Origin of the sequence: Erwinia oleae (genome assembly GCF_000770305.1) — a bacterium.
Taxonomy (GTDB): Bacteria; Pseudomonadota; Gammaproteobacteria; order Enterobacterales; family Enterobacteriaceae; genus Erwinia; species Erwinia oleae.
Map to the genome: position 1 here is coordinate 57080 of NZ_JNVB01000004.1, position 51916 is coordinate 108995.

Below are 51916 nucleotides of genomic sequence, written 5' to 3' on the forward strand. Positions count from 1 at the left end.
GGAGTTCTCGTATGGTAAGCAATGCTTCATCACTGGGTCGCAATGGCGTACACGACTGGCTGCTGCTGCGTGCGGCGGCGATTATTATTGCGCTTTATGTGATTTATATTCTTGGTTTTTTTGTGGTGTCGGACACGCTGACCTTTGAGACCTGGCACGCTTTTTTCGCCTCGACCACCACGAAAGTTTTCACACTTCTGACGCTGTTCTCCATTCTGGTACACGGCTGGATCGGAATGTGGCAGGTGCAGACAGATTATATTAAATCGCTGGCGCTGCGGCTGACGCTGCAACTCGTGGTGATTGTTGCGCTGTTGGTGTATGCAATTTATGGAACTGTCGTTGTGTGGGGTGCGTAATGAAATTGCCAGTCAGAGAGTTTGACGCCGTTGTGGTCGGCGCCGGTGGTGCAGGCATGCGTGCCGCGCTGCAAATTTCCCAATCGGGCCAGACCTGCGCCCTGTTATCAAAAGTTTTTCCAACCCGTTCCCATACCGTCTCCGCACAGGGCGGCATTACCGTTGCGCTGGGCAATACCCATGAGGACAACTGGGAATGGCATATGTACGACACGGTAAAAGGCTCCGATTATATCGGTGACCAGGACGCCATTGAATATATGTGTAAAACCGGCCCGGAAGCGATTCTGGAGCTTGAACACATGGGGCTGCCGTTTTCCCGTCTTGATGACGGCCGCATTTACCAGCGTCCGTTTGGCGGCCAGTCGAAGAATTTCGGCGGCGAGCAGGCGGCGCGTACCGCAGCGGCGGCTGACCGTACCGGTCATGCTCTGCTGCACACGCTCTATCAGCAGAACCTGAAAAACAAAACCACGATTTTTTCTGAATGGTATGCGCTGGATCTGGTAAAAAACGCCGACGGCGCGGTAGTGGGCTGCACCGCGATTAATATTGAAGATGGCGAAGTCGTTTATTTTAAAGCGAAAGCAACGGTATTAGCCACCGGCGGCGCGGGCCGTATTTATCAGTCCACCACCAACGCGCATATCAATACCGGCGACGGCGTGGGTATGGCGCTGCGTGCGGGCGTGCCGGTGCAGGACATGGAGATGTGGCAGTTTCACCCGACCGGCATCGCCGGGGCAGGCGTACTGGTGACCGAAGGCTGTCGCGGAGAAGGCGGCTACCTGCTCAACACGCACGGCGAACGCTTCATGGAGCGTTATGCGCCCAATGCAAAAGATCTGGCGGGCCGCGACGTGGTGGCACGTTCAATGATGATCGAAATCCGCGAAGGCCGCGGCTGTGAAGGTCCGTGGGGGCCGCACATCAAGCTGAAGCTGGACCATTTAGGCAAAGACGTGCTGGAAGCGCGCCTGCCCGGCATCCTTGAGCTGTCGCGCACGTTTGCGCACGTCGATCCGGTCAAAGAGCCGATTCCGGTTATTCCAACCTGTCACTATATGATGGGCGGCATTCCTACCCGCGTGACCGGTCAGGCATTGACGCTGAACGAACAGGGTGAGGATGTCGTGGTGTCGGGCCTGTTTGCGGTTGGCGAAATCGCCTGCGTATCGGTACACGGCTCCAACCGGCTTGGCGGCAACTCGCTGCTCGACCTGGTGGTGTTTGGCCGCGCGGCGGGCCTGCATTTGCAGGAGTCTATTCAGCAGCAGGGCGAACTGCGCGACGCCACGGACGAAGAGATTGATGCCGCGCTGGCGCGCCTGAACCGCTGGAATAACAACACCACCGGCGAAGATCCCGCCGAGTTGCGTAAAGCGCTGCAAACCTGCATGCAGAACAACTTCTCGGTATTCCGTGAAGGCGACGCGATGGCAAAAGGTCTTGAAGAGCTGAAAGTGCTGCGCGAGCGGCTGAAAAGCGCGCGTCTGGACGATCGTTCTGCCGATTTCAATACCCAGCGTATTGAGTGCCTGGAGCTGGATAACCTGATGGAAACGGCCTTTGCGACGGCGGTGGCGGCGAACTATCGCACCGAAAGCCGCGGCGCGCACAGCCGCTTCGATTACCCTGACCGTGATGATGCAAACTGGCTGTGCCACAGCGTGTACCTGCCGCAGAGCGAAAGCATGACGCGCCGTGAAGTGAACATGGCACCGAAACTGCGCGCGGCGTTCCCGCCGAAAGCACGTACCTACTAGTTTGCGGAGAGAAGACGATGAGACTCGAATTTTCAATTTATCGTTATAACCCGGACGTTGATAACGCGCCGCGTATGCAGGATTACAGCCTGGAATCGGAAGAAGGGCGCGACATGATGCTGCTGGACGCGCTGATCCGCCTGAAAGAGAAAGATCCGACGCTGGCCTTCCGTCGCTCATGCCGTGAAGGCGTCTGCGGTTCCGACGGCATCAACATGAACGGGAAGAATGGCCTGGCCTGTATCACGCCGGTTTCAGCGCTGGGCGGCGGGAAGAAAAAGATTGTGATCCGTCCCCTGCCGGGCCTGCCGGTTATACGTGATCTGGTCGTAGACATGGGGCAGTTCTATACTCAGTATGAGAAGATTAAGCCTTACCTGTTGAATAATGGAGAGAACCCGCCAGCGCGTGAGCACTTACAGGCTCCTGAACAGCGTGAAAAGCTGGATGGTCTGTACGAATGTATTCTTTGCGCTTGTTGTTCAACCTCCTGTCCGTCTTTCTGGTGGAACCCGGACAAGTTCATCGGCCCGGCGGGGCTGCTGGCAGCCTACCGCTTCCTGATTGACAGTCGTGATACGGAAACCAACGCGCGACTGGACAATCTGAACGATGCTTTCAGCGTATTCCGCTGTCACAGCATTATGAACTGTGTGAGCGTGTGTCCCAAAGGGCTCAACCCGACGCGCGCCATTGGTCATATTAAATCGATGCTGTTGCAAAGAAGCGCATAACGAAACGTCGCCGGGAACCTCAGGTTCCCGGTGTTTCAGGAAGCCTTTCAAAGCCGCCGACGACGGTTTTAAAAGGTTCCCTTACGGGCCAGAGTACGCTCGTACTGATGAACTTTCAGGCCGTGTCTCGCTCATGACACGACCGGGGGCAAGCCGCCTGTGCGGCGCGGGGCCTGCGAAGGCTCCATTACACAATCACGGCGAAAGAAAGCAAAATTGCTTAAGGGATCACAATGCAGAACAGCGCGATGAAGCCCTGGCTGGACTCTTCCTGGCTGGCCGGCGCGAACCAGACCTACATAGAGCAACTCTATGAGGACTATCTAACCGATCCTGACTCTGTTGATGTTGCCTGGAAATCGCTGTTTCAGCAGCTTCCGGGGAATGGGGTTAGACCTGAACAATTCCACTCGACCACCCGCGAATATTTTAAACGCCTGGCAAAAGACGCCACGCGCTACACCGCCTCCGTCAGCGATCCCGATACCAACGCGAAACAGGTTAAAGTTCTCCAGTTAATTAACGCCTTCCGTTTTCGTGGTCATCAGCAGGCTAATCTCGACCCGCTGGGGTTATGGAAACAGGATGACGTGCCCGATCTCAACCCGGCCTTTCACGATCTGACCGAGACGGACTTCCAGGAAACCTTTAACGTTGGTTCTTTTGCCTTTGGCAGAGACACCATGAAGCTGGCCGATCTGTTTTCGCTTCTGCAACAGACCTACTGCGGTTCCATTGGTGCGGAATATATGCACATCACCAATACCGAAGAGAAACGCTGGATCCAGCAGCGCATCGAATCGGTGGCGGGGCAGGCTTCTTTCTCTTCTGAAGAGAAAAAGGGGTTCCTGAAACAGCTCACCGCAGCCGAAGGTCTTGAGCGCTATCTGGGCGCCAAATTCCCCGGCGCCAAACGCTTCTCGCTTGAGGGCGGCGACGCGCTGGTGCCGATGCTGAACGAGATGATCCGCCACGCCGGCAAAAGCGGCACCCGTGAAGTGGTGCTGGGCATGGCGCACCGTGGTCGTCTGAACGTGCTGATTAACGTGCTGGGCAAAAAGCCGCAGGATCTGTTCGACGAATTCTCCGGCAAACACAAAGAGCACCTCGGCACCGGCGACGTGAAGTACCATATGGGCTTCTCGTCGGACGTTGAAACCGAAGGCGGCATGGTGCACCTGGCGCTGGCGTTTAACCCGTCGCACCTTGAAATCGTCAGCCCGGTGGTGATGGGCTCAGTGCGTGCGCGTCTCGATCGTCTTGACGAGCCAAGCAGCAACAAAGTGCTGCCGATCACCATTCATGGCGACGCGGCAGTCACCGGTCAGGGTGTGGTGCAGGAAACGCTGAACATGTCGCAGGCGCGCGGCTATGAGGTGGGCGGTACGGTACGTATCGTTATTAATAACCAGATTGGTTTCACCACCTCCAACCCGAAAGATGCCCGCTCGACGCAGTACTGCACCGATATCGGCAAAATGGTGCTGGCGCCGATTTTCCACGTCAACGCTGACGATCCGGAAGCGGTGGCATTCGTCACGCGCCTGGCGCTCGACTTCCGTAACACCTTCAAGCGCGACGTCTTTATCGATCTGGTGTGCTACCGCCGCCACGGCCATAACGAGGCCGATGAGCCGAGCGCCACCCAGCCGGTGATGTACCAGAAGATCAAGAAGCAGCCAACGCCGCGTAAAATCTACGCCGATCGCCTGGAGCAGGAAAAAGTGGCTACCCTCGAAGACGCTACCGAAATGGTCAACCTGTATCGCGATGCGCTGGACGCCGGTGAATGCGTGGTGCCGGAGTGGCGTCCGATGAGCCTGCACTCCTTTACCTGGTCGCCGTATCTGAACCACGAGTGGGATGAAAGCTATCCCTCCACGCTGGAGTACAAACGGCTTCAGGATCTGGCAAAGCGCATCAGCACCGTGCCGGAACAGATTGAAATGCAGTCGCGCGTGGCGAAAATCTACGGCGACCGTGCGGAAATGGCCGCAGGCAACAAACCGTTTGACTGGGGCGCAGCCGAAAACCTCGCCTATGCCACGCTGGTCGATGAAGGCATTCCTGTGCGCCTGTCCGGTGAGGACATGGGCCGCGGCACCTTTTTCCACCGCCACGCGGTGATCCACAATCAGGCGAATGGTTCCACCTGGACGCCGCTGCAACATGTGCACAACGGTCAGGGCAGTTTCCGCGTGTGGGACTCCGTGCTCTCTGAAGAAGCGGTATTGGCATTCGAATATGGCTACGCCACGGCAGAGCCGCGCACGCTGACCATCTGGGAAGCGCAGTTCGGCGATTTCGCCAACGGCGCGCAGGTGGTGATTGACCAGTTCATCAGCTCTGGCGAGCAGAAATGGGGCCGCATGTGCGGTCTGGTGATGCTGCTGCCGCACGGCTACGAAGGGCAGGGGCCGGAGCACTCCTCTGCGCGTCTGGAGCGCTACCTGCAACTCTGCGCCGAGCAGAATATGCAGGTTTGCGTGCCGTCCACGCCCGCGCAGGTTTACCACATGCTGCGTCGTCAGGCGCTGCGCGGTATGCGTCGTCCACTGATTGTCATGTCGCCAAAATCGCTGCTGCGTCATCCTCTGGCTATCTCTTCCCTGGAAGAAATGGCTAACGGCGGCTTCCAGCCTGCCATCGGTGAGGTGGACGATCTTGATCCGAAAGGCATCAAGCGCGTGGTGCTCTGCTCGGGCAAGGTGTACTACGATCTGCTGGAAAAACGCCGTAAGAATGAGCAGACCGATGTGGCGATTGTGCGTATCGAACAGCTCTATCCATTCCCGCACAAAGCGGTTCAGGATGCGCTTCAGCCTTATTCGCACGTGCATGATTTTGTCTGGTGCCAGGAAGAACCGCTCAATCAGGGCGCCTGGTATTGCAGTCAGCACCACTTCCGCGAAGCCGTTCCGTTTGGGGCTTCATTACGTTATGCCGGCCGTCCTGCTTCGGCCTCGCCGGCAGTTGGCTATATGTCCGTACACCAGCAGCAGCAGCAAGATCTGGTTAATGACGCGCTGAACGTTAATTAATTAAAGGAAAAATAATGAGTAGCGTAGATATCCTCGTTCCCGACCTGCCTGAATCCGTTGCCGATGCCACCGTGGCGACCTGGCACAAAAAACCGGGCGACGCTGTGCAGCGCGATGAAGTGCTGGTTGAGATTGAAACTGATAAAGTCGTACTGGAAGTGCCTGCATCCGCCGACGGCGTACTGGAAGCGATTCTCGAAGACGAAGGCGCAACCGTGACTTCCCGCCAGGCGCTGGGCCGCCTGAAAGAGGGCAACAGCGGCGGTAAAGAGAGTTCCGCTAAGCCTGAAGCGCAGCAGGCAACGCCTGCACAGCGCCAGAGCGCCTCGCTCAGTGATGACGAAAGCAATGACGCGCTCACGCCGGCGATCCGCCGTCTGATCGCCGAGCACAGCCTCGATCCGGCCGCCATCAAAGGCACGGGCGTCGGCGGCCGTCTGACCCGTGAAGACGTCGAGAAACATCTGGCCTCTGGCTCACAGGCTAAAGCGCCTGAAGCGAAAGCGCCGGAAACGAAAGCGCCTGGGGCCGCGCCTGCGCTGGCCGGCCGTAGCGAGAAACGCGTGCCGATGACCCGTCTGCGCAAGCGTGTGGCCGAGCGTCTGCTGGAAGCGAAAAACAGCACCGCCATGCTGACGACCTTCAACGAAGTCAATATGCAGCCGATCATGAGCCTGCGTAAACAGTACGGCGAAGCGTTTGAAAAACGTCATGGCGTGCGCCTGGGCTTCATGTCTTTCTACCTGAAAGCGGTAGTGGAAGCGCTGAAACGCTTCCCGGAAGTAAATGCGTCTATTGATGGCGACGACGTGGTTTATCACAACTACTTTGACGTCAGCATCGCGGTTTCCACACCGCGCGGTCTGGTGACGCCGGTACTGAAAGACGTCGACGCGCTGGGCATGGCCGATATCGAGAAGAAAATCAAAGAGCTGGCGATCAAAGGCCGCGACGGTAAACTCACCGTTGACGAGCTGACCGGCGGCAACTTTACCATTACCAACGGCGGCGTATTTGGCTCGCTGATGTCCACACCGATTATCAATCCACCACAAAGCGCGATCCTCGGTATGCACGCGATCAAAGATCGTCCCATGGCGGTAAATGGTCAGGTGGTGATCCAACCGATGATGTATCTGGCGCTCTCCTACGATCACCGTCTGATCGATGGCAAAGAATCAGTGAGCTTCCTGGTGGCGATAAAAGATCTGCTGGAAGATCCGTCCCGCCTGCTGCTGGACGTTTAACCCTGCGGGCGTGGCCTGATGCTGCGCCCGATCCTATGTATGGCCGACGCGTTTAACTCGGCTGAGTCTTTTCCGACCTGGATGGATTATCAACATGAACTTACATGAATATCAGGCAAAGCAGCTTTTTGCGCGGTATGGCCTGGCGGCGCCAACCGGTTATGCCTGCACGACGCCACGCGAAGCTGAAGAGGCTGCCTCAAAAATTGGCGCCGGTCCGTGGGTAGTGAAATGTCAGGTTCATGCCGGAGGCCGCGGTAAAGCGGGCGGCGTGAAAGTGGTTAAGAGTAAAGAAGAGATCCGCGCTTTTGCTGAACAGTGGCTGGGCAAACGTCTGACCACCTACCAGACCGATGCCAACGGCCAGCCGGTGCACCAGATCCTGGTGGAAGCGGCCACCGATATCGATCAGGAGCTGTACCTTGGCGCGGTGGTCGATCGCGGCACGCGTCGCGTGGTGTTTATGGCCTCGACCGAAGGCGGCGTGGAAATTGAAAAAGTGGCGGAAGAGACGCCGCACCTGATCCACAAAATGGCGCTCGATCCGTTAACCGGTCCGCAGCCTTATCAGGGCCGCGAACTGGCTTTCAAACTGGGCCTGAGCGGCAAGCAGATTGGTCAGTTCACCAAGATCTTCATGGGGCTGGCAACGCTGTTCCTTGAGCGCGATCTGGCGCTGGTCGAAATCAACCCGTTGGTGATCACCAAACAGGGCGATCTGGTTTGTCTCGATGGCAAGCTGGGCGCAGACGGCAACGCGCTGTTCCGCCAGCCTGAACTGCGCGAAATGCGCGATCCAAGCCAGGAAGATTCCCGCGAAGCGCACGCCGCGCAGTGGGAACTGAACTACGTTGCGCTGGAAGGCAACATCGGCTGCATGGTTAACGGCGCCGGCCTGGCGATGGGCACCATGGATATCGTCAAGCTGAGCGGCGGCCAGCCTGCAAACTTCCTTGACGTTGGCGGCGGCGCAACGAAAGAGCGCGTGACCGAAGCCTTCAAAATTATCCTCTCGGATGACGCGGTAAAAGCGGTATTCGTTAACATCTTCGGCGGTATTGTACGCTGTGACCTGATCGCTGACGGTATCATCGGCGCGGTAGAAGAAGTGGGCGTCAACGTGCCGGTGGTGGTGCGTTTGGAAGGAAATAACGCCGAGCTGGGTGCGCAGAAACTGGCGGACAGCGGTTTAAATATTATTGCAGCAACCAGCCTGAGCGACGCGGCGCAGCGCGTTGTTGCCGCAGCGGAGGGTAAATAATGTCCATTTTGATCGATAAAAACACCAGAGTAATCTGCCAGGGCTTTACCGGCGGACAGGGAACCTTTCATTCAGAACAGGCGCTGGCTTACGGTACGCAGCTGGTTGGCGGCGTAACGCCCGGCAAGGGCGGCACCGAGCACCTCGGCCTGCCGGTTTTCAATACCGTGCGCGAAGCCGTGGAAGCCACGGGCGCTACCGCGTCGGTGATCTACGTTCCTGCGCCGTTCTGTAAAGACGGCATTCTGGAAGCGATCGAAGCCGGTATCAAACTGATCATCACCATTACCGAAGGCATTCCAACGCTGGACATGCTCACGGTAAAAGTGAAGCTGGATGAAGCCGGCGTGCGCATGATCGGCCCGAACTGTCCGGGCGTGATCACGCCGGGCGAGTGCAAAATCGGCATCATGCCTGGTCACATTCACAAACCCGGCCGCATCGGTATTGTTTCCCGTTCTGGCACACTGACCTACGAAGCCGTAAAGCAGACTACCGACATCGGCTACGGCCAGTCAACCTGCGTGGGCATCGGCGGCGACCCGATTCCGGGCTCTAACTTTATTGATATCCTGACGCTGTTTCAGGACGATCCGCAGACTGAAGCTATCGTGATGATCGGCGAAATCGGGGGCAGCGCGGAAGAAGAAGCTGCCGCCTTTATCAAAGAGCACGTCACCAAGCCGGTTGTAGGTTACATCGCCGGTGTGACCGCGCCGAAAGGCAAGCGTATGGGTCATGCCGGCGCGATCATCGCGGGCGGAAAGGGCACGGCGGACGAGAAATTCGCTGCGCTGGAAGCGGCCGGGGTGAAAACGGTTCGTAGCCTTGCTGACATTGGCGACGCGGTTAAAGCAGTCTTACCTCAATAAAAATCTGTGTCTGAGATTTTGCTGGCCGCCTTCGGGCGGCCTTTTTTTTGCCCTTGTTGCGCCAGCAACCTGATAAGAGACAATAGTTAAATTAACGCCCTATTTAGCAGCTTATTAAATCAATTATATTTACCTTTAACACAATATGATAACAATGTGCGGCGTTGCCCTGTTTCACCGCATTGCCATCTCAATTCATATCATTAAATAAAGGTGCTCAGGTGTCGAACAGGGGGAGAATTCGTGGTTTTTAGCTAAATTGTTCTATATCAAAAAAGCGGCTTTTCCTGATTTGAGCAATGTTTGATCCAGGTAAAAAATTAGCACTCGTAACTCAAAAATGTGTTTTCTCCCCGGCAATTAACGGCGTAGAATAACCCCGAAATTCATCCGGTTTTTATTACTAACTTGTTAAATTTAAACGTTCTGAAAGAAGTTTTTTCTCTTTCTATTAACGTATATGCAGCATTTTCAGGTTACTGACGATGACAGCAGCGTTTTTCTGCGGCTGCGTCGAAATCTTCGTGTGAGGAGCAAGGAGTCAAGATGTTTGATATTGTCGAACTGTCGCGCTTACAGTTTGCTCTGACGGCGATGTACCATTTCCTTTTTGTCCCGTTAACGCTGGGTATGGCGTTTCTGCTGGCCATTATGGAAACGGTTTATGTCCTGTCAGGCAAACAAATATATAAAGATATGACTAAGTTCTGGGGCAAGTTATTCGGTATTAACTTTGCTCTGGGCGTGGCGACCGGCCTGACCATGGAATTCCAGTTTGGAACCAACTGGTCTTATTACTCGCACTACGTGGGTGATATTTTCGGCGCGCCGCTGGCGATAGAAGGGCTGATGGCCTTCTTCCTTGAATCCACCTTTGTCGGCCTGTTTTTCTTCGGCTGGGATCGTCTGAGTAAAGTGCAGCACATGGCCGTGACCTGGCTGGTTGCATTGGGTTCGAACCTCTCCGCACTGTGGATTCTGGTGGCGAACGGCTGGATGCAGAACCCGGTAGCCTCCGACTTCAACTTCGAAACCATGCGCATGGAAATGGTCAGCTTCAGCGAACTGATTTTCAACCCGGTTGCGCAGGTTAAATTCGTGCATACCGTGGCGGCGGGTTATACCTGTGGTGCCATGTTCATACTGGGCATCAGCGCTTACTATCTGCTGCGCGGACGCGACAAGGCGTTTGCTAAACGCTCATTCGCTATCGCGGCCAGCTTCGGTATGGCCTCCATCCTTTCCGTTATCGTGCTGGGCGACGAGTCCGGCTATGAGATCGGCGACGTGCAAAAAACCAAACTGGCCGCTATCGAAGCCGAATGGGAAACGCAACCTGCGCCAGCCGCCTTCACGCTGTTTGGCATCCCCGATCAGGACACGCAGGAAAACAAATACGCCATTCAGATCCCGTGGGCGCTCGGCCTGATTGCCACGCGTTCGGTAGATAAGCAGGTGACCGGCCTGAAAGAGCTGATGGGCCAGCACGAAGTCCGTATTCGTAACGGGATGAAAGCGTACAGCCTGCTTGAGCAACTGCGCTCCGGCAGTAAAGATCCGTCCGTACGCGATGCGTTCAACGACGTGAAAAAAGACCTGGGCTATGGCCTGCTGTTAAAGCGCTACACGCCGAACGTCGCCGATGCCAGCGAAGCGCAAATCAAGCAGGCAACGAAAGATTCCATTCCTCGTGTCGCGCCACTCTACTTCTCCTTCCGTATCATGGTGGGTTCTGGCGTGTTAATGCTGCTGATTATCGGCTGCGCGTTCTGGAGCGTGCTGCGTAATCGCATCGGTAAGAGCACCTTCCTGCTGAAATGCGCGCTGTATGGCATTCCTCTGCCGTGGATCGCCATTGAGTCAGGCTGGTTCGTGGCCGAATATGGCCGTCAGCCCTGGGCAATCGGTGAAGTCCTGCCGACCGCCGTCGCGAACTCCACCCTGACGGTGGGCGATCTGCTGTTCTCGATGATCCTGATCTGCGGTTTGTATACGATGTTCCTGGTGGTTGAAATGTACCTGATGTTCAAATTTGCGCGCCTCGGACCAAGCAGCCTGAAAACCGGCCGCTATCACTATGAACAATCCACTATCACCACCCACACAGGAGCTATTCAATGATCACCTATGAACTGCTGCGATTCGTCTGGTGGGTACTGATTGGCGTGTTGCTGATTGGCTTCGCCGTTGCCGACGGATTTGATATGGGCGTAGGTATGCTTTCCCGCATTATGGGCCGCACCGACACCGAACGCCGTATCATGATCAACAGTATCGCCCCGCACTGGGACGGAAACCAGGTCTGGCTGATCACCGCAGGCGGCGCGCTCTTTGCCGCCTGGCCGATGGTTTATGCGGCCGCGTTTTCCGGCTTTTACGTCGCGATGATTTTAGTGCTGGCCTCGCTGTTCTTCCGCCCGGTGGGGTTTGACTACCGTTCGAAGATTGAAGATCTGCGCTGGCGTCGCACCTGGGACTGGGGCATTTTTATCGGCAGTTTCGTTCCGCCGCTGGTGATTGGCGTGGCCTTCGGCAACCTGCTTCAGGGCGTACCGTTTCATGCCGATGAGTACCTCCGTCTGACCTACACCGGCAACTTCTTCCAGCTGCTCAATCCGTTTGCCCTGCTGGCAGGTATCGTCAGCCTGACCATGATCTTATGTCAGGGCGCGACCTATTTGCAGATGCGCACCGTTGGCGAACTGCACCTTCGCTCACGTGCGGCGGCGCAGATCTCCGCGCTGGTGATGATGGTTTGCTTTATTCTGGCAGGCGTTTGGGTGATGCACGGTATTGATGGCTACGTGGTGAATTCCGTTCTGGATCATAACGCGGCGTCAAATCCACTGGCGAAAGAAGTATCGCGCGAGGCGGGCGCCTGGCTGGTGAACTTTAATCGTATGCCGGTGCTGTGGACGATCCCTGCGCTGGGCGTGGTGCTGCCGCTGCTCACCGTCCTTTGCTCACGTCTGGAGAAGGGCGCCCTGGCGTTTCTCTTCTCTTCCCTGACGCTGGCCTGCGTGATCCTGACGGCGGGCGTGGCGATGTTCCCGTTCATCATGCCTTCCAGCACGGTGCCGAACCTGAGCCTGACCATGTGGGATGCCACATCCAGCCTGCTGACGCTGAAAATCATGACCGTGGCGGCCATCATATTTGTGCCGATCATCCTGGGGTATACAACCTGGTGTTACTACAAAATGTTCGGTCGCCTGACCAAAGAGCAGATTGAGAGCAACACCCATTCACTTTACTGATTGAGGAGCTGAACCATGTGGTATTTTGCCTGGATTCTCGGCACGCTGTTGGCCTGTGCATTTGGTATCGTCACCGCGCTGGCTATTGAACATATCGAAGACAGCGACGTTAAAGAGCAATAATGGCCGGTATGATCAGCCGTCTTTATACGATCATGGACAGACGCCCGATCAGGGCGCTGTCTCTTATCATGGCGCTGCTACTGGCGGGCTGTATGTTCTGGGATCCCAGACGCTTTGCCGCCAGCAGCAGTTCGCTTGAGATCTGGCAGGGATTATTGATGATGTGGGCCGTGTGCGCCGGCGTTATCCACGGCGTGGGCTTCAGTCCGCGTCGCCTGCGCTGGCAGACATTTTTTTCGCCGGTGCCGGCATGGTGCGTACTGCTGCCAGGTCTGATCTTCTTCTTTAACTGACAGGCAGGGCAAAACGCCGTTTTGCCCGTTTGTTTCCCCGTTATTTCACTGCGCATTTATCTTTTTTCATCTCCAGTTGTGTCAAACAAAGTCTAAGAATCTTCTTTAATCACCTCAGCTTGTTTACATAAGATAATTATTTTCTTTACCCTCTGGCAATCCATTCCCAAGGCGTTTGCTCTTGCGTATAGTAGCAGCGTCATAACGCATTACCGGGATGTAGAGTGAGTACAACGCTGTTTCGATGGCCGGTGCGTGTCTACTATGAAGATACCGATGCCGGAGGCGTGGTTTACCATGCCAGCTATGTCGCTTTTTATGAACGGGCACGAACTGAGATGCTGCGCCAGCACCATTTCAATCAGCAGGCGCTGCTGGAACAGCAGGTCGCGTTTGTCGTGCGTCGGATTACGGTCGACTATCTTGCGGCTGCACGCCTTGATGATTTGCTTGAGGTGCAGAGCGAGGTGGTGAAGATGACCAGAACGACCATGACATTCGCGCAACGTATTGTAAGTGCAGAAGGGCGAACGCTGAACGAGGCAGAAGTCCTGATCGCCTGCATCAATCCACATCTGATGAAGCCAATTGCGCTTCCCAAGTCTATTGTCGCGGAGTTCAAGCAGTGACTGACATGAACATTCTTGATTTGTTCCTGAAGGCGAGCCTTCTGGTCAAACTTATCATGTTGATTTTAATTGGATTTTCCATCGCCTCCTGGGCAATTATCATTCAGCGTACGCGCATTCTGAACGCCGCAGGGCGCGAAGCGGACGCCTTTGAGGACAAGTTCTGGTCTGGGATCGAGCTGTCCCGCCTCTATCAGGAGAGCCAGGCGCGCCGCGATGAGCTGGGCGGTTCTGAGCAGATCTTCTACGCAGGCTTTAAAGAGTTTGCCCGACTGCATCGTGCAAATAATCACGCGCCCGAAGCGGTCGTTGAAGGCGCGACGCGAGCGATGCGCATCTCCATGAATCGCGAGCTGGAAACGCTGGAAAACAATATTCCTTTCCTCGGCACCGTTGGCTCAATCAGCCCTTATATCGGCCTTTTCGGCACCGTTTGGGGGATTATGCACGCCTTTATCGCCCTTGGCGCGGTGAAACAGGCGACGTTACAGATGGTCGCGCCCGGCATTGCCGAAGCGCTGATCGCCACGGCTATCGGCCTGTTTGCGGCCATTCCGGCGGTCATGGCTTATAACCGCCTGAACCAGCGCGTGAATAAACTTGAACAGAATTACGATAACTTTATGGAAGAGTTCACGGCTATTCTGCATCGTCAGGCGTTCTCCAGCGAGAGCAGCAGGTAAGAGCGGAGGTTTTTATGGCCAGAACGCGTGGTCGCGGCGGTCGCCGCGAGATGAAATCTGAAATTAATATCGTTCCGCTGCTGGACGTGCTGCTGGTGCTGCTGCTGATTTTTATGGCAACGGCACCGATTATCACCCAAAGCGTTGAGGTCGACCTGCCGGATGCAACGGATTCAAAAACCGTTTCCAGCGATGACAATCCGCCGGTAATCGTTGAGGTTGCCGGCGTCGGGCAGTACAGCCTGGTGGTCGATCACGACCGGATGACGCAGTTGCCGCCGGAGCAGGTTGTGGCAGAGGCGCAGCGTCGTATTCAGGCAAACCCGAAAACGGTATTCCTGATTGGCGGAGCAAAAGATGTTCCGTATGACGAAATCATCAAGGCGCTGAATCTCCTGCACCAGGCAGGCGTGAAATCAGTTGGCCTGATGACGCAGCCGATTTAATTCATTCGAACCGTTTTTGGGAACCGAGCGTGTCAAAGGCAACCGAACAGAACGATAAGTTGAAACGCGCCATTATTATTTCAGTAATTTTGCATATCTTTTTGATTGCATTACTGATCTGGAGCTCGTTCGACGAACACATCGAAGCCAGCGGCGGTGGCGGCGGTAGCGATATTGATGCCGTGATGGTCGATCCCGGCGCGGTGGTCGATCAGTACAATCGTCAGCAGAATCAGCAAAACGACAGCAAGCGCGCCGAGCAGCAGCGTCAGAAGCAGGCAAAGCAGCAGGCGGAAGAGCTACAGCAGAAACAGGCCGCAGAGCAGCAGCGCCTGAAAGAGATAGAAAAAGAGCGCCTGGAGGCGCAGCAGGCAGCGAAAGAGCAGGCGGCTGAGCAGAAGAAGGCGCAGCAGGCCGCCGAGCAGGCGCAAGAGCAGCAGAAACAGGCCGAAGCGGCTGCGGCAAAAGCGAAAGCCGATGCTAAAGCACAGGCGGATGCGCAGGCGAAAGCCGCAGCGGATGCGAAAAAGCAGGCGGACGCCGAGGCAAAAAAAGCGGCCGCTGATGCCAAAAAAGAGGCGGAAGCTGAGGCCAAAAAAGCCGCTGCGGAAGCGGCGAAAGTAAAAGCCGCCGCGGACGCAAAAGCCAAAGCCGAGTCTGATGCTAAAGCGAAAGCCGCTGCGGATGCCAAAGCGGCGCAGGAAGCCAAAGAGAAAGCGGCCGAAGAGGCGAAAGCCAAAGCGGAGGCGTCGGCGAAAGCGAAGGCTGATGCAGCGGCGAAAGCGAAGGCGGCGGCTGACGCGAAGAAAAAGGCTGCGGCAGAAGCCGCTAAAGAATCCAGCGACGTTGACGATTTACTGGGTGGGCTCTCTTCCGGTAAAAACGCGCCGAAGCAGGGCAAGTCCGGCGGCGCGGCAGGACAGGGCAATCAGAAAAAGTCGGGCGCATCAGGCGCGGCGATCGATAGTTACCTGGGGCAGGTGCAGGGCGCGATCCAGAGCAAGTTTTATGATGCCGATACGTTTAAAGGGAAAACCTGTAACGTACGCGTCAAGCTGGCGCCCGACGGATTATTGATTTCCGCCACGGCGGCAGGCGGCGATCCGGCGCTTTGTCAGGCAGCGATCAACGCGGCGCGCATGGCCAGAATTCCGAAACCGCCCAGTGATGATATTTATCAGGCTGTAAAAGATGCAACATTAGAATTCAAGCCATAGACTTCGTTAACGGTCGGCATGTTGAACTCTGTTCAACATGCCGTACTCTATAAACGCATAACTGGTTGGTTGAAACACTGCTAATTATCATGAACGTCACGTTCAGGTAAGGGAGAAAAGATGAAGCAGGCATTTCGTATCGCATTGAGCTGTTTATTGCTGTTTGTCGCTGCGGCGCACGCAGAAGTTCGTATTGAAATTACCCAGGGTGTCAACACGGCGCGCCCTATCGGCGTTTTGCCGTTCAAATGGGAAGGGCCGGGCGCTGCGCCTGAGGATATCGGCGGCATCGTCGCAGCCGACCTGCGCAACAGCGGAAAATTCAACCCGCTCGATCGCTCCCGCCTGCCGCAACAGCCCACTTCCGCTGCTGAAGTGCAGCCTGCCGCCTGGACCGCGCTCGGTATTGATGCCGTTGTCGTGGGTCAGGTGCAGGGCGGCGCAGACGGCAGCTACGTGGTTTCTTACCAACTGGTGGATACCTCCGGCAACCCTGGCGCCGTTATCGCGCAGAATCAGTTTAAAGTGACCAAACAGTGGCTTCGCTATGCGGCGCATACCGCCAGCGACGAAGCCTTTGAGAAACTGACAGGCATTAAAGGCGCGTTCCGTACGCGTATCGCCTACGTTGTGCAGACCAATGGCGGCCAGTTCCCTTACGAACTGCGCGTTTCTGACTACGACGGTTACAATCAGTTTGTCGTGCACCGTTCGCCACAGCCGCTGATGTCGCCTTCATGGTCGAAAGACGGCAGCAAGCTGGCCTATGTGACCTTTGAAAGCGGCAAATCCGCGCTGGTTATCCAGACGCTGGCGAATGGCGCGATCAAGCAGGTTGCTTCATTCCCTCGTCATAACGGCGCGCCGTCTTTCTCCCCGGACGGTTCAAAGCTGGCGTTTGCTCTCTCTAAAACTGGCAGTCTGAATTTGTACGTGATGGATGTGGCATCCGGTCAGATCAGTCAGATTACCGATGGCCGCTTCAACAGCACTGAACCGTCGTGGTTCCCGGACAGCCAGACGCTGGCCTATACGTCCGATCAGGCGGGTCGTCCACAAATTTATAAGATCAGCGCGAGCGGCGGTACGCCACAGCGTCTGACCTGGGAAGGTTCACAAAATCAGGATGGCAACGTCAGTTCTGATGGTAAATCACTGGTGATGATCAGCACCAATGGCGGTGCGCAGCACGTCGCCAGACAGGATCTGGAAACGGGAGCCGTTCAAACGTTAACGGACACGTTCCTGGATGAATCGCCAAGCCTGGCGCCAAACGGCACAATGGTAATCTACAGCTCTACACAGGGCATGGGTTCCGTACTGCAACTGGTGTCAACGGATGGTCGTTTCAAAGCGCGTCTTCCGGCAACTGATGGACAGGTAAAATCACCTGCCTGGTCGCCGTATCTGTGATGCATGTGTAAATATGTATGGCAAACAATAATAGGATTGTAGAAATGCAACTGAATAAAGTGCTGAAAGGCTTAATGCTGGCACTGCCAGTAATCGCAGTGGCTGCATGTAGCTCACACAAAAACAACAACAACGACCAGACCAACGGTATGGGCGCTGATGGTGGTGCTAACGGCGGTATGGGCATGAACAGCGGTAACATGTCTTCCGACGAGCAGGCGCGTCTGCAAATGCAGGAGCTCCAGAGAAACAATATCGTTTACTTTGGTCTGGACAAGTTTGACATCCAGTCTGAGTTTGCTCAGATGCTGGATGCGCATGCCACTTTCCTGCGTAACAACCCATCATACAAAGTGACCGTTGAAGGTCATGCGGATGAGCGCGGTACGCCAGAGTACAACATCGCCCTGGGCGAACGTCGTGCTAACGCCGTTAAAATGTACCTTCAGGGTAAAGGCGTTTCTGCTGACCAGATCTCTATCGTGTCTTACGGTAAAGAGAAGCCAGCGGTGCTGGGTCACGACGAGTCGGCCTATGCTAAAAACCGTCGCGCCGTACTGGTATACTAAGAGAATCACATGATTAGTAACTTCAGACTTCACCTGTTGGGTCTGTCGTTATTGGTTGGCGTAGCGGCCCCCTGGGCCGCTAGTGCCCAGGCGTCAATCAGTAACGCTGGCTCAGGCTCGGTCGAAGACCGCGTCACTTCACTTGAGCGTATTTCTAATGCTCAGGGACAACTTCTTCAACAGCTTCAGCAGCAAATTTCCGATAATCAACGTGATATCGACTCGCTCCGTGGGCAGATTCAGGAAAGCCAGTATCAGCTGAATCAGGTTACCGAGCGGCAGAAAGGCCTCTATCAGCAAATTGATACGTTAAGCAGCAGCAACAGCGCGCAGACTGGCGCTTCTGGCGCAGCAGATGCAGCAGCGGCGGGTGGAGCGGCGGCGGCAAGCGGCGGTGACGATACTGCCAGCGCGCCGACGCAGAGTGGCGATGCGAATACCGACTACAACGCAGCGGTTGCGTTGGTGTTGGAGAAAAAGCAGAACGAGCAGGCGATAACGGCGTTTCAAAACTTTGTGAAGAAGTACCCGGATTCAACCTATCAACCTAATGCGAATTACTGGTTGGGACAGTTGAATTATAACAAAGGAAAAAAAGACGACGCCGCGTATTATTTTGCGACGGTGGTAAAGAAATATCCTAAGTCACCGAAAAGCGCCGATGCGTTATACAAAGTTGGGGTGATCATGCAGGAAAAGGGTGATGGCGCGAAAGCCAAAGCTGTCTTCCAGCAGGTGATCAAGCAGTACCCTGATAGCGAAGCGGCAAAAAACGCACAAAAGCGCGCAGCATCACTTTAGTATTGTGTATCGCCAGATATCGAATGTTTTCTGTTCTGTACGCATGAAAGCCAGGCAGTTGAATGGTTTATCTGGAAATAGTGGTTGCGCTGAATCGTCAAATCAGTAATATATGCCGCCGTTGCCGGGACATATGTTGATAGCCTGACAGCGCAAAAGTGGGTCGTTAGCTCAGTTGGTAGAGCAGTTGACTTTTAATCAATTGGTCGCAGGTTCGAATCCTGCACGACCCACCACTTTAAAGCCAGTAACGGATGTTAAGCGTGCAGGGTTTCAACCTGCCGCAGGTCGAGTCTCACGCAGTGAGACAATGCTGCCGAAGGCAGCAGCGCGGAGGGCGAGGCGCAAGCCGGTTCATCCTGCACGACCCACCCCTTTAAAGTACGCCACATTTGTGGGTCGTTAGCTCAGTTGGTAGAGCAGTTGACTTTTAATCAATTGGTCGCAGGTTCGAATCCTGCACGACCCACCATTTTAAAGCCGGTTACAGAAGTTGAGCGTGCAGGGTTCGAGCCTGCCGCAGGTTAGGGTCGAACGCAGTGAGACAACGTTGCCGCAGGCAACGGCCCGTAGGGCAAGGCGAAGCCGGGTCATCCTGCACGACCCACCACTTTACAGTACACCGCATATTTGCGGGTCGTTAGCTCAGTTGGTAGAGCAGTTGACTTTTAATCAATTGGTCGCAGGTTCGAATCCTGCACGACCCACCAGTGTAGAAAGGCGCCCTAAAGGCGCCTTTTTGCTGTGCAAAATCGGGCAGGGTTCGAACCTGTAGCAGGTTCGGGTCGAACGCAGTGAGACAACGTTGCCGCAGGCGACGGCCCGAAGGGCGAGGCGAAGCCGGGTCATCCTGCACGACCCACCAGTGTAGAAAGGCGCCCTTTTGCTGTGCAAAATCGGGCAGGGTTCGAAACTGCTTTTATGAATATATTTCTTTGTCTGAACGAACGTTTCAGGTCTCTGATGGCGCGCCTTACGTGAAGCAAACAGTAAAACCTTCCGCGGTGTAATGACATGATTAGGATTCAGCATTTTCAGGGAAGACGCGAACCTTCATTTCGCCAGATTTTTCCAGATATGCATCACCGCATAGCTTCGCCACGGGCGCCAGGCTTGTGACAGCGCTTCCGCTTCTTTTGCTGTGACGCCGCCAAGGTTTTTTCTGATCACCACGTCTCCTTCAGGGAAAGCATCAGGCCAGCGCAGCGCGCGCATGGCGATATACTTCGCCGTCCATGCGCCAATCCCCGGCAATGCGATTAAGCGCTCAATAATCTCTTCCGGATGAACAGCCGTGTCCAGCGATAAAGAACCCTCCACGCACGCCTCTGCGCAGGCAATCAGGGTTTTCGCCCGCGCGCTGATGATGCCAAGACTGGCTATGGCATCCGTACTCGCGGCAGCAACCTGTTCCGGCTGCGGTGCAAGATGAGACAGGGTCGGGAACGGCGTGACGATGGGTTCGCCAAAGGCTTCGGCAAAACGACCGCCGAGCGTCGTCGCTGCTTTAACCGTGATCTGCTGGCCCAAAATGGCGCGGGTCACCATCTCGAAACCATCAAATGCCCCCGGCACGCGTAAACCGGGACTCTTTTCCACACTCGCGCTGAGCAACGGATCCTGACTGAGATGGGCGATGATGCGATCGGGATGCGCGGTAAGATCGAAGAGATTCCGCAAGCGCCTGAGCAGCGCGGGCAGCACCGGGGTCAGCGAATGGGTGAATTCAACGCGCAAACCGTTTTTCTCCGGCGCGTGCGTTACGCGCACCCAGCCGGTATGTGCGCCTGAACGCACGGTACGGGCATAGCTGCTTTCATCCACACTCTCCACGCCCTTCATGGCACGCAGCCGTAGAAAAGCCAGCAGAGAGAGCCAGTCGAACGGTGGTCGATAGCTCATCAGCAGCGTTGACGTCCCGCCGCTGAGCAGCGCATCGGGTGACTGACGAATGTGCTTACGCAGTCGACCGGGCGGCATACGGTAATGTTTACTGAAGGCATCATTAAACCGTCGCAGACTGGCGAAACCGCTGGCCAGCGCGATTTCAGTTACCGGCAAATCGGTTTCTGTCAGCAACTGCTTTGCCAGCAGCAGGCGGCGCGTCTGTCGCAGCGCCAGTGGTGACACGCCCAGTTCTTTATGGACGATACGCCGCAGCTGACGGGGACTCAGCGCAAACAGGGCGGCGATTTCATCCAGGCCTTCCGCGTCGTCGCTCAGCCCCTCCTCAAAACGCTGCACCAGCCGATCGGCAATGCGCTGGCTGCGCTCCATCGGCGCATTGCCGGGTGCCAGTTCCGGACGACAACGAAGGCAGGGGCGAAAGGCGGCCTTCTCGGCGGCCTCTGCGGAGCTGAAAAAAAGGCAGTTCTCCGGACGCGGTGGCTTAACCGGACAAACCGGTCGACAGTAGATCCCTGTTGAGGTCACGCCGACATAAAACACGCCATCGAATCGCGCATCGCGTGAGATCAGCGCACGCCAGGCTATCGTCTCATCAATCATTTTCGGCCTCAGATGCAGTCGTCTTTCCCGGAGAATAACGCTATTCCGTCACCTGTGCTGGCGGTTTTCGGACACCAAATAATTATTTATATCAATGTCCGAAAACGGCTGGCACCGCCTCTTTGATTACGGATAATACGCTTTATCGGTTCGACAGAGCGTGATAAAGGGAGAAACCTCATGCACTATTTCTTTAAAACAATGCCTTCGCCCGTCGGGCTCCTCACGCTGATTGCCAGCGATCGCGGGCTGGCCGCCGTGCTGTGGGAGAATGAAAACCCGCAGCGCGTGCGCCAGATGTCACCGCAGGAGGATCCACAGCATACGGTACTGCTTGAGACGGAGCGCCAGTTAAATGAATACTTTGCCGGGCAGCGCACGCGCTTTACCATGGCGCTGGATTTTGTTGGCACCGACTTTCAAAAAAAGGTCTGGCAGGCACTGGTACGCATACCCTTTGGCGAAACCCGCAGCTATGCGCAAATTGCGCGTGAAATCGGCCATCCGACGGCGGTGCGCGCGGTGGGCGCCGCCAACGGTAAGAACCCGATTTCTATTATTGCGCCCTGTCATCGCGTAATCGGCTCAAACGGTAAACTCACCGGTTTTGCCGGAGGACTGGAAAACAAAGCGCTGCTGCTGAAAATTGAAGCGGACACGGACGGAAAAAAAGCATTTATTCTTCGCTAACTGCCAATAAAAAATAGCGACATCGCGCGATGTTTTCGCTATCTTGTTTAGCATATAAAACAAACCTGCGGCCGGAAACGTCGATTGCAGGTTTTCACCGCCAAATGAGTTAAGTCGAGAAAACGTGAGCCGAGCGATGAGCCTGATGTCCCTTAATGCCGATGCCGCTGTTTATCCCTTTCCGCCAAAACCCGCGCGGCTTTCGGCTGATGAAAAAAACGATTACCGGGAAAAAATTAAGCGTTTATTAAAAGCGCGTAATGCGGTGATGGTCGCGCACTACTATACCGATCCTGAAATACAGTCGCTGGCGGAAGAAACCGGCGGCTGCGTGGCGGATTCGCTTGAAATGGCGCGCTTCGGAAGCCAGCATCCGGCCTCGACCCTGCTGGTCGCTGGCGTGCGATTTATGGGCGAAACCGCCAAAATCCTCAGTCCGGAAAAAACCATTCTGATGCCGACGCTGCACGCTGAATGCTCGCTCGATCTTGGCTGCCCGATTGATGAATTTTCCCGTTTCTGCGATGCGCATCCCGACAGAACCGTGGTGGTGTACGCCAACACCTCGGCGGCGGTAAAAGCACGCGCAGACTGGGTGGTGACTTCAAGTATTGCAGTCGAACTGATTGAACATCTGGACAGCCAGGGCGAAAAAATCATCTGGGCGCCGGATCGCCACCTGGGACAGTATGTTGCCCGCCAGACCGGCGCCGATATTCTCTGCTGGCAAAGCGCCTGCATCGTTCACGATGAATTTAAAACGCAGGCGCTGCGGCGAATGAAAACGCTGTTTCCCGACGCGGCCGTGCTGGTTCATCCTGAATCGCCGCAGGCGATCGTCGAACTGGCCGATGCGGTGGGTTCCACCAGCCAGCTGATTCAGGCTGCAAGAACGCTGCCTCATAAGAAGCTTATCGTGGCGACCGATCGCGGCATTTTTTATAAAATGCAGCAGGCCTGCCCGGAAAAAGAGCTGTTGGAAGCGCCCACCGCCGGCGAGGGCGCCACCTGCCGCAGCTGTGCGCATTGTCCGTGGATGGCAATGAACGGCCTCAAAGCGATAGCGGAAGGTCTGGAGCAGGGCGGAAAACAGCACGAGATTATTGTTGATGCGGCACTGCGTGAAGGCGCGTTGATACCGTTGGATCGTATGCTAACCTTTGCTGCACGTTTAAAAGGATAAAAGGGCGGTTATGGATTTTTTCAGCACGCAAAACATACTGGTTCACATTCCGCTGGGCGCAGGCGGTTACGATCTCTCATGGATTGAAGCCGTCGGCACGCTGGCGGGGCTGTTGTGTATCTGGCTCGCCAGCCTGGAGAAGATTGTTAACTATGCGTTCGGCCTGGTCAACGTCACTCTGTTCGCGATTATTTTCTTTCAGATACAGCTTTATGCCAGCCTGCTGCTCCAGGTGTTTTTCTTTGTGGCGAATATTTACGGCTGGTATGCCTGGAGCAGGCAAACCGCAGACAATCAGGTCGCGCTGAAAATTCGCTGGATGAGTCTGCCAAAAGCGCTGGGGTGGCTGGCTGTTTCTGCGGTGTCGATTGCTCTGATGACGCACTACATCAATTCGGTTTTTGCCTGGCTGACCCGGACGGCGGTGGCGCTGATGCATGCGCTGGGGCTGCGCGCAACGATGCCTGAACTCCAGCCGGACGCTTTCCCCTTCTGGGATTCGTGCCTGATGGTGTTGTCGATAGTGGCGATGATTTTGATGACGCGTAAATTCGTCGAAAACTGGCTGCTTTGGGTGGTGATCAACGTTATCAGCGTGATGATCTTTGCCCGACAGGGCGTCTACGCCATGTCGCTGGAGTACGTCATTCTGACGGTGATTGCGCTGAACGGCTCAAGGATGTGGATCAAAAGCGCGCACGAGCACGGCTCACGCGCGCTGGAAAGAACTTAGTGATGATGATGGGAATGTGTCAGCGTTCCCGTCGTCAGCCCACACAGGTTCGCCTCACACTGCTGATACTCCATCTGCACGGTAGCGTGTTCAATCTGATAGTTTTCGTGCAGATAATCGTGGATACGGTGCAGCAGCGCATCATGATCGTAAGGCGGAATGACCTGTACATGCAACGTCATCACAGGTTTTTCACCGACCAGCCACAGATGAATGTGATGCACGTTACGTACTTCAGGAATATTGCGCGTCAGCATTTTTTTCAGTTTCTCAACGTCCATACTGCCCGGCGCGCCTTCCAGCAGCTCATGAACACTCTCCTTCATTAGTGCCCATGCGCTACGCACCACCAGTAGCGAAACCAGAATCGATAAAATCGGATCGACGGGCGTCCAGCCGGTAAACATAATAATCAGCGCGGCGGCGATCGCACCCACCGAACCGAGCAGATCGCCGAGAACGTGCAGCGCTGCCGCGCGAACGTTGAGGTTTTTCTCTTCGCTGCCGCGATGCAGCAGCCAGAAAGAGAGCAGATTCGCCAGCAGCCCGGCGACCGCGATACCTAACATAAATCCGCCCTCCACCGGATGCGGATGAATGAAACGCTGAATGGCTTCCCATACGATCAACACCGTAATCACCAGCAGCGCTATCGCGTTGACGAACGCGGCCAGCGTGGTCAGCCGTAGCAGGCCGAAAGTGTGCCGCGCATTGGGCTTGCATCGGGCCAGCTGTACCGCCAGAAGCGCCATCAGCAGTGCGGCGGCGTCGGTCAGCATGTGTCCCGCATCGGCCAGCAGCGCCAGCGAGCCGGAGAGCAGTCCCCCAGCCACTTCGGCAACCATAAACACGGCGGTCACTAAAAAGGCCGCCAGCAGGCGATTGCGATTACTGTTCGTCTCTGAATGGGTATGAGCGTGCGCCATAGAAGTCCGGTTGGAGGTAAAAAGGCCTGGTTATCTTAACAAGAAAATGATGACAGCGGCTATGTTGTGAGGCGGGGAAATGCATGCAGAGAAAAGCAGGCGTGCAAAGCAAAAAGGAGAGCCAGGCTCTCCTTTTTTAACGTGCCGACAATTAATTCGTGGTGCCGTCGGTTTTGGTGTCTGCATCCGCGCCAACTTTTTTGTTAACGTTTGGACACTTGCCGTCTTTACACTGTGTATTCTGATCGATTTCGTTAGCAGTCATTTTTTTATGATGCTTCATTGTTTTATGGGTGCTCTTGGTGGTGGTGCTGACATCGCCGCTGTTGTTGATTTTGCTGTTATCAACGTTATTCGGCGGCAGATTCTGCTTCGCACCGCCTGATACGGCACCTGCATCGGCCGCCTGATTAGAGGTGCCGTTGCTGTTACCGCTGTCCGCAGCCATGGCCGCACCGCTACCTAAAGTTATCGCTGCTGTAAGAAATACGATTGCAAACTTATTCATCATTATGCTCCGTTAATATTTGAATATGGGCTAACCAACTGGCCAGGGTAGGTATGAAACACCGTAATTAAAAACTAACGCATGGCGTTCACAATGCTGAAAGTTCGTGATCTTTATGCGTTTTTTCTAATCGTTTACCTGATTAAGTGTAGTAAAGAATGCAAAAACAGCAAATGCGATTGTTACTGTTTATCGGAAGCTGATTTACAGCACAGAAGGTACACGATAAATTGGAAGGGATACGCTGGTGTGCAGTTTGGCTTTGAAACGACTGGAATAATTATGATGTATAAAAATGATGACTTAAGAATCAAAGAGATAAAGGAACTTCTCCCGCCTGTTGCCCTGCTTGAAAAATATCCTGCCACGGAAACGGCAGCAAAAACCGTTTCCGATGCCCGCCAGGCTATTCATCATATTCTCAATAAACGTGATGACCGTTTGTTGGTGGTTATCGGGCCTTGTTCTATTCATGACATCAAGGCGGCAAGCGAGTACGCCGCACGTCTGATGGCGCTGCGTGAAGCGCTAAGCGACTCGCTGGAAATCGTGATGCGCGTCTATTTTGAAAAGCCGCGCACCACCGTCGGCTGGAAAGGCCTGATTAACGATCCGATGATGGACGGCAGCTTCCAGATCAACGACGGACTGCGTATTGCCCGTAAGCTACTGCTGGAGATCAATGATACCGGCATGCCGACCGCTGGTGAATTTCTGGACATGATCACGCCGCAGTATCTTGCCGACCTGATGAGCTGGGGCGCCATCGGCGCGCGGACTACCGAGTCGCAGGTGCACCGTGAGCTCTCTTCCGGCCTGTCCTGCCCGGTTGGATTTAAAAACGGCACCGACGGCACGATTAAAGTGGCGATTGATGCCATTAATGCCGCCAGCGCGCCGCACTGCTTCCTGTCGGTGACCAAATATGGCCATTCCGCCATCGTTGAAACCAGCGGTAACGGCGATTGCCACATTATCCTGCGCGGCGGCAAAGAGCCAAACTACAGCGCAGAGCATGTCAGCGCGGTAAAAGAGGGGCTGGAGAAGGCGGGCCTTGAAGCGCAAATCATGATCGACTTCAGCCATGCTAACAGCAGCAAGCAGTTTAAGAAGCAAATGGTGGTGGCAGAAGACGTCGCACAGCAGATTGCGCGTGGCGATAAATCGATCATCGGCGTGATGATCGAAAGCCATCTGGTGGAAGGTAACCAGAGCCTTGAAAGCGGCGAACCGCTGGTTTACGGTAAAAGCGTCACCGACGCCTGTATTGGCTGGGAGGATACCGAGAAGGTGCTTCGCCAACTGGCGCAGGCGGTGCAGGCGCGTCGCGGCTGACAATCGCGCGCCGGAAAGTAAAAATCCGCCTTTCGGCGGATTTTTTTTACTTCGCTTTACCCTGGTTGGCGACGGCAGCGGCTTTCGCTGCGATTTCGTCGGCATCGCCCAGGTAGTAATGTTTTACCGGCTTGAAGTTTTCGTCGAACTCATACACCAGCGGCACGCCGGTTGGGATATTCAGCTCAAGAATCTCTTCTTCGCTCATGTTGTCGAGATATTTAACCAGCGCGCGCAATGAGTTACCGTGCGCAGCGATGATCACTTTCTCGCCTTTTTTCATGCGCGGAAGAATGGATTCATTCCAGTAGGGCAGCACGCGATCGATGGTCAGCGCCAGGCTTTCGGTGGTTGGCAACTGCTCAGCGGTCAGCGCGGCGTAGCGCGGATCGTGACCAGGAAAACGTTCGTCGGCGCGATCCAGTTCCGGCGGCGTAACGGCGAAGCCGCGGCGCCACTGTTTTACCTGATCGTCGCCATATTTCTGTGCGGTTTCCGCTTTATCCAGACCCTGAAGGGCGCCGTAATGACGCTCGTTCAGACGCCATGATTTCTCAACCGGCAGCCATGCCTGATCAACTTCATCAAGGATGTTCCACAGGGTATGGATAGCACGTTTCAGCACGGAGGTATAAGCGAAGTCGAAGGTAAAGCCTTCTTTTTTCAGCAGTTGACCTGCTGCTTTCGCTTCGGTACGGCCCTTGTCGGACAGATCCACATCATACCATCCGGTAAAGCGGTTTTCGTTATTCCACTGGCTTTCGCCGTGACGTACCAGAACCAGCTTCGTTACAGCCATAGCTTAACTCCTTAATAATCTTGACGTGTCTGTGATAGTGGGAAACTGCCGTCGCAGTTCAGGGCACTACCATAGCCGAATTCTTCGCGTCGTGTAAGTCTGAAACATACGCGACGCGCGTTTTTCATGCGCTTAATCAAACTGCCGTCAGGCAATAGCGCGTCACCGACTGAAACGATTCACCCGGACCCAGCCAGCAGGTCGGCTGCGGCCATTCGGGATGGTTAGGCGAGTCGGGCAGAAACTCACTCTCAAGCGCGATGCCCTGAAAAGCAGTATAGACGCCCTGTTCACGGGCGGGCGTTCCTGCCAGGTAGTTGCCGCTATAAAACTGAAGGGCAGGCGCCTCGGTAAAGACGGTCAGCTTCAGCTTGCCATCGGCAGAGCAGAGCTCAGCGGCAGGCTGCTCGCGGCTGCTGAGTAGAAAGGCGTGATCGTAACCCTTCACCGCGCGCTGATCGTCGTCCTGAAGGAAATTCTGCGCCACGCGTTTCGGCTGGCGGAAATCAAAGCTGGTGTTTGCCACGGATTTTAACGCGGCACCGGGAATGCCGTCGCTGTCAACGGGCAGATAGCGGTCGGCATTGAGCCGAAGCGTGTGCTGGCGCGCATCGCCATGCTCTGCGTCAAGATTGAAATAGGCATGATTGGTCAGATTCACCGGGCAGGCTTCATCGACCGTCGCGTGATAAGCGATGGACAGCGTGTTGTCCTCTGCCAGGCTGTAAGTCACCGTCGCCAGCAGGCGGCCGGGAAAGCCCTGATCGCCGGCCGGAGAATCAAGCTGGTAGACCACTTCCTGCGCCGACTGGCTCAGAATCTGCCAGCGACGCGCGTTAAACCCTTCCGGGCCGCCATGCAGTTGATGCTCGCCCTGATTGGCCGCAAGCTGGACCGTCGCGCCGTTGACGCTGATGCGCGCCTGAGCGATGCGGTTAGCGTAACGTCCCACCGTCGCCCCGAGATAGGCGGTCTGATGAAGGTAGTCGGACGGCGTGGCGCAGCCGAGCAGCGCTTCACGCACCGTCCCGTCTTTCATCGGCACCCGCGCCGAGAGCCAGGTCGCGCCCCAATCCATAAAGGTGACGACCATGCCTGCGGCATTGCGCAATGTGGTTATACGCCACGGCTGGCCGTCTGGCGCCAGCGCCTCAGTTCCGGTTAGCATTGGCCCGCTCCTTCAGAGGCTTTACAGACGTAAAACGTCTCTTTAATGCCTGATTTGGCTTCATACCGATCCGCAACCGCCGAACGCACCTCTTCCACCAGCGCCTGCGGCACCAGCGCCACCACGCAGCCGCCAAAACCGCCACCGGTCATGCGCACGCCGCCGCGATCGCCAATGGTATTTTTCACAATCTCCACCAGCGTATCGATAGGGGGAACGGTGATTTCAAAATCTTCGCGCATCGATGCATGAGAGTCAGCCATTAACTCGCCCATACGCGCCAGATCGCCTTTCGCCAGCGCATCAGCCGCCTCCAGCGTGCGGGCGTTTTCGGTCAGGACGTGGCGAACGCGCTTCGCGACCACCGGATCCAGTTCATGCTCAACGGCCTTGAACTGGCTCAGTTCGACGTCACGCAGCGAAGGCCGGGTGAAGAAGCGCGCGCCGGTTTCGCACTGCTGGCGGCGCGTGTTGTATTCGCTGCCCACCAGGTTGCGGCGGAAGTTGGAGTTGATAATCACCACCGCGACATCTTTCGGCATTGGCACCGGACGCGTTCCCAGGGTGCGGCAGTCAAGCAGCATCGCGTGATCTTTTTTACCCAGTGAGGAGATCAGCTGATCCATGATGCCGCAGTTACAGCCGACAAACTGGTTTTCCGCTTCCTGCCCGTTAACCGCGATCTCGGCGCCGTCCAGCGGCAGATGGTAAAGCTGCTGAAACACGGTGCCGACCGCCACTTCCAGCGAAGCGGAGGAGCTGAGGCCCGCGCCCTGCGGCACGTCGCCGGCGATCACCATATCCACGCCGTCAAAGTCTTTATTACGCTGTTGCAGATGTTTTACCACGCCGCGCACGTAGTTCGACCACATCTGATCCTGATGAGTCAGAATCGGCTCATCCAGCGAGAAACTGTCCTGCTGATTGTCATAGTCGGCGGCAATCACCCGCACCGTACGATCGTCACGTTTCGCACAGGCGATCACCGTCTGATAGTCGATGGCGCAGGGCAGCACAAAACCGTCGTTGTAGTCAGTGTGTTCACCGATCAGGTTGACGCGGCCCGGCGCCTGAATGGTGTGGGCGGCGTCGTAGCTGAAGATGTCTTTGAAAATCTGATGGGTAGAGGTCTTTAAAGTCATTGTTATGCTCCCGTCTCGCGGAAATGAATATCACTGACGGCACGCAAGCGTTCGGCCGCCTGCTCCGCCGTTAAATCGCGCTGGGTTTCCGCCAGCATCTCGTAACCGACCATAAATTTGCGCACCGTGGCGGAGCGTAGCAGCGGCGGATAAAAATGCGCATGAAGCTGCCAGTGATCGTTGCTCTCACCGTTAAACGGCGCGCCGTGCCAGCCCATCGAGTAGGGGAAAGAGCACTGGAACAGGTTGTCGTAGCGGCTGGTGAGCTTTTTCAGCGCCAGCGCCAGATCCTGTCGCTGTGCGTCGGTCACATCGACGATGCGCTTAATGTGCGCTTTCGGCAGCAGCAGCGTTTCGAACGGCCATGCCGCCCACCATGGCACCACGGCCAGCCAGTGTTCGGTTTCCACCACCGTACGGCTGCCATCGCTCAGCTCGCGCCCGGTATAGTCCACCAGCATCGGTGAGCCGTGCTGCGTGAAATACGCACGCTGCAAATCGTCTTCGCGTTTGGCTTCGTTCGGCAGAAAGCTGTTTGCCCAAATCTGACCGTGCGGATGCGGGTTGGAACAGCCCATCGCCGCGCCTTTGTTTTCAAATACCTGCACCCAGGGATAGTGTTGCCCCAAATCGGCGGTCTGCTCCTGCCAGGTTCTGACCACCTGTTCGATACCGCTAACGGGAAGTTCAGGCAGCGTTTTGCTGTGATCGGGCGAGAAGCAGATAACGCGACTGGTGCCGCGCGCGCTTTCACAGCGCATCAGCAGATCGTCGCTCTCTGGCGCATCCGGCGTATCCGTCATCAGCGCAGCATAATCGTTGGTGAACACCCAGGTGCCGGTGTAGTCCGGGTTTTTGTCGCCGGTTGCGCGGACGTTGCCGGGGCATAAAAAGCAGTCCGGATCGTGCGCAGGCAGCGTCGCCTGTGAAGGCGTTTCCTGGGCGCCCTGCCACGGACGCTTCGCGCGATGAGGAGAAACCAAAATCCACTGGTCGGCCAGCGGGTTGTAACGGCGATGCGGGTGATCGACCGGATTGAATGTCTGCATGTTGAGTCCTGGTAACTTTTTTTATACGGCGTTGCTACTAAAAAGTAGCACAGCGCGAAAAATGAAATCGTGATCGAGTCTGGATAAATGGAATCGTTTACACAAGCTGATAATTCCTAACCTACAGGGTTAATGGCAAAATAATCCATAGAGAGATTAGTCAGGTCAGTAAAAATTGGTAGCGGTTACATTATGGGGGCGGCGCAGCGGTTACCGCGCCGGTCAACAGAGAGGGAAGCTTTTTAACGCAGCGTATCCTGCTGATAACGGTAGCTTTCGCCATCAGGTACAAAGCTCAGACGGTGGGTGATACACTGCGGCGCATCTTCCGCATGGTGCGAAACAAAGAGCAGCTGCGTTTCACCCTCGCCAATCAGCACGTCGATAAAGCGGCGGATCAGCTGCCGGTTGATCGGATCTAACCCTTGCAGCGGCTCATCGAGGATCAGCAGGGCTGGGTGCTTCACCAGCGCGCGGGCAATCAGCACCAGACGCTGCTGTCCCCATGACAGAGCGTGGAAAGGGGCGTCGCCTGCCTGCGCCATACCCAGAAGATGCAGCCACTGCGCAGCAAGAAAATGCTGACGGTCAGACACCGCCTGATAAATGCCGATCGAGTCAAAGTAGCCGGAAAGGATCACGTTGCGTACGCTGCTGCTGACGCGGTAATCCAGATGCAGGCTGCTGCTGACGTAGCCAATATGCTGCTTGATGTCCCAGATGGTTTCGCCGCTGCCGCGACGGCGGCCAAACAGCGTCAAATCGTTGCTGTAGCCTTGCGGATGGTCGCCGGTGACCAGGCTGAGCAAGGTGGATTTGCCGGCGCCGTTCGGCCCGACGATTTGCCAGTGTTCGCCGGGTTTCACTTCCCAGCTCAGGTGATTCAGAATCGGGCGATCGTTATAGGAGACCACGCCGTCGCGCAGCGTGATAAGCGGCGCGCCGGCAGCAGGCTTCGTTCTGCCTGCGGTATCGTCCGTCGCCGGCAGCGTCATGCCTGCCAGCGTCTCGCTGTGCGCCAGCTGTGCGACCAGCGCTTCCGCCATAATCGCATCGCGTGCGCCAACGTGCGTCAGCGTGCACTCCGCCAGTACGCCCACTTTTTCAATAAAATCAGGGATATCGTCAAAGCGATTAAGCACCAGGGCGAGCGTATAACCGCGCCGGTTAAGCTGATGCAGCACGTCGGCCAGATTCTTACGTGACGCCACATCCAGGCCGTCAAAAGGTTCATCAAGAATGAGCAGATCCGGTTCGGACATCAGTGCCTGGCACAGCAGCGTTTTACGCGTTTCGCCGGTCGAGAGATATTTAAAGCGGCGCGTCAGCAGCGGCGTGATGCCGAACAATTCGGCCAGCTCTGCGCAGCGCGCCGCGTTTTTTACCTCATCCTGAATGATCTCCGCCGCGGTGCGGCCGGTATCTTCTTCGCCGGGACTGAGCAGGTCGGTGTTATTGCGCTGCCATTCGTCGGAGACCAGCTTTTGCAACTGCTCCAGCGACAGGCGCGCCGGGCGGAGGAACGTGCTGGAAAAGGTGCCTTTGGCGGGCGGCAGCTCGCCCGCCAGCGCCCTGGCGAGCGACGATTTGCCGCTGCCGTTCGCGCCGACAAAGGCCCAGCTTTCGCCACCGTTAAGCGTCAGCGCATCCAGCGTCAGCGTGCGGGTTGCGCTAAGATGAAATATGCCTTGCGAAATATGCAATGTTGCCATGATTCATTCCATTTTATGCATTGTTCTTTCACTAATAGCCCCACATGCTGGCGATGTCAACGCGCGCCTGGTCAGAGCAGCGTGGCGATAATCACCCGATCGGCATCGAAATGCGCAATAACCTCCAGCCCCGGCCGCAGGTTTTGCTCCGTAACCCGTTGGTTAGCCAGCGTGGCGCACAGCGTTTCGCCGCCGGGCAGGGTGACCAGCACTTCGCTCTGCTCCTCACCCCTCTCAAGATGGCTGACAATGCAACTGAGCTGATTGTCTGCGTCAGAGGGCGCGCAGGTGATGTCAATCCATGGCGCCTTGATCAACACCAGTACCTCTTTGCCGCTGTCCAGCGCCAGACGATTGGCGCTGCGTTCGGTCAGCGCGGCGGTAATGCGGGTTGCGCCATCGGCCAGCAGGATTTCAACATGTTGCTGTATGGCGCGCGCATCACGCTCCACCACGCTGCCGAACAGCTGGTTACGCGCGCTGGTCTGCAACGAAAAGCGTGCAATCGCGCCCAGCAGGCTGCCAGGCGGAACGTCATCCTGAAGCACGTCAAAGGCGCGCTGCTGGATCTGCTCCATTAGCGCATAGAGCTGAAGCAGCCTTTCGCCATACGGCGTGAGCAGCGCGCCGCCGCCGCCTTTGCCGCCGGTCGCCCGCTCAACCAGCGTTCGATCGGCCAGCGTGTTCATTTCGTTAATCGCATCCCAGGCGCTTTTATAGCTGACGCCAGCCTGCTTTGCGCCCTGGCTGATCGACCCGGTGAGCTGAATCTGTTTCAACAGCGCTATCCGGCGCGGATCGGCAAACAGACGCTGTTGCGATTTCAGGATCAAAGAGAGTTCGGCCTGCATGGTTGTTCCTCGTGCAACGTCTTAATGCGCAAAGTGTACACCTTTGCGCGCCGCAGGCGTAAAAACAGGTAAAGCGCACAAAAGGTCAGTGCACTTTTTTTTGGCGTGGTTACAATAACTTTTTGTTCAGCAACGGAGGCTACAATGCTGGAATTATTGAAAGGTCTGGCTGTTGCCATTCTGATGGTGCCGGTGGTCATGGCAATCATCCTTGGCCTGATTTACGGCCTTGGCGAAGTGTTCAACATCATTTCGAAAATTGGTCATCGTGATGACGGCGCCCCGGCGAAAAATCGTCAGTAATCTCTTCCCTCACGCCCGCCCCGCCGGGCGTGCGTTTTTTGCGCTTCCTCAACGTTCCCGCTCTTCCTCTGAAAAATTCATGACACTGTTTTCCGACTCGTTATATCATCCGTTGCATAACGTAAACCCTGGAGAACACCATGTCTGTTGAAATGCGTCCTTACCTTGTTGGCGCGGTACTGAGCCTGAGCGTAGCGGGTCACGCCGTGGCGGCGGAGAACATCACCGTTTTTGCTGCCGCGTCATTAACTAACGCCTTGCAGGATATCGCCACGCAGTATGAAAACGGCAAAGAGGTGAAAGTGGTCTCTTCCTTTGCCTCGTCTTCCACGCTGGCGCGCCAGCTTGAGCAGGGGGCACCCGCCGACCTCTTCATTTCAGCCGATCAGCAGTGGATGGATTATGCGGTTGAGAAGAAAACCGTTGATGATTCAAGCCGCTACACGCTGCTCGGCAACGATTTGGTGCTGGTTGCGCCGGAGAAAAGCCACGCGAAACCGGTGACCATTTCTAAAGACACCGACTGGAAAAGCCTGCTGAAAGGCCAGCGTCTCTCCGTTGGCGATCCCGATCACGTGCCTGCCGGTATCTATGCTAAAGAAGCGTTGCAAAAGCTCGGTGCCTGGGACACGCTTTCCCCGATGATGGCGCGCGGCAACAGCGTGCGTGCGGCGCTGGCGTTGGTGGAACGTGACGAAACGCCTTACGGCATCGTCTATGGTTCTGACGCGGTGGCCAGCAAAAAAGTGACGGTAGTCGGCACCTTCCCGGAGGAGAGCCACAAGCCGGTCGAGTATCCGATGGCAATGGTGAAAGATCATAACAGCGCCAGCGTCACCGCCTTTTACAACTATCTGAAAGGGCCGGAAGCGGCTGCCATCTTTAAACGCTATGGATTTACGCCGAAACAATGATGTTGAGCGATCCCGAATGGCAGGCCGTTGCCCTGAGCCTGAAAGTCTCCTCGGTGGCGGTGTTATTCAGCCTGCCGTTCGGGATTCTGATGGCGTGGGTGTTGGTTCGCTGTCAGTTTCCCGGCAAAACCCTGCTCGATAGCCTGATCCATCTGCCGCTGGTGCTGCCGCCGGTGGTGGTGGGTTACCTGCTGCTGCTGGGATTTGGCCGGCGCGGTGTGATTGGCGAATACCTCTACGACTGGTTTGGTTTCAGCTTTGCCTTTAGCTGGCGCGGCGCGGCGCTGGCGTCGGCGGTGATCGCCTTCCCGCTGATGGTACGCGCCATTCGCCTCGCGCTGGAAAACGTGGACGGTAAACTGGAGCTGGCGGCGCGCACGCTGGGCGCCGGGCGCTGGCGGGTGTTTTTTACCATTACATTGCCCCTTACGCTGCCCGGCATCATTGTCGGCACCGTGCTGGCCTTTGCCCGCTCGCTGGGCGAGTTTGGCGCCACCATCACCTTTGTGTCGAACATTCCCGGCGAAACGCGCACGCTCCCCTCGGCAATGTATACGCTGATTGAAACGCCGGGCGCGGAAGGCGCGGCGGCGCGTCTGTGCGTTATTGCTATCGCGCTGGCGCTCTGCTCACTTCTGCTCTCCGAATGGCTGGCCCGCTGGGGCCGCAAACGGCTGGGGGGCTGATGCTCGAACTCAATTTTACTCAGCGGCTTGGCGACCATACGCTTTCTCTTAACGTGCAACTCCCCGCGCAGGGCATTACCGCCGTTTTCGGCGTTTCCGGCGCTGGGAAAACCTCGCTGATCAACGCCATCGGCGGGCTGACGCGCCCGCAGCAGGGACGTCTTGTGCTGAACGGCAGAACCCTGAGCGATGCCGACGCGGGCATTTTCCTGGCGCCGGAAAAGCGCCGGATTGGCTATGTCTTTCAGGACGCACGGCTCTTTCCGCACTATCGCGTGCGCGGCAACCTTGAATACGGCATGGCAAAAAGCATGCGCGCGCAGTTTGACGCTATGGTGGCGTTGCTGGGGCTGGAAAAACTGCTGACGCGCTATCCTGTCTCACTCTCCGGCGGCGAGAAACAGCGCGTGGCAATCGGACGTGCGCTGCTCACCGCGCCGGAAATTCTGTTGATGGATGAACCGCTTGCCTCGCTCGATCTGCCGCGCAAACGCGAGCTGTTGCCTTATTTGCAAACGCTGGCGAAACAGGTCGATATTCCGCTGCTCTACGTCAGCCACAGCCTTGATGAAATCCTGCATCTTGCCGATCAGGTACTGGTGCTGGATGAAGGACGGGTGAAAGCGTTCGGCGCGCTGGAAAGCGTCTGGGCCAGTAGCGCAATGCGTCCGTGGCTGCCGCCTGCCGACCGCAGCAGCATTCTGCGGGTGCAGGTGCTTGAGCAGCATCCTCATTATGAGATGACCGCGCTGGCATTAGGCGATCGCCTTCTTTGGGTCAGCCGGGTTGATGCGCCAGTGAAGACGCCGCTGCGTATTCGCATCCAGTCCGCCGACGTGTCGCTCGCGCTGCAACCGCCCGTCAACAGCAGCATTCGCAACGTGATACCGGCGCAGGTCGCGGAACTGCTGGACGTTAACGGGCAGCTTGAGGTCAGGTTATTGATCGGCCAGAGCGAACTCTGGGCGCGGATCACGCCCTGGGCGCGCGATGAACTGGCGATCAAAAGCGGCATGTGGCTTTATGCGCAGATCAAAAGCGTGGCGATTGTGGCTTAAAGGATCTCTTTATAGAGCGTTTCGGCGATGCCCGGCTCCAGGTTGGTGCCGATAACGCGGCCGGCACGGGCTTTGATCGCTTCATCGGCATTGCCCATCGCCACGCCAAGCCCAGCCGTTTCCAGCATGCTCAGATCGTTATAGTTATCGCCAAACGCCAGTACGTCGCGCATCTGCAAGCCTTCTGCCGCCACCCACTGCGCCAGCCGCTTGCCTTTGCTGTTGCCGGCTTTGGCGATGTCCACCTGATCGTGCCATGACCATTCGCAGGCCAGCCCCATCTCTTTTTCAACGCTTTCGGCAAACTGTTGCAGCGCACGCGTGTCGGGATGGGAGAGGGCGAATTTCCAGATCGAATCTGCCTGTTCGGCCGCGCGGGCCAGGCTGTCAACCTGCCGGAATACCGGACGCTGATGCGGCGGCAGCGACAGTCCCCAGTTAATGGTGCGGGTCACGTGGCCGGTTTCGGTTTCATACAGCATGGCATCATCGACGTACAGCAGGCCATGAATGGCGGCGTCATCCAGCATGCGGATCACCCGCAGCGCCTGATCCTGCGGCAGCGGATCGGAATCAATGACTCTTTTGTTGTGATAGTCGTATAAATAGGCACCGTTGCAGCAGATCGCGGGCGTATCCAACGCCAGCGCCTGATAAAACGGATGGATAGCGACGTGATGACGCCCGGTCACAATCACCACTTTAACGCCCGCCTCGCGGACTTTTTTTAACGCTTCAAGCGACTCAGGCAGGATGGTTTTGCGCGGCGTCAACAGGGTGCCGTCGAGATCCAGCGCGACAATGCGATAGCTCATCATGATTTTCCGATAGCGACAGGAGAATCGCCGAGTTTACACCCTGCGCCCTTGCCGACAAAACCGTGCGCCATAATTCCTCCACGCTGAGGGCAAAAACGCGCTACCCTTTGCCACTCACCACCCGCAAAAAGGAGACGATATGCAACAGGTTGTTTACACCGCCAGCCCTAAAAGCCAGCAGATCCACGCGTGGCAGCTTCACGACGACGGCGCGCTGACGCTGCTTCAGGTGGTGGACGCGCCCGGTGAGGTGCAGCCGATGGTGGTCGGCCCCGACGGACGTTTTCTCTACGTTGGCGTACGCCCCGGATTTCGTATCATCGCGTATCGTATTGATGCAGAAGGCAAACTGACGGAGGCCGGACAGGCTTCGCTGCCGGGCAGTCCAACGCATATTTCCACCGACCGTCGCGGTCGCTTTATTTTCGTCGGTTCCTATAACGACGCCTGCGTCAGCGTCTCGCCGGTGGGCGAAGATGGCCTGCCGGGCGAGCCGCTTCAGGTGATCAACGGCCTCGACGGCTGCCATTCAGCCAATATCGATTTGAATAATCACACGCTCTACGTGCCTGCGCTGAAACAGGATCGCATCTGCCTGTTTGATTTGCAGGAGAACGGCACGCTGACGCCGCACGCACAGCCGCAGGTCACTACGGTCGAGGGCGCCGGGCCGCGGCATATGGTTTTCCATCCCAACCGGCAGTACGCTTACTGTATTAACGAGCTGGACAGCACCGTTGACGTCTGGCGCCTGCGCAATCAGCACGGCGAGATGGCGCGCGTACAGAGCCTGGATATGATGCCGGAAGGGTTCAGCGATACCCGCTGGGCGGCAGATATTCATCTCACGCCGGATGGTCGCCACCTTTACAGTTGCGACCGCACCGCCAGCGTGCTGGCTGTCTTCAGCGTCAGTGAAGACGGCGGCCTGTTGACGCTGGAAGGGCATCAGCCTACCGAAACGCAGCCGCGCGGCTTTAATATTGATAATACGGGCCGGTATCTGATCTCCGCCGGACAGCTATCGCATCATATCGAAGTGTATAATATTGCGGGCGTGCGGGGATTGTTGCAGCCGCTGGCGCGCTATGCGGTAGGGCAGGGGCCAATGTGGGTGGTGGTTCACTCACTTCGCTGAGCAGAGCGGGCACCCGCTAAGGGGTGCCCGATGAATCAGCTATAGAGCGCCGTAATGGATGCGCTGGCAAGCTGATGGAAATGGACGTTAAAGCCCAACATCGCGCCGCTGGCGTTTTCATCCACCTCCAGCTTTTCCACATCCAGCGCGTAAACGGTGAATATATAGCGATGGCTTTCGCCTTTGGGTGGTGCCGCGCCGCCGTAACCGCTGGTGCCGAAGTCGGTGCGGGTCTGTACCGCCCCGGACGGCAGTTCGGCGGTGCCGGAGCCTGCGCCCTGCGGCAGCACGCGCGTATCGGCGGGCAGATTCGCCACGCCCCAGTGCCACCAGCCGGAACCGGTCGGCGCATCAGGATCGTAACAAGTCACCACAAAGCTCTTTGTGCCAGACGGCACGTCATCCCACGTCAGATGCGGAGAAAGGTTGTCGCCCTGATAGCCCATTCCGTTAAACACGTGACGTTCGGGCAGCTTGTCGCCATCGTTAAAATTGTGGCTTAACAGTTTCATTCCACCTCCTTGCATTATTGATGAAGCAGTTTTAGCAGCTCCTCGGCTGCGGCGGCAGAGGATGCGGGATTCTGGCCGGTCACCAGATGGCCGTCGGTCAGCGTAAACACGCCCCAGTCATCGGTTTTTTCAAACTCCGCGCCCAGCGCTCTGAGCGCATCCTCAACCAGGAAAGGTACCACATTTGTCAGGCCCACGGCGGCTTCTTCACTGTTGGTAAAACCGGTAACGCGCTTACCCTGCACCAGCGGCGTGCCGTCAGGTTTTTTGGCGTGACGCAGTACGCCCGGCGCGTGACACACCGCGCCCACCGGCTTGCCGTTGGCGTAAAAATTCTCAATCAGTTCAATGCTTTTTCTGTCGGTCGCCAGATCCCACAGCGGGCCGTGCCCGCCGGGATAGAAAATAGCATCAAAGGTGCTGCTGTCGATATTCTCCAACTGTTGGGTGTTAGCCAACGCCTGCTGCGCCGCGATGTCCTGACGGAAACGTTCCGTATCGGGCGTCTGCGCATCGGGCTCATCGCTTATCGGATCGAGCGGCGGCTGGCCGCCAGCGGGCGAGGCCAGCACCACGTTAATACTGGCATCGCGGAACACATACCAGGGCGCGGCGAACTCTTCCAGCCAGAAACCGGTTTTCTTGCCGGTTTCACCGAGGCGGTCGTGGGAAGTTAAAACCATTAGCACTTTCATCAGGCGTTCCTTTAAGGTTTGTCGCCAGCGACACGGATCAGCACCTTGCCGAAGTTTTTACCCTCAAGCATGCCGATAAACGTCTCCGGGGCGTTGTCCAGACCATCGATCACGTCTTCGCGGAAAACGAAGCGCTCCTCAGCCACCCACTGACTCATCTGAGTGAAAAATTCGCCGAAGCGGTTAGCGTAGTCCTGCGTAATAATAAAGCCCTGCACGCGCAGCCTCTTACGCAGAATGGCGCTCTGAAAGGCAGGCAGCAGGTTTGCGCCGGGCGCGGTGTCGGTGCTGTTGTAGTCGGCGATCAGCCCGCACACCGGAATGCGTCCTTTGGTGTTCATCAGCGGCAGCACAGCGTTAAATACCGCCCCGCCCACGCTCTCAAAATAGACGTCGATGCCGTCACGGCAGTGGCGACGCAGCGCTTCACTCAGATTGGCAGAACGGTGATCGAGACAGCGGTCGAAGCCAAGCACCTCTTCGGCGTAGCGACATTTTTCTTCGCCGCCCGCGATGCCCACCACATAACAGCCTTTGAGTTTCGCAATCTGTCCGACCATTGAGCCTACTGCGCCAGTGGCCGCGGCAACCACGACGGTTTCGCCAGGCTGCGGATTGCCGATATCCAGCAGGCCCATATAGGCGGTAAAACCGGTCATACCCAAAATACCCAGCGCCCGGGAGGGATGCTTCAGCACCGGGCCGCTCAGTTTGAACAGATCGTTGCCCGTCGACAGTGCAAAATCCTGCCAGCCGCTCTGGCTGACCACCCAGTCGCCCGCGGCGTAATCAGGATGGTTTGATTGTTCAACCACGGCGACGGTGCCGGCGCTCATCACGTCATTGACGGCGATCGGCGGTACATAGGAAGGCGCGTCGCTCATGCGGCCGCGCATGTAGGGATCCAGCGACAGCCAGACGGTACGCAGTAAAACCTCGCCCGCGCCGGGCGTCGGCACGTGCTGCGATTCCAGGCGGAAGTTGCTTTCAACAGGCGCCCCGTGCGGGCGGGAAGCCAGCACGATGCGGCGATTAGTGTGTTTGTCTTGCGGCATAATTTACTCCTTCTGCGGGACGGTGCCCCGTAAAAGCGTAGTGCATCAATGCATCGTCTGCCTGGCGCTGTGTTGCAGGATGCTGGCCGTGAAGGCTACGGGGCGGCAAACAGCGCGGGTCTGGAAAGCGCCGCGCCGATGGCGTCGGTTAAGCGTTTCAGCGCATCGGGCTGAATAATGTAGGGCGGCATCAGGTAGATAAGCCTGCCGAAGGGACGGATCCACACGCCCTGCTCGACAAAAAACGCCTGCAACGCCGCCATATTTACCGGACGATGAGTTTCGATCACGCCAATGCTGCCGAGTACGCGGGCCGCCCTGACTTCGCTGCTGTCGGCCAGCGGCAACAGATCGCGCGTTAACTGCGCTTCAATGGCCGCCACCTGCTGCACCCAGTGGTTCTCCTGAAGAATCGCCAGGCTTTCACTGGCGACCGCACAGGCGAGAGGATTGCCCATAAAGGTCGGCCCGTGCATAAAACAGCCCGCCGCGCCGTTGCTGATGGTGTCCGCCACGTGGCGGGTGGTCAGCGTGGCGGAGAGCGTCATGGTGCCGCCGGTCAGCGCCTTGCCGACGCACAGAATATCCGGCGAAATGCCTGCGTGTTCACAGGCAAACAGCTTGCCGGTACGCCCGAAACCGGTGGCGATTTCATCGGCAATCAGCAACACGCCGTGCGCGTCGCACAGCTCGCGCACGCGCCGCAAATACGCAGAATGGTAAAAACGCATTCCGCCTGCGCCCTGCACGATGGGCTCCAGGATCACCGCCGCCAGTTCGCCAGCGTGCCGGACAATCAGACGACTGAAATCCTGAATATCTTCCGGCTGCCATTCATCGCCAAAGCCGCAGACGGGCGCGGCGGCGAACAGGTGATCCGGCAGGTAGCCCTGATAGAGACTGTGCATTGAGTTTTGCGGATCGCATACCGACATGGCGGCGAAGGTATCGCCGTGGTAGCCGTTACGTAAGGTTAAAAAACGTTGCCGCTTCTGCCCGCGCGCCTGCCAGTATTGCAGCGCCATCTTCATCGAGACTTCCACGGCAACCGAGCCGGAGTCCGCCAGAAACACGCACTCCAGCCCCTCTGGCGTCATCTCCACCAGTTTGCGGCAGAGCGCCACGGCGGAAGGATGCGTGATGCCGCCGAACATTACGTGTGACATCTGCGCAATCTGCCTGCTCATCGCCTGATTCAGGCGCGGATGGTTGTAGCCGTGGATCGCCGCCCACCATGACGACATACCGTCCACCAGTTCACGCCCGTCCGCCAGATAAAGCGAGGTGTCTTTCGCCGCCGTCACCGGGTAAACCGGCAGCGGCTTGCTCATCGAGGTATAGGGATGCCAGATATGGTCGCGATCGAAAGCCAGGTCGTCAGGTGTCATAAAATTCTTGTAAACCAAATTCAAAAAAATTAGTTTACAAGTATAACCACGCAATGATTGTTGACGACAGATCTTTTTGGAGCATGCAATGACAACCCGTTGGACTCTTTCTCAGGCGCAGGCCCTGTTTGATAAGCCTTTTCTCGAACTGATGTTTGAAGCGCAGCAGGTGCATCGCCAGCACTTCGATCCGCAACAGGTGCAGGTGAGCACGCTGCTGTCGATTAAAACCGGCGCCTGCCCGGAAGACTGCAAATACTGCCCGCAGAGCGCCCGCTACAAAACCGGGCTGGCGTCAGAGCGCCTGATGGAAGTGGAAGAGGTGTTAACCTCCGCCCGTAAGGCGAAAGCCGCCGGTTCAGGCCGCTTCTGCATGGGCGCCGCATGGAAAAACCCGCACGACCGCGACATGCCTTACCTTGAGCAGATGGTCAAAGGCGTCAAAGAGATGGGCATGGAAACCTGTATGACGCTTGGCACGCTGAGCGATGAACAGGCGCACCGTCTGGCCCACGCCGGCCTGGATTTTTATAATCACAACCTGGACACGTCGCCGGAATTTTACGGCAACATTATCACCACGCGCTCCTATCAGGAGCGACTGGATACGCTGGGTAAAGTACGCGACGCGGGGATCAAGGTCTGTTCCGGCGGCATTGTCGGTCTGGGCGAAACCGTTGACGATCGCGCGGGGCTGCTGGTGCAGTTGGCTAATCTGCCGACGCCGCCGGAGAGCGTGCCGATCAACATGCTGGTGAAGGTGAAAGGAACGCCGCTGGCCGACAACGACGACGTGGATCCTTTTGATTTTGTGCGCACCATCGCGGTCGCGCGGATCATGATGCCGTCCTCGCACGTGCGGCTCTCCGCCGGGCGCGAGCAGATGAGCGAACAGACCCAGGCGATGTGTTTTATGGCGGGCGCGAACTCCATTTTCTATGGCTGCAAGCTGCTTACCACGCCAAACCCTGAAGAGGATAAAGATCTTGTTCTGTTCCGCAAACTTGGCCTGAATCCGCAGCATAACACCACCACGGCGGGCGATAACGAGCAGCAGCAGGTGCTGGCCGGACAGTTACTGAACGCCGATACCGAACAGTTTTACAACGCGGCGCTGTAAATGAGCTGGCAGCAACGCATCACCGACGCGCTCGCTGTGCGGCGCGGAAAAGGCCAGTTTCGCCAGCGGCAGGTTATTCAGCCGCACGGCGGCGCCTCGCTTGACGTGAACGGCCGGCGCTATCTCAACTTTGCCGCCAACGACTATCTGGGGCTGACTCGCGATCCGCGTATCGTTCGCGCCTGGCAGCAGGGCGCAGAGCGTTACGGCGTGGGCGCGGGCGGATCGGGCCACGTCACCGGTTACGGCGCGCCGCACGCCGCGTTTGAAGAGGAACTGGCCGACTGGCTTGGCTATCCGCGCGCGCTGCTGTTCATTTCAGGTTTTGCGGCAAATCAGGCGGTTATTGCGGCGATGATGGCAAAAAACGACCGCATCTTCGCCGACAAATTGTCACATGCCTCGCTGCTGGAGGCCGCGGCGCTGAGTCCGGCTACGCTGCGCCGTTTTGCACATAACCAGCCCGACGTGCTGGCCGCGCTGCTGACGGGCGTCGACGGCGGAGAAACGCTGGTGGTAACCGAAGGCGTCTTCAGCATGGATGGCGACAGCGCGCCGCTGTCCGCCCTGCACGCCCTTACTCGCCAGCACGGCGGCTGGCTGATGGTGGACGATGCGCACGGCATCGGCGTCACCGGCGAAGAGGGGCGCGGCAGCGCGTGGCACCAGCAGGTGCAGCCGGAACTGCTGGTGGTTACCTTCGGCAAGGCCTTTGGCGTCAGCGGCGCGGCGGTACTCTGCCAGGCCGAAACGGCAGACTATCTGATCCAGTTCGCCCGCCATTTGATCTACAGCACGGCAATGCCGCCCGCCCAGGCATGCGCGCTGAGCGCTTCACTGGACTGCGTCAGGCAGGGCGATGCGCAGCGCCAGCGGCTGGCAGAGAATATCGCGCTGTTTAAAGCCGGTGCCGCCGCGCGCGGCTTCAAACTGACGCCTTCGCTGACGGCAATCCAGCCGTTGATAGTGGGCGACGAAGCGCGCGCGCTGGCGCTGGCCGACACGCTGCGCGCGCGGGGCTGCTGGGTGACGGCGATCCGGCCGCCAACGGTGCCGCCCGGTACGGCGCGGCTGCGCATCACGCTCAGCGCGGCGCATCGGTCGGAAGAGATCCAACGGCTGCTGGAGGCGCTGAATGACGCAAGAGGTTAACAAGCAGGCGGTGGCGCAGGCGTTTGGCCGCGCGGCGACGCACTACAATCAGTTTGCTGAACTCCAGCGCATGAGCGGCGAGGCGCTGAAGGCCTTTGCCTTGCGCCACAGCGGACTGGCGGTGCTGGACGCTGGCTGCGGTACGGGCTGGTTCAGCCGTCAATGGCGCGAGGCGGGCAACCGGGTCACCGCCCTCGATCTCTCGCCGGTGATGCTCCAACAGGCCGAGACGCAGCAGACGGCGCACGGTTACCGGCAGGGCGACATCGAAGCGCTGCCCTTCGGTGAGGCGGAATTTGATCTCTGCTGGAGCAATCTGGCGGTGCAGTGGTGCGCCGATCTGCGCCAGGCGCTGCACGAGATGCGGCGCGTGACGCGTCCTGACGGCCAGGTACTCTTTTCGACGCTGGCGGCGGGATCGCTCAGCGAGCTTTCGTTCGCCTGGCAGCATCTTGCCATGCCAGCGCCCGTTAACCGCTTTCTTACCGCCGACACGATTGCCGAAGCGGGTAAGGATCTGCCGCTGACGCTGCACCCGCAGACGATGACGCTGGCTTTCCCGGACGTTCTGAGCGCGCTGCGTTCGCTGAAGGGTATCGGCGCAACGCATCTGCATCAGGGCCGCCGCGCGTTGCTGACCCGCCAACATCTTATCCGGCTGGAGCAGGTCTGGCCGCGCGACGCGCGCGGTTGCCTGCTCAGCTATCAGCTTATTTATGGAGTAATTGAACGTGACTGAACGCTGGTTTATAACCGGAACCGATACCGAAGTAGGTAAAACCGTGGCAAGCACCGCGCTGCTTCAGGCGGCGCGCGCGGCGGGCCTGCGCGCCGTGGGATATAAACCGGTGGCTTCGGGCTGCGAGATGACGCCGGACGGGCTGCGTAATGAAGACGCGCTGGCGCTGCAAAAAAACAGCGCGCTGTCGCTGCCCTATGCACAGATCAATCCGCTGGCCTTTGCGGAACCCACCGCGCCGCATATCGTCAGCGCGGAAGAGGGCAGGCCGATTGCGTTTGAGCAGCTCTCTGCCGGCCTGGCGACGCTGACTGAACGCGCAGAGTGGGTGCTGGTTGAAGGCGCGGGCGGCTGGTTTACGCCGCTCTCAGAGACCACTACTTTTGCCGGTTGGGTGGAGCAGGAGCAGCTTCCGGTAGTGCTGGTGGTTGGCGTGAAGCTGGGCTGCATTAATCACGCAATGCTCACCGCGCAGGCGATTCAGGCCAGCGGACTGCGGCTGGCCGGCTGGATCGCCAACGCTATCGAGCGCCCCGGAAAACGCTATGCGGCGTATCTGGAGACGCTGAAACAGCGGCTGCCTGCGCCGATGCTCGGTGAGATCCCGCATCTGACCGCGCCCGACGCGTTTGAGCGCCTCGATCGCTATGTGCGCCTGCCGACGTAAACCCCGACGCGCAGTGCATCGTTAACCGGTGCTCTGCGTGGTCAGCCAGGTATCCACCATGCTCTCATTGAGCTGCGCAACCTCGCCGCGGGCCACGCCCCGTCCCCGGTGCAGCAGCAAAAAGTAATCGGCCACTTTGCGAATAAACGAGATGCGCTGCTCCAGCAGTAAAATCGTCAGACCAAAGTCATGATTCAACCGGTGAATTAAATTTCCCATCTCCTCTTCCAGCCACGGCGACATGCCTTCTACCGGTTCATCCAGGATCAGCAGCCTGGGTTGTAGCACCAGCGCACGCGCCAGCGCCAGCTGTTGCTGCTCATCCAGCGAGAGATCGCCGCTGCGGCGGTGGCGCAGCGACCAGATTAGTGGAAAAAGCTCAAACACCATCGGCGGAATGCCTCGTTGTCGCGCCTCGCCTGCGCCGGAGAGCAGAGCGATGTGCAGGTTATCCTCCACGCTGAGCTGTGAGAAGATCTGCCGTCCCTGCGGCACATAGCCGATACCCAGCGCCGCCCGACGCTCGACGGGTTGATGCAGCAGATCCAGCGGCGGCAGGTTACCCTCCTGCCAGGTGATGGACCCGCTGTTGATCGGTAAATGGCCCATAATGCAGTTCACCAGGGTTGTTTTGCCCATGCCGGTGCTGCCCACCACGCCGGTACAGGTACCGGGCGACAGATCCAAATCAACATCCCATAAGATGTGATTCTGACCATAGAATTGATTAATTGAACGTAAGCTGAGCATCTTCCACTCTCCTTCAGACAGTTTTCGATCGCCTCTGCTTGCGTCCGCTCTGCGTCGTCTTGCAAACAGTTGTGTTAAACGTGCCGCGGCTTCGTGAACTGGCGAAAAGAAAGCGTGCAGCGTTGTAGTCAGCATTGCAAGTTATGGGCCAGTTGTCTGATAACAACGCGAAATAAGCCCCCGTTGCCGCTTTTTTCAGGGCCAGCGAGTAATGGATAGTTAATCATTTGCTTCGCTGCACCCGCACGGGGCATTTCTTCGGTGCAGCAGCAAAAAAACGCCCGGGCGCGCGCGTTAAAAAAAAGCGCCGGGGGCTGGCTGAACGGGCCGATTTGTGCCAGGCAGGGCGGCCCGCAGGCAAACGCCAATCGAAAAAAAACGGAAAAAATTTTTTTGCAGGCGCGTGGGACTGTTTGCGGCGATTTATGCACATGAGATGGTTCGGGCGCTGCCGTCAGTTATCCACTATTCCTGTGGATAACCATGTGCATGAGTGACTTAAAACCCTCGCCAGGCGAGAGCGGACGCGGCCTGGAGTCAGATTGGTGCGAAACGCGCCTTGTTACCTAAAGTTTTTTAAATCAATGAGTTGTATAAAATCAAGAGCCAAAAAATTGGCTTAACATTACTGACATAGTTTTTATTCGACAGGCTTGACAAATGTTAAAGCGCTTGCCCGTTCTGGGGATAACCGCTTGCGCGCTATTCTCATTTTTAATGCCGCCTTTGGCATAAGCGCAAATGGCGAGTAAGTAAACGGATCCGGCTTGAGGACTGTGTATATATCCACTGTTTTTTGCTGGAAAAATCGCCGTAGCAGAGTAGAATTAATCTCCTGTCCGCGCTTTAACCATCAGGTACGTAACGTAATGAGCAAAGTCTTTAAACTCAACTCCGATTTTAAACCTTCCGGCGACCAGCCTGAGGCTATCCGTCGTCTGAAAGAGGGGCTGGAGGATGGGCTGGCTCATCAGACGCTGCTGGGCGTAACCGGCTCAGGAAAAACCTTTACCGTGGCGAACGTCATTGCCGCCCTTAATCGCCCGACGATGGTGCTGGCACCGAATAAAACCCTGGCGGCGCAGCTCTATGGCGAAATGAAAGAGTTTTTCCCGGATAACGCGGTGGAATACTTCGTTTCCTACTACGACTATTATCAGCCTGAAGCTTACGTCCCCAGTTCAGATACCTTTATCGAGAAAGATGCTTCGGTGAACGAGCATATCGAACAGATGCGTCTCTCTGCCACTAAGGCTCTGCTGGAGCGTCGCGACGTGGTGGTGGTGGCGTCAGTGTCGGCAATCTATGGTCTTGGCGATCCCGATCTTTACCTGAAAATGATGCTGCATCTGACGCGCGGCATGGTGATCGATCAGCGTGCCATTCTGCGCCGCCTTGCCGAGTTGCAGTACACCCGCAACGATCAGGCTTTCCAGCGCGGCACCTTCCGCGTGCGCGGCGAAGTGATCGATATCTTCCCGGCGGAATCGGATGAATACGCCCTGCGCGTGGAGCTGTTCGATGAAGAAGTGGAGCGGTTGTCGATTTTCGATCCGCTGACCGGCCACATTGATTCGGTGATCCCGCGTTATACCATCTATCCCAAAACGCATTACGTCACGCCGCGCGAGCGCATTCTTCAGGCCATGGAAGACATCAAGGTTGAACTGGTCGAGCGTAAAAAAACGCTGCTGGAGAATAACAAACTGCTGGAAGAGCAGCGCATTTCGCAGCGCACGCAGTTCGATCTGGAGATGATGAACGAGCTGGGTTACTGCTCCGGTATCGAAAACTACTCGCGTTACCTGTCAGGTCGCGGACCGGGCGAAGCGCCGCCAACGCTCTTTGACTACCTTCCTGCCGACGGGCTGCTGGTCGTCGATGAGTCGCACGTTACCATTCCACAGATTGGCGGCATGTATCGCGGCGACCGCGCGCGTAAAGAGACGCTGGTTGAGTATGGCTTTCGTCTGCCCTCCGCGCTGGATAACCGCCCGATGAAATTTGAAGAGTTCGAAGCGCTGGCGCCGCAGACGATTTACGTTTCCGCCACGCCGGGCAACTATGAACTGGAGAAATCCGGCGGTGAGGTCATCGATCAGGTGGTGAGGCCAACCGGCCTGCTCGATCCGCTGATTGAGGTGCGTCCGGTCACCACTCAGGTGGACGATCTGCTGTCAGAGATCCGTAAGCGCGTGGCCATTAACGAGCGCGTGCTGGTGACGGTACTGACCAAGCGCATGGCGGAGGATCTTACCGAATATCTCACTGAACACGGCGAGCGGGTGCGCTATCTGCACTCCGACATTGATACCGTGGAGCGCGTTGAAATCATCCGTGATTTGCGCCTTGGCGAGTTCGACGTGCTGGTGGGGATTAACCTGCTGAGGGAAGGGCTGGATATGCCTGAAGTGTCGCTGGTGGCGATTCTGGACGCCGACAAAGAGGGCTTCCTGCGTTCCGAGCGCTCGCTGATCCAGACCATCGGCCGCGCAGCGCGTAATATCAACGGCAAAGCGATATTATACGGCGACAAAATTACGCCGTCGATGGCGCGGGCTATTGATGAAACCGAACGTCGTCGCGAGAAACAGACCATCTACAACGCGGAAAACGGCATCGTGCCGCAGGGCCTCAACAAGAAAATCGCTGATATTCTCGAACTGGGTCAGGGGCTTAACAAACTCAACAAAAACAAAGGCCGCGGCAGCAAGTCGGCCCGCGATATCGTTGAGGATGACAGCACTTACCTGGCGCTGACGCCGCAGGCACTCCAGAAGAAAATCCGCGAACTGGAAGCGAAAATGCAGCAGCATGCGCAGAACCTTGAGTTTGAAGAGGCGGCGCACGTTCGCGATCAGCTCCACGAGGCGCGCGAGCTGTTTATCGCCGCGTCCTGAGTGCGGCGCGGCATCTGCCGCGCCCGCCACCTTCAGCCAATGGACTGGATCGCGTGTTCCAGCGCGTTGTGCAGCAGCTGACGGTCATGACGATAGGGAATATCAGCAGCGTCAAGCGGTTCCTGAATAATTAACCGATCGCCCACGCCCTGCGTGTTCACGTGCGGGCCAATCACCACCGCATCGATCACTTTTTTGCCGATGGCTTTTTCCATTATCGCAAGCTTATCAGCCAGCGTCAGACGCGCAGCAGCAGGGCTGAGTTCTTTTCCGAGGTTGCCGATAAATACCATGGTGGCGGGCGTGCGGCGCAGCGCCTGCGCCATATCCGGCATCAGCAGCACTGGCATCAGGCTGGTGTAAAAGCTACCGGGGCCGATCAGAATTAAATCTGCTTCGCCTACTGCCTCAATCGCCTCGCGCGTGGCGTTAACCGTGGGCGAAAGCCGGAGCGACTGTGGCGCGTTGTGCATCTGGTCGATGGCCGTTTCGCCATAAATCATGTTGCCTTCGTCGTCGATCGCCAACAGATCGACCGGCTGCTCCGACATCGGGATCAAAAAGGCATCGACCTTGAGCAGATTGCGGATCAAATTAATCGCTTCAACCGGGCGGACGCTGAGGTGATCCAGCGCCTTCAGCATCAGGTTGCCAAGGTTGTGTCCCGCCAGTTCGCCGTTCCCGGCAAAGCGATATTCAAACATGGCCGACGCCACGCTGGGCTCGGTGATGAGCTGATTCAGACAGTTGCGCATATCGCCCCAGGCAATGCCGCCCTCAGAACGCCGGATACGCCCGGTGGAACCGCCATTGTCCGTGGTGGTGACTACGCCGGTCAGTCGTGAACCGAGAGTAGAAAGTGCCGACATGACGCGGCCCAGACCATGTCCGCCGCCGATGGCCACAACGCGATCGAGATCGGCTAAAGTGCGATTGCGCATAAATCTCCTTTAGTGATGTAACGGTAAATTGACCCGGCGCAACACAGCGGGTCGTCGACTATTTTACCTTATCGTGCAGGGAAAAAGCGGTTAAAATACGATATATAGCAAAATATACAACGAAAGGTCGTTCTGGTAACCCGTTCGCATTCGCGGTAGAATTTTCGCAACCTGTTCTACCGAAAATCGGTAAAACACACTTAGCCTGGACAGCCTACGTCGCATGATATGGAGGCCAGGCCGCAACAATTTTGTTGCCAGGGTGCAGAAAGAAATGCCTGCATCCCCCGTATTTGGAAAGGTGTTCTGGTGCCACAATTTACTGACAGCTTCGATCGCCGTTTTTATTATCTGCGGCTGTCGATCACCGACGTGTGCAATTTTCGTTGCAACTATTGCCTGCCCGACGGCTACAAACCGCACGGCACGGCCAACAAAAGCTTCCTGTCGCTGGATGAAATCCGTCGCGTCACGCGCGCCTTTGCGGCTGCGGGCACGGAGAAAGTCCGTCTGACCGGCGGCGAGCCCACGCTTCGCCGCGACTTCACCGACATCATTGCCGCCGTGCGTGAAAACGCCGCGATCCGCCAGCTGGCGGTGACCACCAACGGCTATCGTCTGGCGCGTGACGTGGCGAAATGGCGCGATGCGGGCCTGACCGCGCTCAACGTCAGCATCGACAGTCTCGATGCGCGGCAGTTTCACGCCATCACCGGACAGGACAAATTTCATCAGGTAATGAGCGGCATCGATGCCGCTTTCGAGGCTGGTTTCAGCAAGGTCAAAGTGAATACCGTGCTGATGCGCGATGTCAACCACCGCAGCCTGGACACCTTCCTCGACTGGATCCGCAGCCGCCCGATTCAACTGCGCTTTATTGAGCTGATGGAAACCGGCGACGGCGGCGCGCTGTTTCGCAAATACCATATTTCCGGCGAGGTGATCCGCGATCGCCTGCTGATGCAGGGCTGGACGCAGCAGGCCCGCGCGCGCAGCGACGGCCCTGCGCAGGTATTTCGCCATCCGGACTATCAGGGCGAAATCGGCCTGATCATGCCTTACGAGAAAGATTTTTGCGCCAGCTGCAATCGCCTGCGCGTATCGGCCACCGGCAAGCTGCATCTGTGTCTGTTTGGCGACGGCGGCGTTTCGCTCCGCGATCTGCTTCAGTCCGACGACCAGCAGACGCAGCTTCAGGCACGCATCGCCGCCAGCCTGCACAGCAAGAAGCAGACGCATTTCCTGCATCAGGGCAATACCGGCGTCACGCAAAATCTCTCATTCATTGGCGGTTAATAAGGAACGTAATAATGGCTAAACCCGCAGCAGAATTCATTCCGCTTAACGCAGCGGTGCTGACGATTTCCGACAGCCGCGACGCGGCCAGCGACACCTCCGGCGACTATTTTCGCGAAGCCCTCACCGACGCGGGGCATCACGTATTCGATCGCGCCCTGGTGAAAGATGACCGCTACCGCATCCGTGCGGTGGTCTCCAGCTGGATTGCCAGCAGCGACGTACAGGTGGTGCTGATTAACGGCGGCACCGGTTTTCACAGTAAAAACAGCACGCCGGAAGCGCTTCTGCCGCTGTTTGACCGCGAGATAGACGGCTTTGGCGAACTGTTTCGCATGGTTTCCTGGGAGGAGATCGGCAGCGCCACGCTGCAATCGCGTGCGGTGGCCGGGCTGGCGAATCAGACGCTGATTTTCGCCGTGCCGGGCTCGACCGGCGCCTGCCAGAGCGCGTGGGAGCAGATCATCAT

The 51916-nt window shown here is 57.1% G+C and carries 51 protein-coding genes, 3 tRNA genes, 3 other RNA genes and 1 riboswitch (1 of these 58 only partly in view); of the genes, 41 read left to right on the forward strand and 16 right to left on the reverse strand.

Annotation, left to right across the window (positions count from 1 at the left end; translation table 11 throughout):
* The 25 genes from sdhC to GS12_RS23170 all read left to right on the forward strand — a co-directional run.
* Window positions 1-18, forward strand: partial view of a succinate dehydrogenase cytochrome b556 subunit gene (gene sdhC / locus GS12_RS02380; protein WP_034943559.1) — the final stretch only. The gene continues 372 nt to the left of window position 1, outside the view; 18 of the gene's 390 nt are visible here — the last part of the coding sequence; its start codon lies off the left edge, out of view; the stop codon is at window positions 16-18.
* Window positions 12-359 (forward strand): succinate dehydrogenase membrane anchor subunit, encoded by a 348-nt coding sequence (gene sdhD / locus GS12_RS02385; RefSeq protein WP_034943561.1) that lies wholly within the window; start codon window positions 12-14, stop codon window positions 357-359. Before sdhC ends, sdhD begins: the two co-directional genes overlap by 7 nt.
* Entirely contained in the window at window positions 359-2125 is a 1767-nt protein-coding gene (gene sdhA, locus GS12_RS02390) for a succinate dehydrogenase flavoprotein subunit (RefSeq protein ID WP_034943563.1), read from the forward strand. The genes sdhD and sdhA overlap by 1 nt, the downstream gene beginning before the upstream one ends.
* 17 nt (window positions 2126-2142) lie before the next feature.
* Entirely contained in the window at window positions 2143-2859 is a 717-nt protein-coding gene (locus tag GS12_RS02395) for a succinate dehydrogenase iron-sulfur subunit (RefSeq protein ID WP_034913424.1), read from the forward strand.
* A gap of 233 nt (window positions 2860-3092) precedes the next feature.
* On the forward strand, window positions 3093-5900 hold the full coding sequence (gene sucA, locus GS12_RS02400; RefSeq protein ID WP_034943565.1) for a 2-oxoglutarate dehydrogenase E1 component: 2808 nt from the start codon (window positions 3093-3095) through the stop codon (window positions 5898-5900).
* 14 nt (window positions 5901-5914) lie between these two features.
* A complete protein-coding gene (gene odhB / locus GS12_RS02405) occupies window positions 5915-7147 on the forward strand; it encodes a 2-oxoglutarate dehydrogenase complex dihydrolipoyllysine-residue succinyltransferase (RefSeq protein WP_034943567.1) in 1233 nt (410 codons plus the stop codon).
* A 94-nt stretch (window positions 7148-7241) separates the two neighbouring features.
* A complete protein-coding gene (gene sucC, locus GS12_RS02410) occupies window positions 7242-8408 on the forward strand; it encodes an ADP-forming succinate--CoA ligase subunit beta (RefSeq protein WP_034913430.1) in 1167 nt (388 codons plus the stop codon).
* On the forward strand, window positions 8408-9280 hold the full coding sequence (sucD, locus tag GS12_RS02415) for a succinate--CoA ligase subunit alpha (RefSeq protein ID WP_034913433.1): 873 nt from the start codon (window positions 8408-8410) through the stop codon (window positions 9278-9280). Before sucC ends, sucD begins: the two co-directional genes overlap by 1 nt.
* Before the next feature lie 546 nt (window positions 9281-9826).
* Complete coding sequence (gene cydA / locus GS12_RS02420) at window positions 9827-11401, forward strand: cytochrome ubiquinol oxidase subunit I (RefSeq protein WP_034943569.1); 1575 nt, start codon at window positions 9827-9829, stop codon at window positions 11399-11401.
* The gene (gene cydB, locus GS12_RS02425; protein ID WP_034943571.1) at window positions 11398-12537 is read left to right on the forward strand and encodes a cytochrome d ubiquinol oxidase subunit II; all 1140 of its coding nucleotides are present in this window, start codon (window positions 11398-11400) and stop codon (window positions 12535-12537) included. The genes cydA and cydB overlap by 4 nt, the downstream gene beginning before the upstream one ends.
* A 15-nt stretch (window positions 12538-12552) precedes the next feature.
* A complete protein-coding gene (gene cydX / locus GS12_RS23155) occupies window positions 12553-12660 on the forward strand; it encodes a cytochrome bd-I oxidase subunit CydX (RefSeq protein ID WP_072016831.1) in 108 nt (35 codons plus the stop codon).
* Complete coding sequence (ybgE, locus tag GS12_RS02430; RefSeq protein WP_200884501.1) at window positions 12660-12953, forward strand: cyd operon protein YbgE; 294 nt, start codon at window positions 12660-12662, stop codon at window positions 12951-12953. Before cydX ends, ybgE begins: the two co-directional genes overlap by 1 nt.
* Window positions 12954-13177: 224 nt before the next feature.
* Window positions 13178-13582 carry a tol-pal system-associated acyl-CoA thioesterase gene (gene ybgC, locus GS12_RS02435; RefSeq protein ID WP_034913443.1) on the forward strand — a complete coding sequence of 135 codons (405 nt, stop codon included), beginning with the start codon at window positions 13178-13180 and terminating at the stop codon, window positions 13580-13582.
* The gene (gene tolQ / locus GS12_RS02440) at window positions 13579-14265 is read left to right on the forward strand and encodes a Tol-Pal system protein TolQ (protein WP_034913446.1); all 687 of its coding nucleotides are present in this window, start codon (window positions 13579-13581) and stop codon (window positions 14263-14265) included. Before ybgC ends, tolQ begins: the two co-directional genes overlap by 4 nt.
* Before the next feature lie 14 nt (window positions 14266-14279).
* Complete coding sequence (gene tolR, locus GS12_RS02445) at window positions 14280-14711, forward strand: colicin uptake protein TolR (protein ID WP_034913449.1); 432 nt, start codon at window positions 14280-14282, stop codon at window positions 14709-14711.
* A gap of 29 nt (window positions 14712-14740) precedes the next feature.
* Complete coding sequence (gene tolA, locus GS12_RS02450; RefSeq protein ID WP_034913452.1) at window positions 14741-15928, forward strand: cell envelope integrity protein TolA; 1188 nt, start codon at window positions 14741-14743, stop codon at window positions 15926-15928.
* 120 nt (window positions 15929-16048) lie between these two features.
* A complete protein-coding gene (gene tolB, locus GS12_RS02455) occupies window positions 16049-17341 on the forward strand; it encodes a Tol-Pal system beta propeller repeat protein TolB (protein ID WP_034913454.1) in 1293 nt (430 codons plus the stop codon).
* Window positions 17342-17385: 44 nt separating this feature from the next.
* Window positions 17386-17910: a peptidoglycan-associated lipoprotein Pal gene (gene pal / locus GS12_RS02460; RefSeq protein WP_034913457.1), complete on the forward strand. Its 525-nt coding sequence runs from the start codon at window positions 17386-17388 to the stop codon at window positions 17908-17910.
* Window positions 17911-17919: 9 nt separating this feature from the next.
* Window positions 17920-18711 carry a cell division protein CpoB gene (gene cpoB, locus GS12_RS02465; protein WP_034913460.1) on the forward strand — a complete coding sequence of 264 codons (792 nt, stop codon included), beginning with the start codon at window positions 17920-17922 and terminating at the stop codon, window positions 18709-18711.
* Window positions 18712-18871: 160 nt separating this feature from the next.
* Window positions 18872-18947: transfer RNA gene (locus tag GS12_RS02470), tRNA-Lys, on the forward strand.
* A 13-nt stretch (window positions 18948-18960) separates the two neighbouring features.
* Window positions 18961-19085, forward strand: a non-coding RNA gene (locus tag GS12_RS23160) — RtT sRNA.
* A gap of 22 nt (window positions 19086-19107) precedes the next feature.
* A tRNA-Lys gene (locus tag GS12_RS02475) sits at window positions 19108-19183 on the forward strand.
* A 13-nt stretch (window positions 19184-19196) separates the two neighbouring features.
* Window positions 19197-19321: non-coding RNA, RtT sRNA (locus GS12_RS23165), on the forward strand.
* Between the two features lie 24 nt (window positions 19322-19345).
* A tRNA-Lys gene (locus GS12_RS02480) sits at window positions 19346-19421 on the forward strand.
* Between the two features lie 30 nt (window positions 19422-19451).
* A non-coding RNA gene (locus GS12_RS23170) (RtT sRNA) lies at window positions 19452-19576 on the forward strand.
* 188 nt (window positions 19577-19764) lie between these two features.
* Here the strand turns inward: GS12_RS23170 and GS12_RS02485 are convergent.
* Window positions 19765-21219 carry a DNA-3-methyladenine glycosylase 2 gene (locus GS12_RS02485; RefSeq protein WP_034943574.1) on the reverse strand — a complete coding sequence of 485 codons (1455 nt, stop codon included), beginning with the start codon at window positions 21217-21219 and terminating at the stop codon, window positions 19765-19767.
* A gap of 180 nt (window positions 21220-21399) precedes the next feature.
* Between GS12_RS02485 and GS12_RS02490 the strand changes: the two genes are divergently transcribed.
* From GS12_RS02490 to pnuC, 3 genes are all read left to right on the forward strand, one after another.
* Window positions 21400-21909 (forward strand): methylated-DNA--[protein]-cysteine S-methyltransferase, encoded by a 510-nt coding sequence (locus GS12_RS02490; protein WP_034913464.1) that lies wholly within the window; start codon window positions 21400-21402, stop codon window positions 21907-21909.
* A gap of 145 nt (window positions 21910-22054) precedes the next feature.
* A complete protein-coding gene (nadA, locus tag GS12_RS02495; RefSeq protein WP_407637844.1) occupies window positions 22055-23092 on the forward strand; it encodes a quinolinate synthase NadA in 1038 nt (345 codons plus the stop codon).
* Between the two features lie 10 nt (window positions 23093-23102).
* Complete coding sequence (gene pnuC / locus GS12_RS02500; protein WP_034943578.1) at window positions 23103-23825, forward strand: nicotinamide riboside transporter PnuC; 723 nt, start codon at window positions 23103-23105, stop codon at window positions 23823-23825.
* Here the strand turns inward: pnuC and zitB are convergent.
* Together zitB and GS12_RS02510 are read right to left on the reverse strand one after the other, a co-directional pair.
* Window positions 23822-24751: a CDF family zinc transporter ZitB gene (gene zitB, locus GS12_RS02505; RefSeq protein WP_034943580.1), complete on the reverse strand. Its 930-nt coding sequence runs from the start codon at window positions 24749-24751 to the stop codon at window positions 23822-23824. The two genes, pnuC and zitB, sit on opposite strands and share 4 nt — an antisense overlap.
* A 151-nt stretch (window positions 24752-24902) precedes the next feature.
* A complete protein-coding gene (locus GS12_RS02510) occupies window positions 24903-25262 on the reverse strand; it encodes a YbgS-like family protein (RefSeq protein WP_034943582.1) in 360 nt (119 codons plus the stop codon).
* Window positions 25263-25541: 279 nt separating this feature from the next.
* On the opposite strand from GS12_RS02510, the gene aroG reads away from it, so the two are divergent.
* Window positions 25542-26594 (forward strand): 3-deoxy-7-phosphoheptulonate synthase AroG, encoded by a 1053-nt coding sequence (aroG, locus tag GS12_RS02515; RefSeq protein WP_034943584.1) that lies wholly within the window; start codon window positions 25542-25544, stop codon window positions 26592-26594.
* Window positions 26595-26640: 46 nt separating this feature from the next.
* Here aroG and gpmA read toward each other — a convergent pair whose 3' ends face one another.
* The 6 genes from gpmA to modE form a co-directional block, all read right to left on the reverse strand.
* Window positions 26641-27393, reverse strand: coding sequence for a 2,3-diphosphoglycerate-dependent phosphoglycerate mutase (gpmA, locus tag GS12_RS02520; protein WP_034913478.1), 753 nt, complete (start codon window positions 27391-27393; stop codon window positions 26641-26643).
* A 136-nt stretch (window positions 27394-27529) separates the two neighbouring features.
* Window positions 27530-28561, reverse strand: coding sequence for a galactose-1-epimerase (gene galM / locus GS12_RS02525; protein WP_034943586.1), 1032 nt, complete (start codon window positions 28559-28561; stop codon window positions 27530-27532).
* Window positions 28555-29703 carry a galactokinase gene (gene galK, locus GS12_RS02530; RefSeq protein ID WP_034943588.1) on the reverse strand — a complete coding sequence of 383 codons (1149 nt, stop codon included), beginning with the start codon at window positions 29701-29703 and terminating at the stop codon, window positions 28555-28557. The genes galM and galK overlap by 7 nt, the downstream gene beginning before the upstream one ends.
* A gap of 2 nt (window positions 29704-29705) precedes the next feature.
* On the reverse strand, window positions 29706-30752 hold the full coding sequence (galT, locus tag GS12_RS02535) for a galactose-1-phosphate uridylyltransferase (protein ID WP_034943590.1): 1047 nt from the start codon (window positions 30750-30752) through the stop codon (window positions 29706-29708).
* A 242-nt stretch (window positions 30753-30994) separates the two neighbouring features.
* Window positions 30995-32464, reverse strand: a complete 1470-nt coding sequence (gene modF / locus GS12_RS02540; protein ID WP_034943593.1) for a molybdate ABC transporter ATP-binding protein ModF — start codon at window positions 32462-32464, stop codon at window positions 30995-30997.
* A 71-nt stretch (window positions 32465-32535) separates the two neighbouring features.
* Window positions 32536-33315 (reverse strand): molybdenum-dependent transcriptional regulator, encoded by a 780-nt coding sequence (gene modE / locus GS12_RS02545; protein WP_034943594.1) that lies wholly within the window; start codon window positions 33313-33315, stop codon window positions 32536-32538.
* A gap of 144 nt (window positions 33316-33459) precedes the next feature.
* Between modE and GS12_RS23175 the strand changes: the two genes are divergently transcribed.
* The 4 genes from GS12_RS23175 to modC all read left to right on the forward strand — a co-directional run bounded on the left by GS12_RS23175 (window position 33460) and on the right by modC (window position 36276).
* A complete protein-coding gene (locus tag GS12_RS23175) occupies window positions 33460-33618 on the forward strand; it encodes an AcrZ family multidrug efflux pump-associated protein (protein ID WP_034913490.1) in 159 nt (52 codons plus the stop codon).
* 140 nt (window positions 33619-33758) lie between these two features.
* Window positions 33759-34532 carry a molybdate ABC transporter substrate-binding protein gene (modA, locus tag GS12_RS02555; RefSeq protein WP_034943597.1) on the forward strand — a complete coding sequence of 258 codons (774 nt, stop codon included), beginning with the start codon at window positions 33759-33761 and terminating at the stop codon, window positions 34530-34532.
* Window positions 34529-35218: a molybdate ABC transporter permease subunit gene (gene modB, locus GS12_RS02560; RefSeq protein ID WP_034913492.1), complete on the forward strand. Its 690-nt coding sequence runs from the start codon at window positions 34529-34531 to the stop codon at window positions 35216-35218. Before modA ends, modB begins: the two co-directional genes overlap by 4 nt.
* Window positions 35218-36276 carry a molybdenum ABC transporter ATP-binding protein ModC gene (modC, locus tag GS12_RS02565; protein ID WP_034943598.1) on the forward strand — a complete coding sequence of 353 codons (1059 nt, stop codon included), beginning with the start codon at window positions 35218-35220 and terminating at the stop codon, window positions 36274-36276. Before modB ends, modC begins: the two co-directional genes overlap by 1 nt.
* Here the strand turns inward: modC and GS12_RS02570 are convergent.
* Complete coding sequence (locus GS12_RS02570) at window positions 36273-37091, reverse strand: pyridoxal phosphatase (protein ID WP_034943600.1); 819 nt, start codon at window positions 37089-37091, stop codon at window positions 36273-36275. The genes modC and GS12_RS02570 overlap by 4 nt on opposite strands.
* Window positions 37092-37233: 142 nt before the next feature.
* Between GS12_RS02570 and pgl the strand changes: the two genes are divergently transcribed.
* Complete coding sequence (gene pgl / locus GS12_RS02575) at window positions 37234-38232, forward strand: 6-phosphogluconolactonase (RefSeq protein ID WP_034943602.1); 999 nt, start codon at window positions 37234-37236, stop codon at window positions 38230-38232.
* 35 nt (window positions 38233-38267) lie between these two features.
* Here the strand turns inward: pgl and GS12_RS02580 are convergent, their stop codons facing one another.
* The 4 genes from GS12_RS02580 to bioA form a co-directional block, all read right to left on the reverse strand.
* Window positions 38268-38744, reverse strand: a complete 477-nt coding sequence (locus GS12_RS02580) for a kinase inhibitor (protein WP_034943604.1) — start codon at window positions 38742-38744, stop codon at window positions 38268-38270.
* A 14-nt stretch (window positions 38745-38758) separates the two neighbouring features.
* The gene (locus GS12_RS02585) at window positions 38759-39439 is read right to left on the reverse strand and encodes a type 1 glutamine amidotransferase domain-containing protein (protein ID WP_034943605.1); all 681 of its coding nucleotides are present in this window, start codon (window positions 39437-39439) and stop codon (window positions 38759-38761) included.
* An 11-nt stretch (window positions 39440-39450) separates the two neighbouring features.
* A complete protein-coding gene (locus GS12_RS02590; RefSeq protein WP_034943607.1) occupies window positions 39451-40494 on the reverse strand; it encodes an NADP-dependent oxidoreductase in 1044 nt (347 codons plus the stop codon).
* Between the two features lie 95 nt (window positions 40495-40589).
* Complete coding sequence (bioA, locus tag GS12_RS02595) at window positions 40590-41882, reverse strand: adenosylmethionine--8-amino-7-oxononanoate transaminase (RefSeq protein WP_034943609.1); 1293 nt, start codon at window positions 41880-41882, stop codon at window positions 40590-40592.
* 88 nt (window positions 41883-41970) lie between these two features.
* Between bioA and bioB the strand changes: the two genes are divergently transcribed.
* From bioB to bioD, 4 genes are read left to right on the forward strand one after another with little or no spacing between them, the layout of a single operon-like run.
* The gene (bioB, locus tag GS12_RS02600; protein WP_034913507.1) at window positions 41971-43002 is read left to right on the forward strand and encodes a biotin synthase BioB; all 1032 of its coding nucleotides are present in this window, start codon (window positions 41971-41973) and stop codon (window positions 43000-43002) included.
* The gene (gene bioF / locus GS12_RS02605; RefSeq protein ID WP_034943612.1) at window positions 43003-44154 is read left to right on the forward strand and encodes an 8-amino-7-oxononanoate synthase; all 1152 of its coding nucleotides are present in this window, start codon (window positions 43003-43005) and stop codon (window positions 44152-44154) included.
* Window positions 44138-44893, forward strand: coding sequence for a malonyl-ACP O-methyltransferase BioC (gene bioC, locus GS12_RS02610; RefSeq protein WP_034943615.1), 756 nt, complete (start codon window positions 44138-44140; stop codon window positions 44891-44893). The genes bioF and bioC overlap by 17 nt, the downstream gene beginning before the upstream one ends.
* Window positions 44886-45560, forward strand: a complete 675-nt coding sequence (bioD, locus tag GS12_RS02615; protein ID WP_034943618.1) for a dethiobiotin synthase — start codon at window positions 44886-44888, stop codon at window positions 45558-45560. The genes bioC and bioD overlap by 8 nt, the downstream gene beginning before the upstream one ends.
* Before the next feature lie 21 nt (window positions 45561-45581).
* Here the strand turns inward: bioD and GS12_RS02620 are convergent, their stop codons facing one another.
* Complete coding sequence (locus tag GS12_RS02620) at window positions 45582-46310, reverse strand: ABC transporter ATP-binding protein (RefSeq protein WP_034943621.1); 729 nt, start codon at window positions 46308-46310, stop codon at window positions 45582-45584.
* Between the two features lie 869 nt (window positions 46311-47179).
* On the opposite strand from GS12_RS02620, the gene uvrB reads away from it, so the two are divergent.
* Window positions 47180-49210 (forward strand): excinuclease ABC subunit UvrB, encoded by a 2031-nt coding sequence (uvrB, locus tag GS12_RS02625; protein WP_034943624.1) that lies wholly within the window; start codon window positions 47180-47182, stop codon window positions 49208-49210.
* 32 nt (window positions 49211-49242) lie between these two features.
* On the opposite strand, the gene yvcK is transcribed toward uvrB, so the two are convergent.
* Complete coding sequence (gene yvcK / locus GS12_RS02630) at window positions 49243-50151, reverse strand: uridine diphosphate-N-acetylglucosamine-binding protein YvcK (protein ID WP_034943627.1); 909 nt, start codon at window positions 50149-50151, stop codon at window positions 49243-49245.
* Between the two features lie 185 nt (window positions 50152-50336).
* Window positions 50337-50471: riboswitch (molybdenum cofactor riboswitch) on the forward strand.
* Between yvcK and moaA the strand changes: the two genes are divergently transcribed.
* Together moaA and moaB are read left to right on the forward strand one after the other, a co-directional pair.
* Window positions 50458-51447, forward strand: coding sequence for a GTP 3',8-cyclase MoaA (gene moaA, locus GS12_RS02635; RefSeq protein ID WP_152601338.1), 990 nt, complete (start codon window positions 50458-50460; stop codon window positions 51445-51447). Its footprint overlaps the riboswitch before it by 14 nt.
* Before the next feature lie 14 nt (window positions 51448-51461).
* Window positions 51462-51916 (forward strand): molybdenum cofactor biosynthesis protein B (moaB, locus tag GS12_RS02640; protein WP_034943632.1); only part of this gene is annotated, 455 nt, incomplete at its 3' end.

Bases quoted from the DNA above. Each gene is read 5' to 3' on its own strand.
- gpmA (WP_034913478.1), bottom strand. From the start codon at position 27,393: ATGGCTGTAACGAAGCTGGTTCTGGTACGTCACGGCGAAAGCCAGTGG.
- modE (WP_034943594.1), bottom strand. From the start codon at position 33,315: ATGCAGGCCGAACTCTCTTTGATCCTGAAATCGCAACAGCGTCTGTTT.
- aroG (WP_034943584.1), top strand. From the start codon at position 25,542: ATGATGTATAAAAATGATGACTTAAGAATCAAAGAGATAAAGGAACTT.
- GS12_RS02585 (WP_034943605.1), bottom strand. From the start codon at position 39,439: ATGAAAGTGCTAATGGTTTTAACTTCCCACGACCGCCTCGGTGAAACC.
- uvrB (WP_034943624.1), top strand. From the start codon at position 47,180: ATGAGCAAAGTCTTTAAACTCAACTCCGATTTTAAACCTTCCGGCGAC.
- ybgE (WP_200884501.1), top strand. From the start codon at position 12,660: ATGGCCGGTATGATCAGCCGTCTTTATACGATCATGGACAGACGCCCG.
- modC (WP_034943598.1), top strand. From the start codon at position 35,218: ATGCTCGAACTCAATTTTACTCAGCGGCTTGGCGACCATACGCTTTCT.
- tolR (WP_034913449.1), top strand. From the start codon at position 14,280: ATGGCCAGAACGCGTGGTCGCGGCGGTCGCCGCGAGATGAAATCTGAA.
- GS12_RS02395 (WP_034913424.1), top strand. From the start codon at position 2,143: ATGAGACTCGAATTTTCAATTTATCGTTATAACCCGGACGTTGATAAC.
- modA (WP_034943597.1), top strand. From the start codon at position 33,759: ATGTCTGTTGAAATGCGTCCTTACCTTGTTGGCGCGGTACTGAGCCTG.
- yvcK (WP_034943627.1), bottom strand. From the start codon at position 50,151: ATGCGCAATCGCACTTTAGCCGATCTCGATCGCGTTGTGGCCATCGGC.
- GS12_RS23175 (WP_034913490.1), top strand. From the start codon at position 33,460: ATGCTGGAATTATTGAAAGGTCTGGCTGTTGCCATTCTGATGGTGCCG.
- GS12_RS02510 (WP_034943582.1), bottom strand. From the start codon at position 25,262: ATGATGAATAAGTTTGCAATCGTATTTCTTACAGCAGCGATAACTTTA.
- cpoB (WP_034913460.1), top strand. From the start codon at position 17,920: ATGATTAGTAACTTCAGACTTCACCTGTTGGGTCTGTCGTTATTGGTT.
- pnuC (WP_034943578.1), top strand. From the start codon at position 23,103: ATGGATTTTTTCAGCACGCAAAACATACTGGTTCACATTCCGCTGGGC.
- GS12_RS02485 (WP_034943574.1), bottom strand. From the start codon at position 21,219: ATGATTGATGAGACGATAGCCTGGCGTGCGCTGATCTCACGCGATGCG.
- odhB (WP_034943567.1), top strand. From the start codon at position 5,915: ATGAGTAGCGTAGATATCCTCGTTCCCGACCTGCCTGAATCCGTTGCC.
- cydA (WP_034943569.1), top strand. From the start codon at position 9,827: ATGTTTGATATTGTCGAACTGTCGCGCTTACAGTTTGCTCTGACGGCG.
- sdhD (WP_034943561.1), top strand. From the start codon at position 12: ATGGTAAGCAATGCTTCATCACTGGGTCGCAATGGCGTACACGACTGG.
- bioF (WP_034943612.1), top strand. From the start codon at position 43,003: ATGAGCTGGCAGCAACGCATCACCGACGCGCTCGCTGTGCGGCGCGGA.
- GS12_RS02490 (WP_034913464.1), top strand. From the start codon at position 21,400: ATGCACTATTTCTTTAAAACAATGCCTTCGCCCGTCGGGCTCCTCACG.
- bioC (WP_034943615.1), top strand. From the start codon at position 44,138: ATGACGCAAGAGGTTAACAAGCAGGCGGTGGCGCAGGCGTTTGGCCGC.
- modF (WP_034943593.1), bottom strand. From the start codon at position 32,464: ATGGCAACATTGCATATTTCGCAAGGCATATTTCATCTTAGCGCAACC.
- nadA (WP_407637844.1), top strand. From the start codon at position 22,055: ATGTCCCTTAATGCCGATGCCGCTGTTTATCCCTTTCCGCCAAAACCC.
- GS12_RS02590 (WP_034943607.1), bottom strand. From the start codon at position 40,494: ATGCCGCAAGACAAACACACTAATCGCCGCATCGTGCTGGCTTCCCGC.
- GS12_RS02570 (WP_034943600.1), bottom strand. From the start codon at position 37,091: ATGAGCTATCGCATTGTCGCGCTGGATCTCGACGGCACCCTGTTGACG.
- pgl (WP_034943602.1), top strand. From the start codon at position 37,234: ATGCAACAGGTTGTTTACACCGCCAGCCCTAAAAGCCAGCAGATCCAC.
- galT (WP_034943590.1), bottom strand. From the start codon at position 30,752: ATGCAGACATTCAATCCGGTCGATCACCCGCATCGCCGTTACAACCCG.
- cydB (WP_034943571.1), top strand. From the start codon at position 11,398: ATGATCACCTATGAACTGCTGCGATTCGTCTGGTGGGTACTGATTGGC.
- bioA (WP_034943609.1), bottom strand. From the start codon at position 41,882: ATGACACCTGACGACCTGGCTTTCGATCGCGACCATATCTGGCATCCC.
- sucA (WP_034943565.1), top strand. From the start codon at position 3,093: ATGCAGAACAGCGCGATGAAGCCCTGGCTGGACTCTTCCTGGCTGGCC.
- GS12_RS02620 (WP_034943621.1), bottom strand. From the start codon at position 46,310: ATGCTCAGCTTACGTTCAATTAATCAATTCTATGGTCAGAATCACATC.
- galM (WP_034943586.1), bottom strand. From the start codon at position 28,561: ATGCTAACCGGAACTGAGGCGCTGGCGCCAGACGGCCAGCCGTGGCGT.
- modB (WP_034913492.1), top strand. From the start codon at position 34,529: ATGATGTTGAGCGATCCCGAATGGCAGGCCGTTGCCCTGAGCCTGAAA.
- sucC (WP_034913430.1), top strand. From the start codon at position 7,242: ATGAACTTACATGAATATCAGGCAAAGCAGCTTTTTGCGCGGTATGGC.
- GS12_RS02580 (WP_034943604.1), bottom strand. From the start codon at position 38,744: ATGAAACTGTTAAGCCACAATTTTAACGATGGCGACAAGCTGCCCGAA.
- zitB (WP_034943580.1), bottom strand. From the start codon at position 24,751: ATGGCGCACGCTCATACCCATTCAGAGACGAACAGTAATCGCAATCGC.
- pal (WP_034913457.1), top strand. From the start codon at position 17,386: ATGCAACTGAATAAAGTGCTGAAAGGCTTAATGCTGGCACTGCCAGTA.
- bioB (WP_034913507.1), top strand. From the start codon at position 41,971: ATGACAACCCGTTGGACTCTTTCTCAGGCGCAGGCCCTGTTTGATAAG.
- sdhA (WP_034943563.1), top strand. From the start codon at position 359: ATGAAATTGCCAGTCAGAGAGTTTGACGCCGTTGTGGTCGGCGCCGGT.
- tolB (WP_034913454.1), top strand. From the start codon at position 16,049: ATGAAGCAGGCATTTCGTATCGCATTGAGCTGTTTATTGCTGTTTGTC.
- galK (WP_034943588.1), bottom strand. From the start codon at position 29,703: ATGACTTTAAAGACCTCTACCCATCAGATTTTCAAAGACATCTTCAGC.
- sucD (WP_034913433.1), top strand. From the start codon at position 8,408: ATGTCCATTTTGATCGATAAAAACACCAGAGTAATCTGCCAGGGCTTT.
- cydX (WP_072016831.1), top strand. From the start codon at position 12,553: ATGTGGTATTTTGCCTGGATTCTCGGCACGCTGTTGGCCTGTGCATTT.